Consider the following 54,792-nt stretch of genomic DNA (forward strand, 5'->3'; position numbering starts at 1 on the left):
TCCCCACTGCTGCCTCCCGTAGGAGTCTGGGCCGTGTCTCAGTCCCAGTGTGGCCGGTCACCCTCTCAGGCCGGCTACCCGTCGTCGTCTTGGTGAGCCGTTACCTCACCAACTAACTGATAGGCCGCGAGTCCATCCTTGACCGAAGTTCTTTCCAGCTGGTGACCATGCGGTCCCAGCTCGTATCCGGTATTAGACGTCGTTTCCAACGCTTATCCCAGAGTCAAGGGCAGGTTACTCACGTGTTACTCACCCGTTCGCCACTAATCCACCAGAGCAAGCTCCGGCTTCATCGTTCGACTTGCATGTGTTAAGCACGCCGCCAGCGTTCGTCCTGAGCCAGGATCAAACTCTCCGTAAATGTTTGATTGCACGGCGACCCGAAGGCTGCCGGCACATCTAGTGTCACCGCCGGACCGAGGTCTGAGCGGTGACGAGTTTGTCTGACTGAAGTTCGAATATCTACTGACATTCTTGTTTCAATCCAAAGGAATCTCTTACTGCTGGTCACGTTCTAGGAACATGGTCAGCCGTCGAGGTTATTTGGCATTGACTTAGTGCACGCTGTTGAGTTCTCAAGGATCGGACGCTCCAGACCTCCAGCCTCTCGGCTGTCGCAACTGGGCAACTTCCCTAATGTATCCGCCCCGGCTTCCCGGCGCAAATCGGCGATCTCGGCGAACCGAGTCCGACTGCCCGCGGCCTGATCGCGAGGATCATGCCGGGCGGATTCGCAATCCTACTTGGCGATGAGCGCACCAGCAAGTGGCTGCTCTGTCTTGGAGGATCTGGTCCCGCTTGAGGCCGGCTAGCTCTTCCGCTTGCCGCACCTTTGGGGTGACGAGTTAGAAGATTACGGTTCGTACGGGTGCGGGGCAAATCTCAGCGATTCCCGGGCGTGTCGCGCTTGTTCCCGGGCTTGCCGACCGCGATCCGTCACCGCAGGATGAGCCCCGCGAGCGTCTTCTTGCCACGGCGGAGCACCGCTGCTCGACCGGCGAGCGCGGCACCCTCGAGGGTCGCCTCGTCGCTCGACACCGTCGCGTTGTTGAGCGACACCCCTCCCTGCGCGATCGCTCGGCGTGCGTCGCTCGCGCTCGAGCAGAGTCCCGTGGCGACAAGGGCGTGCACGACCGTGTCCGACTCCCCCACCTCGGCGGAGGGCAGCTCGGCGATCGCGGCGGCCAGCGTGTCAGCATCCAAGGCCGCCAGGTCACCCTGGCCGAAGAGCGCCTCCGACGCCGCGATCGCGGCCGCGACGGCCGCAGGGCCGTGCACGATACCGGTCGCCTCGAGGGCGAGCCGCTTCTGTGCCGCTCGACGGAAGGGCTCCTCGCGGACGAGCTCGGCGTAGCGGTCGATCTCGGCGCGGCCGAGGAAGGTGAAGACCTTGAGCCGGTCGATCACGTCGGCATCGTCGGTGTTCAACCAGAACTGGTACATGGCGTACGGGGTTGTGAGCGCAGGATCGAGCCAGATGGCGTTGCCCTCGCTCTTCCCGAACTTGCGGCCGTCGGCGTTCGTGACGAGGGGGGTGCCGATGGCGTGCACCGTCGCGCCCTCGGCCTTGCGCACGAGGTCGACGCCGCTCGTCAGGTTGCCCCACTGGTCGCTGCCGCCCGTCTGCAGCACGCAGCCGTAGTCGAGGTGCAGGCGGCGGAAGTCGAGACCCTGCAAGATCTGGTAGCTGAACTCGGTGTAGCTGATGCCCTCATCGCTGTTGAGCCGAGCGCTCACCGCGTCTTTCTTCAGCATCGTCCCGACGCGGTAGTGCTTGCCGATGTCACGGAGGAACTCGATCGCGGTCATCGAGGCCGTCCAGTCGAGGTTGTTGACCAGACGCGCGGCGTTGTCTCCGTCGAACGAGAGGAAGCGCTTCACCTGCTCCTGCAGGTAGCCGACCCACTCCGCGACCACCGCAGCGTCGTTGAGGGTGCGCTCGGCCGTCGGCTTCGGATCGCCGATGAGCCCGGTCGAGCCGCCGACGAGACCGAGCGGGCGGTGACCGGCGAGCTGGAACCGGCGCATGAGCAGCAGTTGCACGAGATTGCCGAGATGCAGGCTGGGCGCCGTCGGGTCGAAGCCGCAGTAGTAGGTGATCGGCGGCCCGGCGAGTAGCGCACGCAGAGCGTCTTCGTCGGTCGAGACGTGCACGAGGCCCCGCCAGACGATCTCGTCCCAGATGCTCTCGAAACTCGGATCGTTCTGCGGGGGCGTGAGGGTCACAGGGGCGGCGGTCACCGCGCCAGCGTATCAGCGACGGGGGGTGGATTCGGCGTGAATAACCCCTATAGGCTTGATCGTGATCCCATCATCCCCTGATGGTTGCGAGGAGAACATCGTGTTCGTCATCATCGCCGACCAGATCGGCAGTAGCACCGACACCGATCGCGTCGCCGGCGCGCTCGCCGACCTGCGCAGGCGGTTCGACACCGGGTATCCCCTCGCCCCCGAGCGCACCGCCGGGGACGAGCTGCAGGCCATGACCGACGACGCGACGACGGCGCTCGAGACCGCCCTGCACCTGCTGCGGGCACCGCACTGGCGGGTGGGGCTCGGCATCGGGGCGGTACGGCAGCCGCTGCCCGACGGAATCCGAGAAGCCACCGGACCGGCCTTCGTATCGGCGCGCGCGGCGATCGAGCTGGCCGCCCGGCGCCCCCTGCGCTGCGCCACCATCGGCGCCGGCGCCGCGGGCGCGCGCGCAGAGCAGCTCGGGGCACTGATCGACCTGCTGCTCGCGCACCGATCCCGCTGGAGCGCCGCCGGCTGGCAGCTGCACGATCTGCTCGAGCGCGGCCTCACCCAGGCCGACGCCGCCGAGCGGCTGGACATCACGCCCCAGGCGACGAGCAAGCGAGCGCGCGCCGCCGGGTTGCGCATCGACGCGGATGCCCGCCGCGCGCTCGCGAGCCTGCTCGCCGACCTCGGCGCTACGGTGGAGGGCACCGCTGTCGAAGGAGGCGCCGCATGACCCCCCTGCTCGTCGGCCTCGCCGCGATCACCACCGCCTTCGGCTGGCTCGGCGTCGCCCAACTGCTCGGGCTCGTCGCCGCCTTCGCGGTGCTCGCCACGGCGCTCGACCGCCCGCGGCTCGCCGTGCCCGCGATCATCGTGGTCGCCGCGGGCGCGCTCGCCGTCGCGCTCGGCATCGGTGGTGACCCCGTCGGGCTGGTGGGCAACCTCCTCGCACTCGGCCTCGTCGCCGTAGGAATCGCGGCGGGCGGGCCCGTGACCGTGCTCGTGCTCGCCGCCGCCACGCGAGGCGGGCCGCCGACCGGAGAGCACGGCGGCATCATCGTGCCCGTCACGGGCGCACCCCCGGCCACGGCGCGCACCACACCGCCGACGCGCGAAGTGCTGCGCGGCGGCACGACGATCGGCTACCTCGAACGGGCCGTCGTCATCGCGGCCGTGCTCGTCGGCCGGTGGGAGCTCGTCGCCGCGCTCATCGCCGTCAAGGGCCTCGGCCGGTTCCGCGACCTCGACGCGGGCGCCGCGACCGAGCGGTTCATCATCGGCACGCTCGTGAGCATGCTCTGGGCCGGCCTGTGCGCCGCCCTCATCGTGCTGGCGTGATGCGCGCCCGCGGCACCGCAGGCCGGTAGGCCGACACGGTCTCGTCCCCGACGAGCCAGAAGCGCCACGGGTACTCGCCGCCGCCGCCCGGGCCGCTGACGCCCACGCGCGGGCCCGCGGCGATGCGCTCGGGCGGCAGCGGCGGGCCGGGCTCGAGAGTCAGCGGGCCGGCGGCGAGCATCCCGCCGCTGTCGGATAGCTCGACTCCGAGCGCCGTCGCCAGGCGTGCCGGGCCCCGGGCGAGGTCGCGGGGAGCGATGATGCGGGATGCGCAGGCTCCCGCTCGACGCGGGGCCGCGGCCGCCCGGCGCCGCTGCGCGAGCTCGGCTCCCGCGACGACCTCGCCCGCGCGCAGCAGCACGGCTCCGGCCTCGCCCTCGGCGCCGCAGACGAGGTTGAGGCAGCGGTGCATCCCGTAGCTGAGGTAGACGTAGACGGTGCCGGCGGGCCCGAACATGGGTGCTGTGCGGGGCGTCGGCCCGCGGAAGGCGTGGGATCCCGGGTCGGTGCCGCCCCCGCGGTACGCCTCGACCTCGGTGAGCCGCACGCTCACGCCGCGGCCGTGCAGAACCGCCCCGAGCAGGAGCGGTGCGACCGCGACGGGGTCGTCGTCGAGCAGCCTCACTCGAGGGCGGCGAGCCGCTCGGCGAGGTGCGCCCGTTGCGCGGCGACCGCTGACGGAGCAGTGCCGCCGGCTCCCGAGCGCGACGCGATCGAGCCCTCGACCGTGAGCACCGCGCGCACTGCGGCCGTGAGGCGCGGATCGATCGAGGCGTACTCGTCGTCGCTCGGCTCGTGCAGCTCGAGGCCGTGGCGCTCGCAGTGCGCGACGAGCGCGCCCGAGATCTCGTGCGCCTCGCGGAACGGCACCCCCTGTCGCACGAGCCAGTCGGCGACGTCGGTCGCCAACGAGAAGCCCTGGGGAGCGAGGGCGGCCATGCGCTCGGTGTCGAAGCGCAGGGTCGCCACCATGCCGGTGAACGCCGGTAGCAGCACCTCGAGCGTCTCGACCGCGTCGAAGACGGGCTCTTTGTCCTCCTGCAGGTCGCGGTTGTAGGCGAGCGGCAGGCCCTTGAGGGTCGACAGCAGCCCGGTGAGGTCGCCGATGAGCCGACCGGCCTTGCCGCGCGCGAGCTCGGCGATGTCGGGGTTCTTCTTCTGCGGCATGATCGACGATCCCGTCGAGAAGCCGTCGTGCAGCGTGACGTAGCCGAACTCGCGCGTGTTCCAGAGGATGATCTCCTCCGCCAGACGCGACAGGTCGACGCCGAGCTGCGCCGCGATGTAGGCGAACTCGGCGACGAGGTCGCGGCTCGCCGTGGCGTCGATCGAGTTCTCGGTCGGGCCGGCGAAGCCCAGCTCGGCCGCCACGAGGGCGGGGTCGAGGCCCAGGCTCGATCCGGCGAGCGCGCCGGCGCCGTACGGCGAGCGGTCGGCGCGCGCAGCCCAGTCGCGCAGGCGCTCGAGGTCGCGCACGAGCGGCCAGGCGTGCGCGAGCAGGTGGTGCGCCAGCAGCACCGGCTGCGCGTGCTGCAGGTGGGTGCGGCCGGGCATGACGGCATCGGGATGCGCATCCGCCTGCGCCGCGAGCGCCCCGATGAGCGACCGCACCTCGCGCGCGATCACGGCGCCGTGGTCGCGGAGGTACAGCCTGATCAGGGTCGCGATCTGGTCGTTGCGGCTGCGGCCCGCGCGCAGGCGGCCGCCGAGCTCGGCGCCCACCGCGTCCACGAGGGCCGCCTCGAGGGCACCGTGCACGTCCTCGTCCTCCGGCCGGGGCTGCAGGCGACCGTCTGCCCAGCGCGCCTCGATCTCGTCGAGGCCTTCGAGCATCCGCACCAGCTCGTCGTCGGTGAGGTAGCCGGCCGCCGCGAGAGCGCGGGCGTGCGCACGCGAACCCCGGATGTCGTAGCCGCCGAGCTGCCAGTCGAAGTGGGTCGAGCGGCTCAGCCGCTGCAGCTCGGGCGAGGGGCCGTCGCTGAAGCGCCCGCCCCAGAGCGAGCCCTCGTTCGTGGCGCCGCTCATCGCGCGCCGCCGGACTTCTCGAGCAGCCACACGAGCAGCGCCTTCTGCGCGTGCAGGCGGTTCTCGGCTTCGTCCCAGATGACCGATTGCGGGCCGTCGATGACGTCGGCCGTCACCTCGTAGCCCCGATCGGCCGGCAGGCAGTGCAGGAAGAGCGCGTCGGGCTTCGCGTGCGCCATCATCGCCGGGTCGACGCGATAGGCGCCGAAGGTCGCGACGCGGTGCGCCTTCTCATCCTCTTTGCCCATCGAGACCCAGGTGTCGGTCACGACGACGTCGGCGCCCGCGACCGCGGCGACCGGGTCGGTCGTGACCGTGATCGAGCCCCTGGTCTCAGCCGCGCGGCGCTCGGCGTCGGCGACGACCGCGGCGGTCGGGGCGAACGACGCGGGAGCGGCAACGCGCACATGCATGCCCGCCGTGGCGCCCGCGAGCAGGTACGACTGCGCCATGTTGCTCGCGCCGTCGCCGAGGAAGGCGACCGTGAGCCCCGCGAGCTCGCCGCGGTGCTCGCGGATGGTCAGCAGGTCGGCGAGCAGCTGGCAGGGGTGGAAGTCGTCGCTCAGGGCGTTGACGACGGGCACCGTCGTGCCGGCCGCCATCTCCTCGAGCCCTGCCTGCGCGTAGGTGCGCCAGACGATCGCGGCGACCATGCGCTCGAGCACGCGGGCGGTGTCGCTCGGGGTCTCCTTCCCGCCGAGCTGGCTGCTCGCCGTCGAGATGATGAGCGGCACCCCGCCGAGGTCGGCGATGCCGACCGCGAAGCTCACGCGCGTGCGGGTCGACGACTTGTCGAAGATGACCGCGACCGTCTGCGGCCCCGCGAGCGGCGTGCGCGCCCAGCGGTCGGCCTTGATGGCGCCAGCGAGGTCGAGGATCTGCGCCTGCTCGGCGGGCGTGATGTCGTCGTCGCGCAGGAAGTGCCGGGCGGCGGGGGCGTGTGCGGTCATGGGGTGGCGGCCTCCAGGCCTACGGCGAGCAGGCTCGCGGCGAACAGGGTCAGGAACCGGTCGATCTCAGCATCGCCGATGATGAGCGGCGGCGCGAGCCGGATGCTCTCGTCGTTGGCCGCGTTGATGATGAGCCCGCGGTCGAGCGCCTCGGCGACGAGGCGCGGCGCGACGGGGGCGGTGAGCCCGACGCCGAGCAGCAGCCCGCGGCCGCGCACCTCGGCGACGAGGGGCGAGCCGAGAGCCAGGATGCCCTGCCGCAGCTGCTCGCCGCGCCGAGCCGCAGTGCCGACGAGGTCGGCCCGTTCGATCTCGGCGAGCACGGCATCGGCGACCCCCGTCGCGAGCGGATTGCCGCCGAAGGTCGAGCCGTGCTGGCCGAGCGTGAACAGCTCGCTCGCGGCGCCGCGCGTGACGAGCGCCCCGATGGGCACTCCCCCGCCGATGCCCTTCGCGACGACGACTGCATCGGGCAGTTCGGCCTCGGTTCTCAATTCGTGCTGGAAGGCGAACCAGTCGCCCGTGCGCCCCGCGCCGGTCTGGATCTCGTCGACGATGAGCAACGCTCCGTGCGCGCGCGTCAGCCGCCGCGCCTCGGCGAGGAACCCGGGCGGCAGCGGCACGACGCCCGCCTCGCCCTTGACGGGTTCGAGCACGAGGGCCGCGACATCGGGCCCCAGCGCGGCCTCGAGCGCGGCGAGGTCGGTCGGCAGGTGCTCGACGCCGGGCACCATGGGCTCGAAGGGCGTGCGCAGCGCGGGCTTGCCGGTGAGGGCGAGGGCCCCCATCGTGCGCCCGTGGAATCCCTGCTCGAAGGCGAGGATGCGCGGCCGGCCGGTGCGTCGCGCGAGCTTGAGCGCCGCCTCGATCGCTTCGGCACCCGAATTGGCCGGGTACACCCGCCCGGTCGCTCCGAACCCGGTGAGGCGTACGAGCCGCTCGGCGAAGGCGACCGCCTGCGGCGTCGTGAAGTAGTTGCTGACGTGCACGAGCCGGCCCGCTTGCGCCGAGACCGCCTCGACGAGCGCGGGATGCGCGTGGCCGAGCGCGTTCACCGCGATGCCGGCGAGGAAGTCGAGGTACTCCCGCCCGTCGACATCCCACACGAGGGCGCCGGCACCGTGCTCGAGCACGGCCATCGGAGCAGGGGCCGAGCGCATGGCGACGCACGCGAACCGCTCGCGCACGGCATCCGTCTCTGTTCCTGACACCAGCGGCCCCGTGCTCACGCGGCGCCCCCCGCCGCGGTCACTTCGGTGCCGATGCCCTCCTGCGTGAAGATCTCGAGCAGGATCGAGTGCGGCACGCGGCCGTCGATGATCGCCGCTTTGCCGACCCCGCCGTCGACGGCCTCGAGGCACGCCGCCATCTTGGGGATCATGCCCGACTCCAGTCGCGGCAGCAGGGCGCGCAACTCGTCGGCGTCGATGCTCGAGACGAGCGACGACGTGTCGGGCCAGTCGCGGTAGAGCCCCGCGACGTCGGTGAGGATCACGAGCTTCTCAGCCCCGAGCGCCACGGCGAGCGCCGCGGCGGCCGAGTCGGCGTTGACGTTGAGGCTCTGCCCGGGCGTGTCGCCGTCGGGCGCGATCGAGGAAACGACGGGGATGCGCCCCGCGTCGAGCTGCGCGAGCACCGCGGCGGGGTCGACCCTCACGACATCGCCCACGAGCCCGAGGTCGACCTCGACCCCGTCGACCACGACGCCGCGGCGGCGACCGCGGAAGAGCCCCGCGTCCTCCCCCGAGATCGCCGCCGCCAACGGGCCGTGCTCGTTGATGAGGCTCACGAGCGAGCGGCTGATCTGACCGGTGAGCACCATGCGCACGACCTCCATGGCCTCGGGGCTCGTCACCCGGTAGCCGCCGCGGAACTCGCTCGCGATGCCGAACTTCTCGAGCATCGCCGAGATCTGCGGGCCGCCGCCGTGCACGACGACGGGCCGCAGCCCGACCGTGCGCAGGTAGACCATGTCTTGCGCGAAGGCCCGCTGCAGCTCGTCGCTCACCATGGCGTTGCCGCCGAACTTGATGACGACGACGCGATCACGGAACCGCTGCAGCCACGGCATCGACTCGATGAGGGTCGCCGCCTTGACCGCCGCCTGGGCGTGGTCGTCGGCGACGCTCGCGGGGTCTCTCAGCTCGCTCATGGTCCCTAGCTCGCGTAGGCGCTGTTCTCGTGCACGTAGTCGTGCGTGAGGTCGTTGGTGTACACCGTCGCGGCCGCGTCGCCGGCGTGCAGCGCGATGTGCACGGTGATGGTGCGGCCGCTCAGGTCGACCTCGTCGCGCGGACGGTCGGGGGCTCCCGCGTGGCACAGCCGCACGTCGTTGAACGCGACGTCGACCGCGTAGGGGTCGAACGCGGCGCTCGTCGTGCCGATGGCGGCGAGCACGCGGCCCCAGTTGGGGTCGTTGCCGAACATGGCCGCCTTGAACAGGTTGCTGCGGGCGACCGAGCGCGCGACCTCGACGGCGTCGTCCTCGGTCTCAGCGCCGCTCACCGTGATGACGATGTCGTGGCTCGAGCCCTCGGCGTCGGCCTGCAGCTGCGTCATGAGCGCCATGCAGGCCTCGGTCAGCAGCGCGGTGAAGGCGGCGGAGTCGGGGGTGATTCCGGATGCTCCGCTCGCCATGAGCGTCACCTGGTCGTTGGTCGACATGCAGCCGTCGGAGTCGAGGCGGTCGAAGCTCACGCGCGTGGCGGCGCGGAGCGCCGTGTCGAGCTCGGCGGCGGGCAGGTCGGCGTCGGTGGTGAGCACGACGAGCATGGTGGCGAGACCGGGTGCGAGCATCCCGGCGCCTTTCGCCATGCCGCCGATCGTGTAGCCCGGGCCCTCGACGACGACGGTCTTGGGCACCGAGTCGGTCGTCATGATCGCGCGGGCCGCGGCCTCGCCGTGCGCGCCGAGCCCGGCGGCGGCCGCGGCGACCCCGCCGAGCAGCGCCTCGCGGTCGAGCTGCTCGCCGATGAGCCCCGTCGAGCAGACGAGCACATCGCCCGCACTGATGTCGAGCGCCTCGGCGACGGCTTCGGCCGTGGCATGCGTCGTCTGGAAGCCCTGCGCCCCCGTGAAGCAGTTGGCGCCGCCCGAGTTGAGCACGATCGCGGCGACCTCGCCATCGGCGATGACCTGCTGCGACCAGAGGATCGGATTGGCCTTGGCGCGGTTGCTCGTGAAGACGGCCGCCGCGGCGCGGGAGGGCCCGCGGTTGACCACGAGGGCGAGATCGGCGGCACCGCTCGCCTTGAGCCCGGCGGCGACACCGGCGGCCTGGAAGCCGGCGGGAGCGGTGACGGTCACGGGGCGACTCCGTTCACGGGAAGGCCGAGCGTCTCGGGCAGGCCGAGCGCGAGGTTGAGCGACTGCACGGCGGCACCCGCCGTGCCCTTGACGAGGTTGTCGAGAGCGACGACGACGACCACGCGCTGCGCGTCGTCATCGACGGCGAGACCCATGAGGGCGGTGTTCGCGCCGACGGTCGACGCCGTCGCCGGGAACCGGCCCGCGGGCAGCACGTGCACGAAGGGCTCGGCGGCGTAGGCCGACTCCCAGGCCTCGCGCACGCTCGCGGCATCCGCCCCCGGGGCCAGGCGCGCCGTGACGGTGGCGAGGATGCCGCGCGCCATGGGCACGAGCACGGGCGTGAACGAGATGGTCGGGTCGCTGGCCCCCGCAGCGCGCAGGTTCTGCAGGATCTCGGGGATGTGCCGATGCACTCCCCCGACGCCGTACGCGCTCGCCGATCCGAGCAGCTCGCTCGCCAGCAGGTCGGTGCGCAGCGCACGGCCCGCACCGCTCGGGCCGACCGCGAGCACCGCGGTCGCATCGTGCGCCTCGACGACGCCGCTGCGGATGCCCGGCGCGAGCCCGAGCGTGACGGCCGTCACGTTGCACCCCGGCACAGCGATGCGCCGCGCGCCGGCGAGCAGCTCGCGCTGCCGTGAGCCGTCGGCGTGGATCAGCTCGGGCAGCCCGTACGCCCAGGCGCCGTGGTGCTCGCCGCCGTAGTAGCGCGCCCAGTCGGTCGCGCTCGTCAGCCGGTGGTCGGCACCGCAGTCGAGCACGAGCGTCTCGGGCGGCAACGGGGCGGCGACGGCGCCCGAGGCGCCGTGCGGCAGGGCGAGCACGACGATGTCATGACCGGCGAGCCGATCGGGCGTCGTCTCGACGAAGTCGAGGTGCGCGAGAGAACGCAGGTGGGGGTGCACGTCGATGAGCGGCTGCCCCGCATTGCTGTGCGCCGTGACCGTGCGCACCTCGAGCTCGGGGTGCTGGGCCACGAGGCGCAGCACCTCACCGCCCGCGTACCCGCTGGCTCCGGCGACCGCCACGGAATAGGTCATGCCCTTAACTCTTCCAGAGAATACGATGGGCGTTCGACGCGCAGGATCGCGCCACCCGGCGCACGCGAATCGAAGGAGCATCCATGGACGACCTCAGCGGCCTCATGAAACTCATCCCCATCGGCGACATCGCCGAGAAGCTCGGCATCGACGAGGGTGTCGCCGAGGCCGCCGTCGCCGTCGCCGTGCCCGCGATCGTGGGCGGTCTCGCCGCGAACGCGAAGGATGAGGGCGGAGCGAAGTCGCTCGAGAAGGCTCTCGGCAAGCACAAGGGCACGACCCCGAAGAGGCTCGCCGAGGTCGACGAGGCCGACGGCGAGAAGATCGTCTCCAACGTCTTCGGGGCGAAGAAGAACGACGTGGCCCTCGCCGCGGCCTCCGCGGTCGACGCGAAGGGCGATGGCCTCGACATCGGCGCGATCGTGCAGCAGGTGCTGCCGATCGTCGCCCCCATCGTGCTCGCGTGGGTCGCGAACCAGTTCCTCGGCGGGTCGACGAAGGCCGAGCCCGAGCCCGCGAAGACCCCCGCCCCGAGCGGCAACCCGCTCGGCGACATGCTCGGCGGCCTCATCTCGAGCAAGCAGGGTCAAGATCTCCTCGCGAGCGCCCTGGGCGGCCTGCTCGGAGGCGGTCGCAAGTAGGCGCAGCGGACGGAGCGGGCTCAGGCGCGCAGCGTCGCGCCGAGCCGCTCGGTCGCCAGCGCGAGCCCGGCGAGCTTCGCCTCCGTCGCCTCGGCGGCCGTGAGCGTGCGGTCGGCGGCGCGGAAGCGCAGAGCCAGCGTCACCGACTTCGTTCCGGGCTCGAGCCCCGTGCCGCGGTAGTCGTCGACGAGCGTCGCCGACTCCAGCAGCGCTCCCGCGCCCTCGACCACCGCATCCCGAACGGCACCCGCGGGCACCGACTCGGCCACGACGACGGACAGGTCTTGCGTCGCTGCCGGGTATGCGGCGATCGTGCCGGCCTCGACCTGGCTCGACCCGAGGGCGATGAGCGCCTCGAGGTCGAGCTCGAGCACCCCGACGCGACGCGGCAGGTCGCGCTCGATCGCGACGGCGGGCAGCAGCTCGCCCGCGTGCCCGACGAGGGTGTCGCCGACGAGCAGCGCCGCGGTGCGGCCCGGGTGCAGGGCGGGGTGCGACCCGGTCTCGATGCGCAGCACGGCGCCCGCGACGGCGGCCACGGCGTGCGCAGCGCCGAGCGCATCGGCGATGCCCGAGGGCTCGGCGGGCTGCCCGATGCCCCGAGGCCGCCGATCGCCCACGAACAGGGCGCCCAGGTGCCAGGGCTGCGGCGGGATGCTGTGCTCGAGCTCGTCGAGAACCGCGACCTCCGGCCGCCGGGCGGCGCTCGGCACAGCGGCGACCCCGTAGGCCGCGGCCCGCTCGGGCAGGTACACGGCGCCGATCTCGAACAGCGCGAGATCGGCGAGGCCCCGCGCGATGTTGCGGTGGGCGATGCGGGTGAGTCCGGGGATGAGGCTGCGGCGCAATCGACCCGTGTCGCTGTCGAAGGGGTTGGCGAGCTGCACGCTCGGGGCGTCGCCGTCGGTCAGCGCGACATCGTCGGCCGAGACGAACGGGTAGGCGAGCACCTCGGTGAGGCCCGCGGCCGCGAGCGCATTCGCCGTGGCACGGCGCACCCGCTGTGAGCGCGTGAGACCGCGCCCGGGCGGCGCCACCGGCAGCTGCGCCGGGATGCGGTCGTATCCGACGATGCGGGCGACCTCCTCCGCGAGCGAGGGGGCGTCGACGAGGTCGGGGCGCCAGCTCGGCGGGGTGACCTGCCAGCCGTCCGTCTGCACGTCGATCGAGCATCCGATGGCCGACAGCGAGTCGGTGATCTCGTCGAGCGAGAAGTCGACGCCGATGAGGCCGTCGACGTAGCCCTCGGCGAGATGGATGGGGGCGGGGGCTGCGACGTCGATCCAGCACGAGCCGAGCGGGTCGGCGGCGCCGCCGGCGAGCTCGACGAGCAGGTCGACGACGCGCTGCGCGGCCGCCTCGGCGACGAGCGGGTCGACACCGCGGGCGAAACGGCGCGAGGCCTCGCTCGGCAGCTTGTGGCGACGGGAGGTTCGCGCGATCGAGACGGGCTCGAAGTGCGCGGCCTCGACGAGCACGTCGACCGTCGCCTCGCCGATCTCGGTGCTGGCACCGCCCATGACGCCCGCGAGGCCGATAGGGCCCGAGTCGTCGGTGATGAGCAGATCTTCCGCGTGCAGGGAGCGAGTCTGACCGTCGAGCGTGACGAGGGTCTCGCCCGCGACCGCGCGGCGCACGAGGATTCCGCCGCTCACGGCGGCGAGGTCGTAGGCGTGGATCGGCTGGCCGAGCTCGAGCATGACGTAGTTGGTGATGTCGACGACGAGCGAGATCGACCGGATGCCCGCGAGCTCGAGACGGGAGACCATCCACGCAGGGGTCGTGCGGGCGGGGTCGATGCCGCGCACCGCGCGCGTCACGAAGACGTCGCAGCCGCGACGTCCGCGGATCGGGGCGCGGTCGTCGACGACGACCCGGAAGCCCTCGCCTCGAGTAGGGGCGACCGCGGTCGCGGGGTCGCGGAACTCGGCTCCGGTCGAGTGCGCGTACTCGCGGGCGATGCCGCGGATCGACAGGGCGTAGCCGCGGTCGGGCGTGACATTGACCTCGACGGCGAGATCATCGAGCCCGAGTAGGGCGATCGCGTCGGTGCCGACCTCGGGGTCGAGGCCGAGGGTCGCCAGGCGCAGGATGCCGTCGTGCTCGTCGCCGAGGCCGAGCTCGCGCGCGCTCGCGATCATGCCGTCGGAGACATGGCCGTAGGTCTTGCGCGCGGCGATCGGGAAGGGCCCGGGAAGCACGGCGCCGGGCAGGGTGACGACGACCTTGTCGCCGACCTCGAAGTTGCGGGCGCCGCAGACGATGCCCCGGGTCTCACCGGGGCCGGTGAGCACCTGGCACCAGCGGATGGTCTTGCCGTTCGCCTGCGGCTCCTCGACGAACTCGAGCACCTGGCCGACGACGATGGGGCCCGTGAGGGCGACCCCGTGGATCGTCTCCTCCTCCAGGCCGACCCTGACGAGGGCGGCGTGCAGCGCCTCGGCGTCGGCCATCGCATCGCCTGTGGCGGGAAGGTCGACGTGCTCGCGGAGCCACGAGATCGGGATGCGCATCAGACCACCATTCCGAACTGCTGCGAGAAGCGGACATCGCCCTCGACCATGTCGCGCATGTCGCTCACGCCGTTGCGGAACATGAGGGTGCGCTCGATGCCCATGCCGAAGGCGAAGCCCTGGTACACCTCGGGATCGATGCCGGCGGCGCGCAGCACGTTGGGGTTGACCATGCCGCATCCGCCCCACTCGATCCAGCGCGGCCCCTCCTTGAACGTGGGGTGCCACACGTCGAGCTCGGCGCTCGGCTCGGTGAAGGGGAAGTAGTTGGGGCGCAGGCGGATGCGCGCACCCTCGCCGATGACAGCGCGCGCGAGATGCTCGAGCGTGCCGCGCAGGTGGGCCATCGTCAGACCCTTGTCGATCGCGATGCCCTCGAGCTGGTGGAACACCGGCGTGTGCGTCGCATCGAGCTCGTCCTTGCGGAACACTCGGCCGGGCGACACCACGTAGAGCGGCACGCCGCGGTCGAGCAGCGACCGCACCTGCACGGGGCTCGTCTGGGTGCGCAGCAGCAGGTGGCGCTCCTCGGGCTCGACGAAGAACGTGTCTTGCGTGCCGCGTGCAGGGTGGTCGGCATCCATGTTGAGGGCGTCGAAGTTGAACCACTCGTTCTCGAGCTCGGGGCCCTCGGCGACCTCCCACCCCATGGCGATGAAGATGTCGCTCATCTGCTCCATGAGCGTCGTGAGGGGATGGCGGGCGCCCGTGAGACCGAGCGGCGCGATCGCCGTCACGTCGAGCGCCTCCGCGGCGAGCCGCGCCTGCTCCTCCGCCACCACGAGCTCGGCCTCACGCGCGGCGACGGCCTGGCCGACGCGGGCGCGCGCCTGCCCGACGAGCTTGCCGAGCGCGGCCTTCTGGTCGGCCGGAACGTCGCGCAGCAGCGCGTTGAGCGCAGCGAGCGGCGAGGCCTCCCCCGCATGCGCCGACTTCGCGGCCTTCAGCGCCGCGGTATCGGCCGCGGCGACAACGTCTGCCAGGGCTGCATCGACGGCTGCATTGACGGCTGATTCGGAGATATCGAGGGGGTCGGGCACAGCGATAAAGCTTAGTCGGGCCGCCGGGAAGGTCTGTCGCGCTTCAGCACGGGCAGGGTGATCGCGCGCGTGCCCTCGGCTCCGAGCGCCGACAGGGAATCTGCCGACGTGAGCTTGCCGGCCTTGGGCCCACTGCGTCTGGCGACGGCGCGTGCGATCCACGACAAGACGAGGTTCAACGTCAGGTAGATCGCGAGGCCCACGATGAAGAGCGTGAACACGTAGTTGTTGCCGAGCGCCTTTTGCATGTTCTGGATCGTTCGGGACAACTCGTCGTAGGCCACCACGTACGCGAGCGACGTGTCTTTCAGCAGCACGACCATCTGGGCGAGGATGATCGGCAGCATCTGGTGGAAGGCCTGCGGGAACTCGATGATCATGCGAGTTCGTGTCGGCGAGAGTCCGATGACGAGTCCCGCTTCGCGCTGGCCCCTCGGCAGCGAGAGGATCCCGGCCCTGAGCGCCTCTCCGATGATGGCGCCGTTGTAGACGCCGAGACCGATGACGCCGGCCCAGTATGCGCCCGTGGAGAACACGAGGAACACGAAGAAGATCATGAGCAGGACGGGCATTCCCCGGAAGAATTCGAGGATGATCGCCGCCGGAACCCGGATCCACGCGGTGGTCGCCGTTCGCACGAACGAGAACCCGATTCCGATGAGGATCGCGAGCACAGCCGCAGCACCCGCCATCATCAGCGTCGCACCGACACCAGCGGCGAAGCGCTCCCACACCAGGGGATTGCTGAGCACGTCCCAGCGGGACGCGTCGAACATGCCGGGTGTCACCGCGTCATTGGCAGAGACCCGCGGAGCGGCGAGAGTGGCGATGACCCACCAGAACACCGCTGCAATGACGATGAGACCCACGATGGAGCCGATGAGCGACCGGCGTCGAGCCTTCGGGCCGGGCGCGTCGTAGAGAACACTGAGGCTCATCGCAGCACCCGCACCTTCTTCTCGATGTACCCGGCGATCTGTCCAAGCGGAATGGTGATGAGCAGGTACAGGAGAGCGGCGAACAGCAGCATGAGCAGCACTTTGTCTCCGTGGTCGCGCGTCGCGCGCTGCACCCCGGAGAAGAGCTCGTTGACGAAGAAGATGCCCGCGACCGACGTGTTCTTGGTGAGAGCGATGAAGACGTTGATGAGCGGGGGAACGACCATGCGCCCCGCCTGAGGAAGGATGACGAGCGTGAGGGTCAGGCCGAATCCCATGCCGATGCTGCGGGCCGCTTCCGCCTGACCGATCGGCACTCCGTTGATACCCGAGCGCACCGCCTCGGCGACGAACGGCGACGTGTAGAGCGTGAGACCGATGATGGCGAGCAGCGTGTACCCGACCTTGGGATCCGACCCCACCGAGACTCCCAGAATCGGAAGCACGAAGGCGCAGAAGAACAGCACGAGCAGCAGGGGAATGTTGCGCAGCGTCTCGGTGTAGGCGACGGCGAAGATGCGCAGCGACGGCAGTGGCGAGATGCGCATCGCCGCGATGATGACGCCGAGAATGAACGCGCCGACGCCCGATACCAGGAGCAGCAGGATGGTCATCCCGAACCCCTCGAGATACAGCGGTATGACGTCGATGAGCGAATCGATGACGCTCACGGTTCTCCTCTCGTGCGGTTCAGTGCTGATGGGATGCCGGCCCGCCCCGTGCAGGGCGGGCCGGCATCGATGTGCGACTACCTAGTAGCGGTCGACCGCCGGGGGCTCCGGCAGGTCGAGAACGGTGCCAGCAGTGGCGTTCCAGGCGTCGGCCCACCGGCCGTCGGCGTAGGCGGCCTCCAGGACGTCGTTGATGAAGCTGCGGAACGCGTCGTCGTCACGAGCGAGGCCGATGCCGTAGGGCTCTGACGTGAACGGGTTGTTGACGACCTCGAACTCGCCGGGGTTCTGGTCGGCAAGGCCGGCCAGGATGACGTTGTCGGTGGTCACCGCGACGACCGCTCCGTTGCGCAGCGGCTCGAGGCAGTTGGAGTACGTGTCGGTCGTGATGAGGTTGACGCCGTACTCGGCGATGTTCTTCTCCGACGTGGAGCCGGCAACCGAGCAGACGTTCTTGCCCGCAAGGTCCTCGGGCCCCGTGATCCCTTCGGGGTTGCCCTCCAGCACCAGGATGTCCTGGCCAGCGAGGTAGTACGGCCCGGCGAACGAGATGACTTCCTTGCGGGTGTCGTTGATCGTGTAGGTCGCGACCACGATGTCGACGGTGCCGTTCTCGATGAAGGGCTCTCGGTTGGCCGAGACCGTCTCGACCCACTCGATGTTGTCCTCCGAGATGCCGAGCTCGCTCGCGATGATCTTGCCGATCTCTACGTCGAAGCCGACCGGCTCGCCGTCGAGGCCCTGCAAGCCGAAGAGCGGCTGGTCGAACTTGGTGCCGATGGTGATCGTGCCCGCCTCAGCAAGCGCGGCCATGGTCGTGCCGGCGTCGAACTCCGGCGCTTCGGCGACCGGCTCGGCCGGCTCAGTGGTGCCCCCTGCGCATGCGCTCAGCCCCAGTAGGCCGACGGCCGCGAGCGCGACGGTGGCGATTCCTCGATTGAGTCCCATATCTGTGTGCTCCTTGCTGTGGTGCTCCCCCGCCGGTCAGCGGGTGAGGATCTTCGAGAGGAAGTCCTTCGCTCTCGGAGTCTGGGGGGTGTCGAAGAACGCATCGGGCTCGGCCTCTTCGACGATCTCGCCGTCGGCCATGAAGAGAATGCGATCTCCTGCGCTGCGAGCGAAGCCCATCTCGTGGGTGACGACGAGCATGGTCATTCCCTCGCGGGCGAGCGAGGTCATGACGTCCAGAACCTCGTTGATCATCTCCGGGTCGAGAGCCGAGGTGGGCTCGTCGAAGAGCATGACCTTGGGATTCATCGCGAGCGCACGAGCGATCGCGACGCGCTGCTGCTGACCGCCTGACAGTTGCGCGGGCAGCTTCTGGGCTTGGTTGGCCACGCCGACGCGGTCCAGAAGCTCCATGGCCTTCGTGTCGGCCTCGGTCTTCGAGACACCGCGCACTCGGCGAGGGCCGAGGGTGACGTTCTCGAGCACCGTCTTGTGCGCGAACAGGTTGAACGACTGGAACACCATGCCGACGTCGGCGCGCAGCGTCGCGAGATCTTTGCCCTCTTCGGGAAGCTGCTTGCCGTCGATCGTGATGGTGCCGCTGTCGATCGTCTCGAGCCGGTTGATTGCGCGGCACAGCGTGGATTTGCCCGACCCGCTCGGCCCGATCACGACGACGACCTCACCCCGGTGAATCGTCGTGGTGATGTCTTTGAGCACATGGAGCTCGCCGAAGTGCTTGTTCACGTGGTCAATCGCGACCAACGGTTCAGACATGATCGACGTCCCTTCGAGTTCGGCCGCTCACCGGCGCCGGACTCCGGGGGTCTGACCGGGTACTGAATTCGCGGCGAGAGCACGAATCGAGCACGACGGTCATGGAGCACATCGACATCGGTGGCACGCGCTCACGCTAGGTCGCCGCGCCGTCTGCGGCGTGCGTCTTGAGGGTTTCTTGAGCGTGCGGTTCGAACCCGTTCGCGCTCAGCGCCTCGACTCGCTGTAGTACGCCACAGCACCGGGATGCAGCGATACCGGGTCGGTGAAGATGGCCTCCCGCCGGTCGAGCAGTGCGGCGGCCGGCACGTCTGCCGCGATGATCGATCGCGACTCGAACAGCACGGCGAGAACCTCGCGCACGAGCTCGTCAGACGCGCTCTGCGCGACCATCAGGTAGTTGGGCACGGTCATCGTCGCCGTGGCCTGGGTCCGTCCGTACGCCCCGATCGGCAACTCGGCGAGCCGGTAGACGCCGCCGTGCGCTTCATTCGCACGCTCGACCGTCTCTGCCTCGATCGAGAGCAGCCGGGTCGGGGCCTCCCCGAACAGTTCCGCGAGACCCGGGGTCGGAAGCCCCCCGACCCAGAAGAACCCCTCGATCGCACCGGCCCGCAGAGCATCGATCGACTCCGCGAGCCCGAGCGCCCGGTCGTCGACCACCGCGGGGTCGACCCCCGCTGCGACGAGCACCCGCTCGGCCACGATGCTCACCCCAGAGCTGGGCGCCCCCAGCGAGACGGAACGACCGGCGACGTCGGCGATCTGGACGATGTCGGAGTCGGATCGCACCACGACGTGCACGTACTCGTCGTACAGCCTCGCCACGGCTTGCACCGCGAGGGGTTCGGGAAACCCACCGGTACCGGCGACCGCATCCGCAGCCACATCGCTCTGCGCGAATCCGAACAGGGCTCGCCCGTCGCTCACACGCTGCAGGTTGTCGACCGAGCCGTTCGTCTCATCGACAGTGACGACCGTGTCGAGCCTGCTCGAGAGCACGTCGGCGAGCTGCTCACCGAAGGCGTAGTAGACCCCCGTGGCCCCGCCTCCCGCGATGGAGAACCGCTCGACGGGGGTCGCCGGCCCGCATGCCGCTAGCGTCAGCATCGTCACGATCAGGCCGAGGGCGGCCGTGACGGCTCGTCGGGGACGCGGAGTCATGAGGTCCCACCCTTCGGCAGTCGCAGGTGGACAGCGAGACCGCCGCCGTCGGGTGACTCGACGCGGAGCCCCCCGCCGATCGACGTCAGCAGATCGGTGGCGATCGCCAACCCCAAGCCCGAGCCCGGGGTGCTGCGATTACGCGGACTGCGCCAGAACCGCTCGGTCAGGTGGGCGAGTTCATCGGCCCCGACGCCGGGGCCGTGATCACGCACGATGATCTCGGCGCTATCGGTCGAATCCGCCACCGCGAGCACAACGCGCGTGCCCGACGGGGAGAACTTCACGGCGTTGTCGATCACCGCATCCAGTGCGCTCTCCAGGATCGTGCGGTCGGTCTCCGTCTGCACGCCCTCATCGCCCTCGACGACGAGACTGATGCCCGCCCGCGATGCCGACTGACGCCACGCCTCGGCCCTGTCGCTCACGACCTCGGCCACATCCACGACCTCCTCGGCCGCGCCGCGCTCGCTGCTTCTCGCCAGATTCAGGAGCGTGTCGAGGATGCGCGTCATCCGGCGTCCCTCCTCGCGGGTCTCTTCGACATCGCGGCTCCAGTCGCTGTCGAGCCCTGTCGCGAGGTACTCCACTCGCACGAGTAGCGCATTGAGCGGGTTCCGCAGCTCGTGCGAGGCATTGAGAGCGAACTCCTGTTGGCGCGCCATCATCCTCTCGATCTCCTCCGCCATGCGGTTGAAGATCAGGATCATGCTGCGCAGCTCAGGCGGCCCGGTCTCGTCGGCGATGCGCGCTTCCACGTCACCGCGTTCGATCGCCTCCATGGCAGCGTCGACGCGTCGGATGGGCCGCAACACCCAGGTGGCGAGCCGGAACACCACGACCACCCCGATCGACGTGGCCAGCACTGCACCCCCGAGCAACAGGGCCCACTGCTCGAGGATCGTCTCTCGCGCGACGTCGATGCTCGCCGTGACCACGACGGCACCGATCGCATCGCCGTTCTCCAGCACGGGCTCGACCATGACGGAGTCGGTGAGCGCCCAGGGCAGAGCTGGCTCGGGCAGCTCGCTTCTGCGCCCGGCGAGGGCGAGCTGAATCTGCGCTTTCGTGTTCTCATCGAGCACGACCGGCTGCTCGCCACCGCTGGCCCACAGCGAGCCGGACCGGTCGACCACCAGCACCCGCGTGCCGTAAAGCTCGTAGTAGCGCTCGGCTTCACCGGCGACGAGATCGGGGCTCCCCGACCGCAGCGCCTGCCGAGCGCTCGTGACGAAGTACGCCACATCGCCCAACAGCTCGGAGATGTGCTCCTGCTGGATGCTGCGCGCGGCGCTCCAGGCGTACGCGCCGCCCAGCACCAGGAGCACAGCCACGAGCGGAACGAGGAACACGGTGACCAGTCGCCGGCGCACGACTACCTCCCCGCGAATCGATAGCCGATGCCGCGCACCGTCTCGATCAGGTCGACCCGCCCGGTCTTGCGTCGGATCGAGCCGACGTGCACCTCGAGCGAGCGGCTGAACGCGTGCCAATCGGTCTGCCAGACCTCGCGGATGATGCGCTCACGCGGCACGACGACCCCGGGATACCGAGCGAGCACGGCCACGATGTCGAACTCGGTGCGTGTCAGCTCGACCGGGAGTCCGTCGACGAGCATCTGGCGACCCGACAGGTCGATGCGCGCCCCCGACACGTCGATGACATGCTCCGGAATCGGTTCGGCCACGAGGGACCGCGACCGACGGGTGACCGCCTCGATGCGCGCCACCAGCTCGAGCACGTTGTAGGGCTTGACGACGAAGTCGTCGGCGCCGGCCCGCAGACCCCGGATGCGCTCCTGAACGTGACTGCGGGCGGTGGCGATGATGATCGGCACCCCTGACCGCTCGCGGATCCGGCGGCAGAGCTCGATGCCGTCCATGTCGGGCAGGCCCAGATCGAGCAGCACGACCTCGGTGTCGGCACCGACGGCCTCGAGCGCCTGAGCGGCGTCGGCGGCGCTGACCGTGCCGTAGCCGGCTTTGCGCAGAAACGTGCGCAGGGCATCCATCAGTCGATCGTCGTCCTCGACGATCAGAACGGTCATCCGACCGTCCGGGCGCTCAGCCGATCACAGGACGCACCGTGGTCATCGGTGTCGGCACTGACGTCGGCAGCCACCCCCAGCATTCTGGCGCGGTGCACACCGCCGAGGCTAGCAGTCGCTACGGGACCGTCCCCGTGCGGGCCGGGCTTCCCCGAGCGTCGGTCGCTCCCCGCCGCTCAGCTACCGTGCGCCCGCTGCGCGAAGGCGCTCTCGTACAGGCACACGGCGGCCGCGGTCGCGAGGTTGAGCGACTCGGCGCGGCCGTAGATCGGCACGATCACGGCCCGATCGGCGAGCGCGAGCTGCTCGTCGGTGAGCCCGCGCGCCTCGTTGCCGAAGAGCCACGCGGTGGGGCCGTCGAGGTGGCCGTCGGAGCGCACGGCGAGCAGGTCGTCGCCCGAGACGTCGGCGGCGAGGATGCGCGTGCCGAGCCCGCGCAACCGCTCGAGCGTCGCGGCGAGCGGTACGCCGACCACGACGGGCAGGTGGAAGAGCGACCCCGTCGTGGCCCGCACGACCTTGGGGTTGAAGACGTCGACGCTCGAGCCGGTCAGGATGACAGCATCGGCTCCCGCGGCATCGGCGACGCGGATGATCGTCCCCGCGTTGCCCGGATCCCGCACCTCCTCGAGCACGGCGACGAGGCGTGGCCGTGTGGCGAGCAGCTCGTCGAGCGCCGTCGGGAACTGCCGGCAGACCGCGACGACCCCCTGCGGGGTGACCGTGTCGGCGATCGTCTCGAGCACGGCATCCGTCACCGTCTCGATGCGCAGCGCCGCGCCGCTCGCCGCCCGCACGATCGCCGGATGCCGGTCGAGGGCCGACGCGGTGGCGAAGACCTCGGTGACCAGATCGGGGCGGTACTTCAGCGCCTCGGCGACCGCTTGCGGGCCCTCGATGAGGAACAGGCCGGTCTCAGCGCGCTGGTTCTTCTTCGCGAGCTTCGCCGCCGCGCGCACGCGAGGCGAGCGCGGGTTGTCGATCACAGGCGCCATCGTACCGAGGGGGTGCTTAACGCCCGGTGAACGCGACGACGGCGCGCCCCCGGGGGGACGCGCCGTCGTGCGGTGCTGTGCGTGACGCGAGGTCAGGCCGCGTCGACCTTCGGAGCCGAGGTGTCGGCCGGGAGGGCCTCCTTGGCGACCTTCACGAGGGCCGTGAACGCGGCGGGCTCGTTGACGGCCAGCTCGGCGAGCATGCGGCGGTCGACCTCGACGCCGGCCAGGCCGAGGCCCTGGATGAGGCGGTTGTAGGTCATACCGTTGGCGCGCGCGGCGGCATTGATGCGCTGGATCCAGAGGCGACGGAACTCGCCCTTCTTCGCGCGACGGTCGCGGTACGCGTAGACGAGGGAGTGGGTGACCTGCTCCTTGGCCTTGCGGTAGAGACGCGACCGCTGGCCGCGGTAGCCCTCGGCCCGCTCGAGGATGACCCGACGCTTCTTGTGGGCGTTGACGGCCCGCTTGACTCTTGCCATTTCGTTAGTCCTTCAGATCGTTTCTCGGGTCTTACTTCTTGCCGATGAGCTTCTTGATCACCTTGGCGTCCTGCGGCGCGAGGACGACCTCGCGGTTGAGGCGACGGGTGGTCTCGCTGGACTTCTTCTCCAGGTTGTGGCGCATGCCTGCACCCTGCTTCATGACCTTGCCGGTGCCGGTCAGCTTGAAGCGCTTCTTGGCACCGGAGTGCGTCTTCTGCTTGGGCATTGCTTCCTCGTTTCTTCTCGGTTGGATGCGCGGCGCGGGCTACGCGGACGCGGAGGGCTTGGGCGCCGCCGCCGGCTTGGCGGCAGCGGGCTTCGCGGCAGCGGCAGGCTTCGCGGCAGCAGGCTTGGCCGCAGCCGGCTTGGCAGCAGCGGCGGGCTTCGCGGCAGCCGCGGGCTTCGCGGCAGCCGCGGGCTTGGTCGCAGCGGGCTTCGCCGAGGGCTTCTCGGCGGGCGCCTCCGTCACAGCGACGTCGGTGGCAGCGGCGTCGGTCACGGCCGCCTCGGCGACAGCGGCCTCGGCGACCGGCTCGACGTCGGGCTCGACGACTGCGACGGCGACTGCGGGTGCGGGTGCCTCAGACACGGCCGGTGCAGTCTCGGCCGGATTCTCAGCCTTGGGAGCCGCGTCGTTCTCCTTGCGCGCCGCCTTCGAGGCTGCGCGCTGCGCCATCTGCTCGGCCTTCGCGTCGGCCTTGTTGCGCAGCGGGCCGATGATCATGACCATGTTGCGACCATCGATCATCGGAGTCGACTCGACCGTGCCGAACTCGGCGACGTCTTCGGCGAAACGCTGCAGCAGACGCACGCCCTGCTCGGGGCGCGACTGCTCGCGGCCGCGGAACAGGATCATCGCCTTGACCTTGTCGCCCGCCTGCAGGAACCCCTCGGCGCGCTTGCGCTTGGTCTCGTAGTCGTGCTTGTCGATCTTCAGGCGGAAGCGCACCTCTTTGAGGATGGTGTTGGCCTGGTTGCGGCGGGCCTCTTTGGCCTTCTGCGCCGCCTCGTACTTGAACTTGCCGTAGTCCATGATCTTGACCACGGGCGGCTTCGAGTTGGGGGCGACCTCGACGAGATCGAGGTCGGCCTCCTGCGCCAGGCGCAGGGCAACCTCGATCTTGACGACTCCGACCTGCTCACCAGCGGGGCCCACAAGACGGACCTCGGGGACGCGGATACGGTCGTTCGTTCTCGGTTCGCTGATGCGATTCTCCTCTGTCGTGATCCGAGCGGATCAGTGGTGATTCCGTCGAAAGAGGAGCGATTCATCCCTGGCGCACGGCCAGCACCACCCACGGACTTCGCGCGGCTTCGCAGCCGTCGAACGGGGTGATTCGACCCGGTAACCTAGTAGTCGGTCAAGCGCGGGTGGGAGGATTCTCCACTTTCGTACCGGGGATCTGGCCCCGGAGCCCGCATAACGATAGCAGGGAAAATTCTGATGAGCGAGATCACCCCCGACACCGACGCCTCGCGCGACATCGCCGAGGTGCCGGCCGTCGAGATCATCAACACGGTCGCCGTGCACCTGCTGAGCGCCGCCGCCGTGAAATGCGGTCTCTCCGAGCACGGGGATGAGGAGATCGATCTCGCCGAGGCCCGCAAGCTCATCACCGCCCTCGCAGGCCTCATCACCGCGTCGGCCCCCGAGCTCGGCGACCACCACGCGCGCGTGCTGCGCGACGGACTGCGCTCCGTGCAGCTCGCCTTCCGCGAGGCCTCGCCGTTCCCCGATGCGCCCGGCCAGGGCCCGGGCGAGAAGCTCACGGGGCCGGTGAACTAGACCGGCTCGGGTCGCGGGCCGGCGACCGGTTGCACCGACAGCGAGTCGATGCGCTCGGCGACAGTCGCATCCTCGCCCCACCGGGCGCTCAGCGCCGCGATGACGCGGCGCAGCTGATCGGGCGCCACACCGGGTTCGACACCCAGTCGCACGACGACCTCCGCCGACTCCCCCCGGCCGAGCGGATCGCCCGCGAGGAGCGTGACCGCCCAGATCTCGGGATGCTGCGCCGCCGGCCGCGCGATCGCCTCGAGCACCGCGGGGTCGTCGACCGCGGGCAGCCACGGCACGCCCTGCGCGATCGCCCAGACCGCCGGCCGCGGCAGCACGAGCAGCGTGTCGGGCGAGCGCGCGTCGATGACGACGCGGTCGGTGCGCTCGGAGGCGGCGGCGAGAGCGACCCGCACCGCGTCCGCGGGCACCGGCCGGGCATCCGGACGCCACCGGCGCATCGCGTCGACCGAGGAGAAGACCGGCAGGATGGGCCGGCCGTCCGGGCCGGCGACCGTGATGATCGAGAGCTCCTGGGTCTTGTCGACGAGGACGCCCGCGTCGGTCACCCCGGTCTTGCCCGCCACCGCGACGAGCGGGATCAGGAAGCGGCAGGTGCGCACGACGTCGACCACGTCGCCGAGAGTGCACCGGCCGGCCCGCAAGGCGGCGACCGCCTCGAGGTAGGCCGCGGGCGCTGAACCGTCGTCGTCGGCGTTCGGGTTCGGCTCGAAATGCCGCCCCTCCCAGGGCTGGCCGGCCGAATCAGCGGCCCGCGACATCCAGTGCTTCGGGCAGCGTGAACGCCCCGGCGTACAGCGCCTTGCCCACGATCGCGCCCTCGAGGCCCAGCGGCACGAGCTCGCGCAGTGCGGCGATGTCGTCGAGGCTCGAGACGCCGCCCGACGCGATCACCGGGCGGTGCGTGCGCTCCATGACCGAGCGCAGGAGGTCGAGGTTCGGGCCCTTGAGGGTGCCGTCCTTCGTCACATCGGTGACGACGTAGCGCGCGCAGCCGGCCGCCTCGAGGCGCTCGAGCACGGCCCAGAGGTCGCCGCCCTCCTCCGTCCAGCCGCGCGCGGCCAGCGTGGTGCCGCGCACATCGAGGCCGACCGCGATGGCCTCGCCGTACTCGGCGATGACGTGGGCGGCCCACTCGGGGTTCTCGAGCGCGGCCGTGCCGAGGTTGATGCGCTTGGCGCCCGTTGCGAGGGCCGCCTCGAGCGTCGCGTCATCACGGATACCGCCCGAGAGCTCGATGTTGACGTTCTTCGGGGTGGTCTTCACGACCTTCTTGATGATCGAGCGGTTGCTGCCCCGGCCGAAGGCCGCGTCGAGGTCGACCAGGTGGATCCACTCCGCACCCTGGTCGGCCCACTCGTGGGCCGCATCGATGGGGTCGCCGTAGCTCGTCTCCGTGCCAGCCTCACCCTGGGTCAGGCGCACCGCCTTGCCTCCGGCGACATCCACCGCCGGCAGCAGCGTGAGGGCGGGGATAGTCGAGAACTCGCTCATCGAAGGCTTTCTGATCGGGTCACGGGGCGGATGCGCGCGCGGCGCAGCCAAACACAGAATCGTACTCCGTTCTGAGAGTGCGCTCGCCCTCAGCGGATGCTCAGAGGGTGCCGAGCCAGTTGGCGAGCAGGCGCAGACCCGCCTGACCCGACTTCTCGGGGTGGAACTGGGTCGCTGACAGCGGGCCGTTCTCGACCGCCGCGACGAACCGCTCGCCGTGCTCGGCCCACGTGACCATCGGCGCCGGGATGGCCGGGTGGGGGTCGAGAGTCCACTCGTGGGCGGCGAACGAGTGCACGAAGTAGAAGCGCTCATCGTGCAGGCCTGCGAAGAGCCGGGAGCCCTCGGGGGCGTCGATCGTGTTCCAGCCCATGTGGGGAACGATGGGTGCCCGCAGGGCGCTCACCGTGCCGGGCCACTGCCCCAGACCGGGCGTCACGACGCCGCCCTCGTCTCCCCGCTCGAACATGACCTGCTGGCCCACGCAGATGCCGAGCACCGGGCGGCCACCGGCGAGCCGCCGATCGATGAGCTCGTCGCCGCGCACGGCGCGCAGGGCATCCATCACCGCGCTGAAGGCACCGACTCCGGGAACCACGAGTCCGTCCGCCGCCATGACACGATCGCGGTCGGCCGTCAGCTCGACGCGCGCTCCCGCAGCCTCGACAGCCTTCGCCGCCGAGTGAACATTGCCCGAGCCGTAGTCGAGCACGACCACGACCGGAGCGCTCACGGTCAGAGCGCGCCCTTCGTGGAGGGCACGCCGTGCACGCGCGGATCGAGCTGAACGGCGGTGCGCAAAGCTCGGGCGAAGGCCTTGAACTCGGCCTCCGCGATGTGGTGCGGGTCGCGGCCGGCGAGCACCGTGAGGTGCACCGTGAGGCCCGCGTGCATCGTGATCGCCTCGAACACGTGACGCACCATGGAGCCCGTGAAGTGGCCGCCGATGAGGTGGTGCTCGAACCCGGCCGGCTCGCCGGTGTGCACGAGGTAGGGGCGGCCGCTCACATCGACGACGGCCTGCGCGAGCGCCTCGTCGAGCGGCACGAGGGCGTCGCCGAAGCGGGCGATGCCGGCCTTGTCGCCGAGTGCGCGGGCGATCGCCGTGCCGAGCACGATGCCCGTGTCCTCCACCGTGTGGTGGACGTCGATGTCGGTGTCGCCGCTCGCCGAGATGTCGAGATCGACGAGGGAGTGCTTGGCGAAGGCCGTGAGCATGTGATCGAAGAAGGGCACGGTCGTCGAGATCGACGACCGGCCGGTGCCGTCGAGATCGAGACGAAGCTCGATCGACGACTCGCTGGTCTCGCGCCGGAGCTCGGCGATGCGGGGGGTGCTCACCGGTTCATCCTAGCCAGCACGTCGAGGAACTCCGTCGTCTCGTCGGGGGTGCCCGCCGTCACCCGCAGGTGGTTCGCCAGCCCGACATCGCGGATCAGGATGTCGTGTGCGAGGAGGTGCTCGAAGGTCGCCTGCGGATCAGGAACACCGCCGAACAGCACGAAGTTGGCCCAGCTCTCGTGAGGCTGGTAGCCGAGCCCCGCGAGCTCGACGAGCAGCCGGTCGCGCTGCTCGCGGATGGCGCCGACCGTGCGCAGCATCGTGGGCGCATGCTCGAGCGCCGCGACCGCGGCCGCTTGCGTCAGGCCCGAGAGGTGGTACGGCAGGCGCACGAGCCGCAGGGCGTCGATCACCGCCGGATCGGCGGCGAGGTAGCCGAGTCGTGCCCCCGCGAACGCGAAGGCCTTGCTCATCGTGCGGGAGACGACCAGGCGCTCACGGCCCGGCAGGAGGCTCAGTGCGTCGGATTCGCCCTCGGGCATGAACTCCGCGTAGGCCTCGTCGACCATCACGATGCCGCGGCTCGCCTCGTAGACGGCCGCGATCGTGTCGAGGCCGAGCGGTGTGCCCGTCGGGTTGTTCGGAGCGCACAGGAAGACCACGTCGGGGTCGGTGCGGCGCACGGCCGCGACGGCGCTCTCGGGGCTGAGCGTGAAGTCGTCGTCGCGCGCGCCCGCGACCCACTCGGTCCCGGTTCCCGCAGCGATGATCGAGTGCATCGAGTACGTGGGCGGGAAGCCGAGCACGCGGCGACCCGGGCCGCCGAAGGCCTGGAGGATGTGCTGGATCACCTCGTTGGAGCCGTTGGCCGCCCAGATCTGCTCGGGGCGCACCGCGTCCGCAGCCGTGCGGCCGGTGCTGAGGTACGCGGCGAGGTGCTCGCGCAGCAGCGTGAATTCACGGTCGGGGTAGCGGTTGACCGTGTGCAGCTCGCGCTCGACCGCGGCCGCCACGTGCGCGATGACCTCAGCGGGCACGGGATGCGTGTTCTCGTTGACGTTGAGCGCGATGCGCACGGCCTTCTGAGGCGCCCCGTAGGGGGTCTGGCCGCGCAGGTCGTCGCGGATCGGCAGGTCGGCGAGGCTCGTCACCCGCCTATCGTAGTCGCGGGTCAGTCGACGATTCTGAGCCGCTCAGTCCGCGTAGCGCGACGGGACCACGAGCACCTGGCCGGGCAGCAGCTCGGCGCTCGTCAGCTCGTTCACCGCGATCAGGTCGGCGACGACGTCGGCCGTGGAGGCCTCCGGAGCGATAGCCGCGGCGACGGACCAGAGCGACTCGCCCGCCTCGACTGTGACCGTGGCGACGACCGCGTCGCCCGAGGTCGCCGTGGCGCCCCCGCCGTTGAGCGCCATCGAGACGAGGGCGATGACGAGCGGGAGCGAGACGAGCGCGGCGATGACAGCGCGGCCGCGGCGAGTGAGCCGCAGGCGCGTCATGACGGCGGGACCGGCACTGACGGCGGGGTTGACACTGACGGCACGACCGGCACTGACGGCACGACCGGCACTGACGGCACGACCGGCACTGACGGCGGGACCGTAGGTGATGGCGCTCATGGTGTCGACCCTTCTCGAGCTGCTGATGCAGGTGCGGGTGGTGAGTGGTACAGGTCCCCCCGGCGCCGGGGGGCCGCCGGGGGGATGCATCCGGTTCTCGGCCGGGAGAGCCGGATGCGAACCTGTGTTCCGAACATACCTTCGATCGAACACAGTTTCAAGCCCTTGCCCACTTTCTCTCCCGCTCGGGAGCGACACACTCGAACAGATGTTTGAAATGCGCCCCGTCGGTGGATAGAGTTTCGAGGGTTCGGGAGTACTTCACACCCGACCACCGACATCGGTGAGCGTCACCGAGGGGAACGGAGCCGAGATGGCCGACGAGCGCAACGACGAAGCGAACGAGGGCATGCCCGAGGTCGCGAGCGGAACCCGCCGACGCACGACGCTGAGCGACAAGCAGCGCGAGATCCTCGGTGTCATCCAGGCCTCCGTCGCGCGACGCGGCTACCCGCCGAGCATGCGCGAGATCGCGGAAGCGGTCGGGCTGGCCTCGCTCTCGAGCGTCTCGCACCAGCTCGGCCAGCTCGAGCTCAGCGGCTACCTGCGTCGCGACCCCAATCGTCCCCGCGCTCTCGAAGTGCTCATCGATCTCGAGCCCGACCCGTCGCACGCCGCAGACTCCGCCGCCCTGCCGGGTCCGTCGGTCGGTGACGCGGCGATGGTGCCGCTCGTCGGCCGCATCGCGGCCGGCATCCCGATCACCGCCGACCAGATGGTCGAAGAGGTCGTGCCCCTGCCCCGTCAGCTCGTCGGCAAGGGCGAGCTGTTCATGCTCACCGTCGTCGGCGACTCGATGATCGACGCCGCGATCTGCGACGGCGACTGGGTCGTCGTACGACAGCAGAGCACCGCCGAGAACGGCGAGATCGTCGCGGCGATGCTCGACAACGAGGCGACCGTCAAGGTGTTCAAGCAGCGCGACGGCCACACCTGGCTGCTGCCGCAGAACTCGGCGTACGAGCCGATCCTGGGCGACCACGCCACGGTGCTCGGGAAGGTCGTCGCGGTTCTGCGGTCCGTCTAGCCCGACGACTCCTGTGCGGGCAGGCTAGACGGCCGGAGCCGCCGCGTACGGCTCGACGAGCGTCGCCACCTCGGGCGTCGCGAAGGCGTGCACGCGCGTGCCGCCCTCCTCGTACGACGTCTCGAGGATGCGCCCGCGCTCGTGCAGGAGCGAGACCAGGTCGCCGCGGTCGTACGGCACCACGACGGTGAGCTCGATCTCGGGGTTGGGCAGCATGGCCGCGATGCGCGCTTGCAGCTCGTCGATGCCCTCGCCCGTCTTCGCCGAGACGAAGACGGCGTCGGGCACGAGGCCGCGCAGCAGCAGCCGTGCATCATCGTCGAGCAGATCGCTCTTGTTGATCGCGACCAGCTCGGGCAGCTCTCGCGCGCCGACCTCGCCGATGACGTCGCGCACCGTCGCGAGCTGAGCGGCCGGGTCGGGATGCGCACCATCGACCACGTGCAGGATCACGTCGGACTCGGCCACCTCCTCGAGCGTCGATCGGAAGGCCTCGACGAGCTGGTGCGGCAGATTGCGCACGAAGCCGACGGTGTCGGCGATCGTGTACGGCCGGCCGTCGGGCGTCGTCGACTTGCGGACGGTCGGGTCGAGCGTGGCGAACAGCGCGTTCTCGACGAGAACCCCCGCCCGCGTGATGCGGTTGAGCAGGCTCGACTTGCCCGCGTTCGTATAGCCGGCGATGGCGACGCTCGGCACCGCGTAGCGGTCGCGATTGGCGCGCTTCGCGGCGCGCGCCGGAGCGAAGCCCTTGATCTGCCGGCGGAGCTTCGCCATGCGGGTGTTGATGCGCCGCCGGTCGAGCTCGATCTTGGTCTCACCCGGGCCTCGGCTGCCCATTCCCGCACCAGCCGCGCCGACCTGACCGCCGGCCTGCCGCGACATCGACTCGCCCCAGCCGCGCAAGCGCGGCAGCAGGTACTCGAGCTGCGCGAGCTCGACCTGCGCCTTGCCCTCGCGGCTCTTCGCGTGCTGGCTGAAGATGTCGAGGATCACAGCCGTGCGGTCGATGACCTTGACCTTCACGACGTCCTCGAGCGCACGCCGCTGGCTCGGAGCGAGCTCGGTGTCGGCGATGACCGTATCGGCACCGAGCTCCTTCACCACGAGGGCCAGCTCGGCGGCCTTGCCCTTGCCGAGGAACGTGCTGGGGTCGGGATGCGGGCGCCGCTGCAGGAGGCCGTCGAGCACGACGGCCCCCGCCGTCTCCGCGAGCGCGGCGAGCTCGCGCAGCGAGTTCTCGGCGTCATCGAGGTCGCCCTGGGCGTAGATGCCGATGAGCACGACGTTCTCGAGACGCAGCTGGCGGTACTCGACCTCGGTGACGTCCTCCAGCTCGGTGGAGAGCCCTCGCACGCGGCGCAGCGCGGCGCGGTCCTCACGATCGAACTGGTCGCCGTCACGATCGCTCGAGTAGCTCGCGTCATCCTGCAGCGCCGCGGCACCGTGCAACGTCACCGATCGCGCGCGCGACTCGGCGTTCGCCAGCACGCGCGCCACCGCATCCGCCCCCGCATCGGGGCCGGCGCCGTCGCTCGGAGCGTCGATGGGGTCGAGAGGATCGTGGTCGGTCATATGCGGTTCACTGTACTCCGCCCGACTTCGGTAGATTCTGCGCATGCCTGCCGACCACTACTTCACCGCGCAACCGAGCGGGGAGTTCGTGGCGAAGCCGCTCACCGTGACGCTCGCCGGGCGCCCCGTCGAGTTGGTGACCGCCGGAGGAGTCTTCAGCCCGGGCGGCCTCGACGTCGGCACGCAGGCGCTCCTGACCCACGTGCCCGCACCCCCTCCCAGCGGCGACCTCCTCGATCTCGGCTGCGGGTGGGGGCCGATCGCCCTGACCCTCGCGCTGGCCTCGCCGCACGCCACGGTCTGGGCCGTCGATGTCAACGAGCGGGCGCTCGAGCTCACCCGCCGCAACGCCGCTGCTCTCGGGCTCGAGAACGTGCGCGCCGTGGCTCCCGACGACGTGCCCGATGATGTGCGCTTCATGACGATCTGGTCGAATCCGCCCATCAGGGTGGGCAAGAACGAGCTGCACTCCCTGCTCGACCGCTGGCTGCCGAGGCTTCGCGAACGCGCCGACGCGTGGCTCGTCGTCTCGCGCAACCTCGGTAGCGACTCCCTGCACCGCTGGATGGACGATCGGTACGCGGGCACGCTCACGGTCTCGCGAGCGGCGACGCACAAGGGATTCCGCGTGCTGCGCGTGCGGCGCGGCGCAGACCCGACCGAGCCGATCGCGACCGTGGACCGACCAGGCGACTAGAGGCGGATCTCCCCCTCGAAGACGAGCTCGGCCGGGCCGGAGAGGGCGACGTGCTCGCCGTCCTCCGCCGGGAACATCCGCACGCCGAGCACACCGCCCGGCACGCGCACCCGCCACTCGTTCGGCGCCGACTCGCCCGCCCAGTACCGGACGGCGAGGGCGGCGGCGACGGCCCCGGTGCCGCACGAGAGCGTCTCACCGCTGCCCCGCTCATGCACGCGCATCCGGATGCGCCCGACTCCGTCCGCCACGAGCGGATCGGCGGGAACGACGAACTCGACGTTGGCTCCCGCCGGCGGCGCCGGGTCGAGCAGGGGCGCGACCCCGAGATCGACCGCGTCGAGCTCCTCGTCGCTCGCGAGGGCGACCACCACGTGCGGGTTGCCCACATTGATGCCCAGCCCCGGTCGGGCGACGGGCAGCTCGCGCGCCCGCACAAGGGTGTCGCCACCGTCGAGCCGCCAGCGGCCCAGGTCGGCGGCGAAGCCGTCAGCGAGCCGGTGCACGTCGATCACGCCGGCCCGGGTGCCGATCGCGAGCGACTGGCCCGGTGGCAGGGCGACGTGCCCCCGCTCGAGCAGGTAGCGCGCGAAGACGCGAATGCCGTTGCCGCACATCTCAGAGACGCTTCCGTCGGCGTTCGAGTAGTCCATGAACCACTCGGCGTCAGGATCGGTCTCCAGCAGTGCCCGCCCCTCGGGGATGCTCTCCGACCGCACCGCGCGAATCACGCCATCGGCTCCGACACCGAATCGTCGATCCGCAAGAGCCGCACGACGCGCGGGAGTGAGCTCGAGCGCACCCTCGGGATCGGAGACGAGGACGAAGTCGTTGCCGGTGCCGTGGCCCTTGGTGAATCGCAGCGTGGTCACTCGTTCATGCTATCCGCGAGGTCGTCGGCCACCCGGTGCTCGACCTGGGCCGCGAGGTCGTCGGCAGCGGCATCCAGGGCCTCGATCGACGAGTCGCGCCGGAACCAGCTCACCTGCCGGCGGGCGTAGCGCCGCGTGAGGGACTGGGTCTGGGCGATCGCCTCGGCCTCGTCGACCTCGCCGCGCAGCTGCGCGATCGCCTGGGCGTAGCCGATCGCCCGGCTCGCCGTGACGCCCCGCTCGAGGCCGAGCGGCAGCAGGCCGCGCACCTCGTCGAGCAGGCCCGCGCGCCACATGCCGCGCACACGCTCGTCGAGCCGTGCGACGAGTGCGGCGCGATCGAGCTCGAGTGCGAACTGCCGGTACGGCCGCCAGGGGCGCTCGCGCGCGGCGAGACCGGCGCTGAAGGGCTCGCCCGTGAGGTCGCCGACCTCGAGCGCCCGCACGATGCGGCGGCCGTTATGGGGGCCGATCGCCGCCGCGGCGACAGGATCGCGGCGCTCCAGCTCGGCGTGCAGGGCGGCGGTGCCGCGCATCGCGAGCTCGCCCTCCCAGTGCGCCCGCCGGGCGGGGTCGGTGCCCGGGAACCGGAAGTCGGTCAGCACGGCCGCAAGGTACAGCCCCGACCCGCCGACGAGCAGGGGAACCGCCCCGCGCTCGACGATGGCGTCGATCGCCGCACGCGCGTCGGACTGATACCGCGCGACGCTCGCCTCATCGACGACCTCGAGCACGTCGATGAGGTGGTGGGGCACGCCGCGCCGCTCGGCGACGGGCAGCTTCGCCGTGCCGATGTCCATGCCGCGATAGAGCTGCATCGCGTCGGCGTTGACGACCTCGGCCTGCATCCCTCGAGCGGCGAGGCGCTCAGCCAGGTCGAGCGAGAGTCCGCTCTTGCCCGTGCCCGTGGCGCCGACGAGGGCGATGATCACCGGGATGCCCGGCTCACGCGAGCCGCGATGCGCCCTCGGCGAGGGAAGCACGCAGCCCCGGCAGCCCGAGCGAGACCGGGCGCGGGCCCGCCCCAGTCAGCGCGGGAGCCGCGCAGCTCTCGGCCTGCGCGCGATCCCAGGCGTCACCAGCGCGCGTGCGGCGGATGCGCAGCGGCTCGTCGTGGTCGGCGATGAGGTGGAACGAGGCGGCGTGCGTGATCGTGGTCGTCACGATGTCGCCCGGTCGCGGCACCTCGCTGCCCGCCGGCACGGCGAGGTGAACGAGCCGGCTGTCGGCGGCGCGACCCGAGATGCGATCGGTCTCGGCGTTCTTGCGCCCCGCACCCGTCGAGATGAGCACCTCGACCTCGCGGCCGACCTGCCGCTGGTTCTCGGTGGCGCTGATGGTGTCCTGCAGGGCCGTCAGGCGCTCGTAGCGCTCCTGCACGACCTCCTTCGGTACCTGGTCGGGCATCGTCGCCGCGGGCGTGCCCGGGCGGATGGAGTACTGGAAGGTGAAGGCGCTCGCGAAACGCGCCTGCTCGACGACCCGCAGGGTCTCGGCGAAGTCGTCGTCGGTCTCGCCGGGGAACCCGACGATGATGTCGGTCGAGATCGCGGCGTCGGGGATGCGGTCGCGCACGCGGTCGAGGATGCCGAGGAACTTCTCGCTGCGGTAGGAGCGCTTCATGGCCTTGAGGATGCGGTCGGAGCCGGACTGCAGGGGCATGTGCAGCTGGGGCATGACCGCGGGCGTCTCGGCCATCGCATCGATGACGTCGTCGGTGAAGGCCGCGGGGTGGGGGCTCGTGAACCGCAGACGTTCGAGACCGTCGATACGCCCGGCCGCACGCAGGAGCTTGCCGAAGGCGAGCCGGTCGCCGAATTCGACGCCGTAGGAGTTGACGTTCTGCCCGAGGAGTGTGACCTCGATGGCGCCGTCGTCGACGAGGGCCTGGATCTCGGCGAGGATGTCGCCGGGCCGCCGGTCCTTCTCCTTGCCGCGCAGCGCGGGCACGATGCAGAAGGTGCAGGTGTTGTTGCAGCCGACGGAGATGCTCACCCAGCCGCTGTGCGTCGAGTCGCGCCGGGTGGGCAGCGTCGAGGGGAACACCCCGAGCGACTCGAGGATCTCGAGCTGCGCTTCGCCGTTGTGCCGAGCGCGCTCGAGCAGCGTCGGCAGCGAACCCATGTTGTGGGTGCCGAACACGACATCGACGTAAGGGGCGCGCTCGAGGATCGTCGTGGTGTCTTTCTGCGCCAGACAGCCGCCGACCGCGATCTGCAGATCGCCCCCTCGCTGCCGCTTGATGCTCGCGAGATGGCCGAGCGTGCCGTAGAGCTTGTTGTCGGCGTTCTCGCGCACCGCGCACGTGTTGATGACGACGATGTCGGCCTGGCCGCTCTCGGCGCGCGTGTAGCCGGCCGCCTCGAGCGAGCCGCTCAGCCGCTCGGAGTCGTGCACGTTCATCTGGCAGCCGAACGTGCGCACCTCGTAGGTGCGGCGACGGTCGTGCGACGCGACAGAGGGAAAGTCAATCCTGTGATAACTCATGACCACGCCAGTCTAGGCACGTGCTCCGCCTGTGCGTTCAGCCCGTTCAGTCGACCTGACTGAGCGTGTACGAGCTCGACCGGTTCGTACTCGTCGTGTAGTCGACGATCATCACGCCCGTCGCGGGATCATAGGAAGCCGTGTGTGATCCCACCCCGAAACTTCCGCCGTAGGTTGCTTGAAAAACGAGCACCTCACCGTCAACGCTCCAGGTGTCGGCGGGGTCAGAGAAGTCGCCCTCAGCTGTGCGATACGAGAGGGAGCCGTCAACTCCAAAAACGAAGGTGATGCGATCGTTGAACGTGTCATCGAGACCCGTCCACTCGGTGCCACCGAGATCGGCAAGGCTGGCGAGAAACTCCTCGGTCTCATCCTCAGGCACCGAAGACGGCGAAACACTGGGCTGCGTCTCTGGCTCACTGGGCGGGGCGGCCGTTGGCGCACATCCCGCCATGAGCAGCAGGCCCAGGACAAGGGCCACTCGGACTGAGTGAGCGATGATCATGCACTGACGGTAGACCCCAAGTGCCACACAGAGGTCACGAGTTGATGACAATGCCAGCGTTGCTAGCGGAACTCGACCCGATGCACGGCCGCGAGCCGCGTCGACGGGCCGCTCGCGTCGCCGGCGAGCTCGTCGTCGCGATCGTCGAGCGCACGCCGAGCGGCCTCGCGCACGGCACTGCCCGAGTGGCCCTTGCGGGCGAGGAAGTCGACGAGCCGCCGCTCAGCGGTCGAGCGGTCGAGACCGCCCAGTCGGCGCGCGCGATCGCGCGCGAGCTCGAACACGAGGTCGTCGTGCGCCTCGGGATCGGCGTTCTCAGCGAGGGCCTCGTCGATAGCGGCGCGGTCGACCTTGCGCCGCATGAGCTCGGAGCGCAGGGCCGAGTCGCCGAGCTTCTTGCGGGATCGCAATCGATCGACGAGGTCGACCGCGAGCGCGCGGTCATCGATGAGGCCGACCGACTCGAGGCGGTCGAGCTCGGCCTCGGCGACGATCGGATCAATCTCGCGCCGGCGCAGCAGCTCGGCGACCTCGGCGCGCGACTGCCCGCGACGCGTGAGCGCGTGCATCGCGACGTTCTCGGCACGGCGGGCATCGGCCGCGTGGGTCGCGGCCGACTCGGCGGCCTCGGCCGCCTCGCGCTCCGCCCGGGCCTCGCGCGCCCCGGGCAGGAAGGTGACGGGGGCGAGCGCCGCTGTCAGCGGCGCATCGACACCGCTGAGGCCCTGCCCGGGGTCGCGCGAGGAGGGCATCAGGCGCCCGCCGCCGCGCGCAGCTCGGGCTGCTCTGCGCTCGGTGCGGCCGGCGCTGCGGCCGCCGTCGCCGCCTTGCTCGAGGAGGCCTTGCCGGGCGCCTTCTCGACCGGGGCCACGGGCTCGACGGCGGCGAGCTTCGCGCCGATGCCGAGCTTGGCGAGGATCTTGGTCTCGATCTCGGCCGCCATCGCCGGGTTCTCGATCAGGAAGTTGCGCGCGTTCTCTTTACCCTGGCCGAGCTGGTCGCCCTCGTAGGTGTACCAAGCGCCCGACTTGCGCACGATCTCGTGCTCGACACCGAAGTCGATGAGGCTGCCCTCGCGCGAGATGCCGACGCCGTACAGGATGTCGAACTCGGCCTGCTTGAACGGCGGGGCCATCTTGTTCTTGACGACCTTCACGCGCGTGCGGTTGCCGACCGCGTCGGTGCCGTCTTTCAGGGTCTCGATGCGGCGGATGTCGAGGCGCACCGAGGCGTAGAACTTCAGCGCCTTGCCGCCCGCGGTGGTCTCGGGGCTGCCGAAGAACACGCCGATCTTCTCGCGCAGCTGGTTGATGAAGATCATCGAGGTCTGCGTGCTGTTGAGACCACCGGTGAGCTTGCGCAGCGCCTGCGACATGAGGCGCGCCTGCAGACCCACGTGGCTGTCACCCATCTCGCCCTCGATCTCGGCGCGCGGCACGAGGGCCGCGACCGAGTCGATGACGACGAGGTCGATCGAGCCCGAGCGCACGAGCATGTCGGCGATCTCGAGCGCCTGCTCACCCGTGTCGGGCTGCGAGACGAGAAGCTGGTCGATGTCGACACCGAGCTTCTGGGCGTAGTCGGGGTCGAGGGCGTGCTCGGCGTCGATGAACGCCGCGATACCGCCGGCGCGCTGCACATTGGCGATCGCGTGGAGCGTGAGCGTGGTCTTGCCCGAGGACTCGGGGCCGTAGATCTCGATGATGCGGCCGCGCGGGAGGCCGCCGATGCCGAGAGCGACGTCGAGGGCGATCGAGCCGGTGGGGATCACCGCGACGGGAGCGCGGTCGTCGGAGCCCAGGCGCATGACGCTGCCCTTGCCGAACTGTCGATCGATCTGGGCGAGGGCCGTCTCGAGGGCTTTCTCGCGGTCTGCTGCAGAGGGCATTGCGGTCTCCTTCATCTCGTGCGCGGTGTGCCTGTCTTCTGTCGCTCCTCGTCCGGCCGATGGAGCAGGGCCGGACGGATCACGACAAGGCGTGACGGCTGTCGCCGACGAGACCGACGGTACGCCTCAGACCCGACATCGCCGGGTTCGACGCGCAGCACGTGCAGTGACTCGTGTTCGAGTGCCGCTGGGAGGGAGTCTATGCGAGAAGCGAACAGATGTTCGAACGAGGAGGTGCGGCGTGTCGCGACCGCGGGCGTGACGCTATACGCGCTTCGGCTCAGGACGGCCGGCGCCGTACCAGCGCTCGCGCGGAACATCCATCGCGGAGCACAGCGCCAGCCAGACCTCGCGGGGCGACGTGCCCGCACCGAGCGCCTCCTCGGCCGTGCGCTCACCGAGCGGCGTGAGCACGAGGTCACGCACGAGGCTGCGCCCGTAGGCCTCGCCGAACTCGTCGGCGATCGCACGGAGGAACTCGCTGCGGGTCACCGCGTCGCCGTCGCGAGAGGAGGACGCCGGAGCGTCAGCGCATCGCCAGGTCGGCGTCGAACTGCGCGACCAGCTCGTCGGGGAGCGTGTCGGGAACCGCGCTCAGGCCCTCGATGACCGCCAGGCGGTCACCCACCTCGCGCATGATGACCGAGATGGGGGTGTCGAGAGCATCGGCGACCGAAGCGAGGATCTCGCTCGACGCCTCCTTCTGCCCGCGCTCGACCTCGCTCAGGTAGCCCAGTGCCACGCTCGCGCGGCTCGCCACCTGTCGCAGCGTGCGGCCCTTCTGCAGGCGCACGTCGCGGAGGACCTCACCGATTTCCTGTCGAACCAGAACCATGGGGACCTCCTTTTCACTCGCCTCGCGGCCAGATCGTGCTGGGCCGGTAACACTACCGGAACCCGATTGCTTCACTGTAACCGCCGCCACCTGAGCGGCGGTTGTCAGTCTGCTGTCTGTAACACGACCGTCACGCATGACATTCCCGAGATCGGGTCACGCGTGCGCGTCTAGGAGCTCGTCGAGCAGGATGAGGGCGGCGTGCGCGGCGTGCGCGCGGATCGCGGCGCGATCGCCGGCGAACCGGTGCTCGCGTACGGTCGTGCCCGCGGCATCCGCCACCGCGACGTAGACGAGGCCGACGGGGGCGGCGCCGTGGGGCTCGGGGCCGGCGACGCCCGTCGTCGCCACGCCGAGATCAGCCGGATGCCCGTCGACCGCCGCGGCCGCCCGCACTCCCTCGGCCATCGCCGCCGCGATCGCCGGATGCACGGGTCCGTGCGCGTCGAGCAGCTCCCGCGGCACGCCGAGCAGGCTCTCCTTCAGCGCGGTGTCGTAGGCGACGATGCCGCCGCGCACGGCGAGCGAGGCCCCGGGGATGCCGACGAGCGCGGCCACCACGGCTCCCCCGGTGAGCGACTCGGCGACGGCCACGGTGCGTCCCTCGACCGTCAACCGGGCGACGATCCTCTCGGCGAGCGCATCGGCCTCCGGGGTCGGGGTCACGACGCGGCGGCGCGGTTCTGGCGCCAGGCCTGCACGAGGTAGTCGATGCCTGTCAGCACCGTGAGCACGAGGGCCGTCGACATGAGCACGGTGTTGACGATGTTCACCCACTCGCCGAACAGGGTCCACAGCGGCAGCAGTGCCGAGGAGATCGCTACCGACTGGACGACGGTCTTGAGCTTGCCGCCGCGCGAGGCGGGGATGACGCGGTCGCGCAGCATGAGGAAGCGGAAGAGCGTGATGCCCCACTCGCGCACGAGGATGACGATGACGACCCACCAGGGCAGCTCGGCGAGCACGGCGAGCATGACGAGCGCCGCGCCCGTCAGCAGCTTGTCGGCGATGGGGTCGAGCAGGATGCCGAGGTCGGTGACGAGGTTGCGGCGACGGGCGAGCATGCCGTCGACGCCGTCGGTCGCGATCGCGACGATGAAGAGCAGCGCGGCCGCGATGCGCAGCGGGCCGTCCTCACCGCCGTCGAGCACGAGCAGCACAACGAAGACGGGGGCGAGCAGGATGCGGACGACCGTGATGATGTTCGCGAGGTTGCCGCTGCTCGCCGGGGTCTCCCCTGCCCGCACGACGCGCCCCCGCATCGAGTACGACCGATCGCGGTTCTCAGCCACTGAACCCTCCGGTTCGTCGGCGCCCCGAGCCGGTTACAGGCTCAGTCGCGGTCGGTCAACTGCCAGGCGTCCTCGTCGGAATCGCCCTCGGTCTCAGGATAGCCCTCTGTCATACGAGCGACGGGGTCGTCGCCGGCGCGCGGCGCGGGCGCGGCATCCTCGCCCCGCAGACGCGCGAGCACCTCGGGCAGCTGCTCCGGGCTCACCAGGACGTCGCGCGCCTTCGAGCCCTCGGAGGGGCCGACGATCTCGCGCGACTCGAGGAGGTCCATGAGACGCCCGGCCTTGGCGAAACCTACGCGGAGCTTGCGCTGGAGCATGGAGGTGGAACCGAACTGCGTGCTGATGACGAGCTCCGCGGCCGCGAGCAGCACCTCGAGGTCATCCCCGATGTCGGCGTCGATCTCACGCTTGGTGGCCTCCGCGGCGACGTCGTTGCGGTACTCCGGCAGCGCCTGCTGCTTGACGTGCTCGACGACGGCGGCGATCTCGGCCTCCGTCACCCAGGCACCCTGAACGCGGATCGCCTTCGAGGCGCCCATGGGCAGGAACAGCGCGTCGCCCTGGCCGATGAGCTTGTCGGCACCGGGCTGGTCGAGAATGACGCGGCTGTCGGTCATGCTCGACACCGCGAACGCGAGCCTGCTGGGCACGTTCGCCTTGATGAGACCCGTCACGACGTCGACGCTCGGGCGCTGCGTGGCGAGCACCAGGTGGATGCCCGAAGCGCGCGCAAGCTGCGTGATGCGCACGATCGAGTCCTCGACATCGCGCGGGGCGACCATCATCAGATCGGCGAGCTCGTCGACGACGACGAGCAGGTAGGGGTAGGGCTGCAGTCTGCGTTGGCTGCCCTCGGGAAGCTGGATCTCGTCGGCGAGCACAGCGCGGTTGAAGTCGTCGATGTGGCGGAACCCGAACGACGCGAGGTCGTCGTACCGCATGTCCATCTCCTTGACGACCCACTGCAGCGCCTCGGCCGCCTTCTTCGGGTTCGTGATGATGGGCGTGATGAGGTGCGGAACGCCCTGGTACGCGGCCAGCTCGACGCGCTTGGGGTCGACGAGCACCATGCGCACCTCGGCGGGCTTGGCCCGCATGAGCACGCTCGTGATCATGGAGTTGACGAAGCTCGACTTGCCCGACCCCGTGGAACCCGCCACGAGCAGGTGCGGCATCTTCGCGAGGTTCGCCACGAGGTAGCCGCCCTCGACGTCTTTGCCGACACCGATCGTCATCGGGTGCAGGGCCTTCGCCGCCGCGCTCGACCGCAGCACGTCGCCGAGGCTCACGATCTCGCGGTCGACGTTGGGGATCTCGACGCCGATCGCGCTCTTGCCCGGAATGGGCGACAGGATGTTCACCTCGTTGCTCGCGACCGCGTACGAGATGTTCTTGGTGAGCGCCGTGAACCGCTCGACCTTCACACCGGGGCCGAGCTCGACCTCGTAGCGGGTCACGCTCGGGCCGCGGCTGAAGCCCGTCACGCGGGCATCGACCTGGAACTGCGCGAGCACCTCGGTGATCGCCGCGACCACGGAGTCGTTGGCCGCCGACTTCGACTTGGGCGGATCGCCCGGGGCGAGCAGCGACGCCGCCGGCAAGCGGTAGGGCTTGGATCCGGACGCGCGACCGGCGGGCGGAGCCGTGAACTCGCCCGCCGCGCCCTTCTCGCTCGCGCTCGTGGCGAATCCGGGGAGGACGGCCGGCGCGACTTGCTCGCGCACCTCGGGCCCGGCATCCACCTCGCCCGTGAACCGCCGCACGGCGCGCTCCGCCGCCGTCAGCACGTCATCGAGGCTCTCGGTCACCGCGGCGCGTTCGGCGGGATCGATGACCTCGGTCACCCCGGCGCGCTCGACCGGGCTGTCGAAGGCCTCGGAGTCGCGTGTCGACTTGCCCTTGCGCCACCAGGGCATCGAGCTCGTGTCGTCCATGTCGAGCCCGAGATCAGTGAGCGAGCCGAACTCGACCGCCTCGGTCTCGCTCTTCTGCTTCGGCTCGCGCGGCGCGAGCTCGGCACCGAACAGGTAGCTGTAGAGCTCGCGCAAGCGGTCGCCGATCCGGTTCGGCGGCGTCTTCGTCATGATGAGCACCGACAGCGCCGCGAGCAGCACGAGAGCGGGCACCGCGACGTACACGGTCGCGAGCAGCAGCACACCGCCGAGGATCCAGCCCAGGATGCCGCCGGCCTGCGCGAGCGCGAGCGGCGGCAAGGCGGGCTGCGGGGCACCGAGGGCGACGTGGCAGAGCGCGCTCACGCTAGCGATGAGCAGACCGAGGCCGATGCCGATGCGGGTGTTGTCGTGCACGCTCGCCGGATGCCGGAAGAGCCACCCGGCGAAGACGAGCATGATCACGGGCAGGGCGAACGAGACGCGGCCGACCAGGCCGCCGAAGGTCCAGGCGTTGAGCGCCACCGCCACCGGATCGGTCGCGAAGAACCACTCCACGACGGCACCGACGACCGCGAGCACCACGATGAAGAACGGCACGCCGTCGCGCCGCTCCTCCTTCGCGAGCGTCTCCCGGCCCAGCAGACGGAACATCGCCCCGGTCACATGAGCCATACCCATCCAGGCCCGGCCCAGGATGCCCTGCTGCGGCTCGGGGGCGACGGGCAGCTTCTTCGTCGCCTGCGTGCGCGAGCTCCCGGAACGGGAGGATGCCGCCCGCGACGATGCCGCGCGCGGGCGCGACGACGACCGGGTGCTCGATGCCATGCGCCCACGGTACCCGCGCGGTGCGACCACGGCCGGGGACGACACGCGCCGTCAGGGCGCGGGTCGGTCAGTCGGCGTTCGCGTCGGGATCGCTCGAGCCCTCGTCGGCGTCACCCGGTCTGGGCAGAGAGTCGCCCTCGCGGTCGCGCTCCGGGCTCCACGACGAGACCAGCGACGTGACGGGTTCGATCGTGGCCGGTACCGCGATCGAGAACTCCGCGGAGCAGGCCGCGATCGCGAGGAGGAGGCCCGCCGAAGGCACGAAGCGCGGATTCGTCACTCTCTGATGCTACGCCGCCGATCCGCTCCCGCGCTCGCTGATTCCGCTAGCCGAAGTTGCAGCCGCCCACGATGTTGCCGCTCGCCGCCACCGAGAACACGCCGAGTGCCGAGGCGACGGCGTGGATGTAGAGCACCCGGCCATCCGGTGTGCCATCCGCGTCCCAGTAGAGGTCCTCGTCCGGGGTCGACCGCGAGGCGACCTCGATCTGCAGGATGCCCGTGGGGCCCGAGATGACGTAGATATCGGTCAGGTAGCTCTCGACGAGACTCGCCCCGGGGTAGGCGGCGACGACATCGGCGCGATCATCGCCGATGCGCACCCCGCCATCAGTCGGAATGTCGTCGCTGTACAGGTCGATGCGCGTCACGATCGAGCCCGCGTCGGCGTCGATGCCGACGCCGAAGGTGGCGCCGGTGTTGAACGGCTCCGGGTCGACGGTGTACGACGGGTCGATCACCCACGCCCCGGCCAAAGGATCGCCCGCGACGATGCCGAACGGCTCGCCGGTCACCGCATCCGTGCACGCGATCGGATCGAACGACACCATGCTGAGGGCCGGATCGCTCTCGGGAGGCTGCCCGAAGCGGAGGGTTCCGAGACCCTCGGAGCTCAAGGCTAGCTCGCTCAGCTCGGGCCGACGGGGCGGCTCGGGGGTCGGAGTCGAGGCGGACGCCTCCGGTGAAGCGACGGGCGACGCCGTCGGGTCGGCCGCCGGGGTCGGAGTGCACCCCGCCAGCAGCGCGAGCACCGCGGCGCTCGCCACCATCAGGCCACTGGAACCGCGCAGTGTTCGAGTCATGGCCGAAACGCTAGTGGGTCGCCCAGACCAACGGTATGAGTACTTTCTGCCGCCCCGCGGCGCGGCAATCCAGCACCGTCTGGGTGATCGAGGCTACGCCTCGGCCCGCGCCGCCCCGCGGCGCGGCAATCCCGCATCGTCTGGGTGATCGAGGCCGTCAGGCCTCGATCACCACCGGCACGATCATCGGGCGGCGGCGGTGCTGGGTGTTGACCCAGCGCCCGACCGTGCGGCGCACGACCTGGCTGAAGGCATGGGTGTCACGGGTGCCGTTGGAGGCAGCCTCCGCGAGAGCCTTGATGATCTGCGGCTTGACGTCGTCGAAGATCGCCTCGTCGGGGGCGAACCCGCGCGCGTGGATCTCAGGACCGACGACGACCTTGCCGGTCTGAGCATCCATGGCCACGAAGATGGAGATGAAGCCCTCTTCGGCCAGGATGCGGCGGTCTTTGAGATCGGCGTCGGTGATCGCGCCGACCGTCGACCCGTCGACGTACACGAAGCCGATGTCGAGCTGCCCGACGACGCGGGCGACACCGTCTCGCAGGTCGACCACGGTGCCGTTGTCGCCGACGATGACGTTCTGCTCGGGCACTCCGGTCGCGGTCGCGAGCTCGGCGTTGGCGACCAGATGACGCTGCTCGCCGTGCACGGGCATGACGTTCTTGGGCTTGAGCACGTTGTAGAAGTACAGCAGCTCACCGGCCGAGGCGTGCCCGGAGACGTGAACGCGCGCCGTGCCCTTGTGCACGACCTTGGCACCGAGCTTCATGAGCCCGTTGATGACGCGGTAGACCGCGTTCTCGTTGCCGGGAATCAGGCTCGACGCGAGGATCACGGTGTCGCCGTGGCCGATCTCGATCTGGTGCTCGAGGTTCGCCATGCGCGCGAGCACGGCCATCGGTTCGCCCTGGCTGCCCGTCGACATGTAGACGATCCGGTCGTCGGGCAGGTTCGCGGCCTTCTTGTGGTCGATGAGGATGTCGTCGGGAACCTTCAAGAAGCCCAGATCGGCGGCGATCGTCATGTTGCGCACCATGCTGCGACCCATGAGCGCGACCTTTCGGCCGTTCGCGTGCGCCGCATCGAGCACCTGCTGCACGCGGTGCACATGACTCGAGAAGCTCGCCACGATGACCCGCCGGGGGGCGCGCGCGATGACGTTCTCGAGCACGGGGCCGATATCGCGCTCGAGCGCGGTGAATCCGGGCACATCGGCGTTCGTCGAGTCGCTCAGGACGAGGTCGACGCCCTTCTCGCCCCAGCGGGCCACGGCGCGCAGGTCGGTGATGCGATCGTCGAGGGGCAGCTGGTCCATCTTGAAGTCGCCCGTGTGCAGCACGGTGCCGGCGGCGGTCTGCACGACGATAGCGAGAGCATCCGGAATCGAATGGTTCACGGCGATGAACTCGAGCGCGAAGGGCCCGAGCTGCTCGACCTGCCCCTCCTTCACCGTGTGCGTGTAGGGCTGGATGCGGTGCTCCTTGAGCTTCGCCTCCACGAAGGCGAGCGTGAGCGTGGAGCCCAGGATGGGGATGTCCTGCCGCATTCGCAGCAGGTACGGCACAGCGCCGATGTGGTCTTCGTGGCCGTGCGTGAGCACGACGGCGACGATGTCGTCGAGCCGATCGCGGATGGGCCCGAAATCGGGAAGGATCAGGTCGACTCCGGGCTGCGTCTCCTCCGGGAAGAGCACACCCGCGTCGATGACGAGGAGCTTGCCCGCGATCTCGTACACGGTCATGTTGCGGCCGATCTCGCCCACGCCGCCGAGCGGGATGACGCGCAGCGTCGCAGGGTCGAGAGCGGGCGGGTCGAAGAGGTCGTTGGGCATGGTCCGCCTGACTGGTTGTGGTGCTCGGTGGGGCTCCGTGGCCCCCGGATTCGGTCTATCGGGTGGTGCCGGCCACCTTCGGCAGCGCACCGCCGGCCGCGGCATTGCGATCGGGTCGGAAGTTGCTGAAGTCGACCCCGGCGACGTTCTTCACCAGGTCGAGCTCGTCTTCGATGACGGCAGCCTCGTGCTCCTCCGGGCCGACGAGCGGCAGGCGCACGCGCGGGGTGCTGATGCGGCCGAGGCCGTGCAGCACGTACTTGGTCGCGACGGTGCCCGGCACGTGCGTCATGATCGCGCGCACGAGCGGTTCGAGGTGCTGGTGCTCGGCCGTCGCCGTCGCCAGGTCGTTGTTGTTCACGGCGTCGACGATCGTGCGGTAGGGCCCCGGAGCGATGTTCGCCGTGACGCCGATGAGCCCCGTGCCGCCGATCGCGAGCGTCGGCAGCACGTTGGCGTCGTCGCCGGCGAAGTACATGAGGTCGGTCTGGTTGAGCACGCGACTCACCTCGCTGAGGTCGCCCTTGGCGTCTTTCACCGCGAGGATGTTCGGGTGCTTCGCGGCGCGCAGGATCGTCTCGTACATGATCGGGATGCCCGCACGGCCGGGGATGTCGTACAGGATCACCGGCAGGTCGGTCGCGTCGGCGACCATGCGGAAGTGCGTGAGCACGCCGGCCTGCGTCGGCTTGTTGTAGTAGGGAGTGACGATCATGACGCCGTCGGCGCCGGCCCTCGCGCTCGCCTTGTAGAGCTCGATCGCGTGCGCGGTCTCGTTCGAGCCGCCCCCGGTGATGATGGATGCCCGGCCAGCGCTCACCGACTTGCCGACCTCGACCAGCCGGATCTTCTCGGCATCGGTCAGCGTGCTGGTCTCACCGGTCGTGCCCGTGACGACGATGCCGTCGGCGCCCGCGGTGATGACGTCGTCGATGTGCTTCTCGACCCCGGACCAGTCGACTTCGCCGTCCGCCAGCATGGGCGTGACGAGCGCGACGAGCACTTGGCCGAAGGGGTTGTTCGCAGACACGTGCTTCAGGGTATCGCGCCCGCGCGCGGCCGTGCGCGGCCTCGCGCGGGTTCGCTCGTTCGGGTTCACGCGCGTGGAACCCGGCGTGGCGTGGTCTCCCATCGGCGTGTCGGGCCGCTCGCCAGCAGAAGAGACCGGGTCAAGTGCTCGCCGCGGGACATGGCTGCCCGGATGGTGCCCACGACCGCGTCGAGTTCGTGCAGCACTTGGGACGAGCTGAAGCGCAGGGTTGTTCCGCCGAGCAGCACGGTCTGAGCATCCCGCTCGCGATCCTGATGGAACTCCTTCTCGCGCGAGTGATGCGAGCGGCCATCGAGTTCGATCACGAGTCGATCGCCTATCAGCAGGTCGACGGCTCCGACGCCGGGGAGTTCGACCTGGCTCTGGGCAATGATGCCGAGCATCGAGAGGCGTCGGCGCACCATGGTCTCGAGGCCGCTGCCCGCGGAGGCGCCGCACCACGACACGACGTCACGCAGGCGGCGCGGCAGCCCCCTTGAGAGTGCGTCGAGGTCGGGCTTCGTGAGCAGCCCGAGACTCAGGCACGACTCGACCGCGCAGGCGCGGGCTTCGTCGTCGGCAGCGCACACCACGAAGTGATGAAGGGCGTCGACCGGGTCATCGAGCCCGAAGCGAGGGGCGTGGCGTCGGCGATGGAGCACCGGAGTCTGGTCGCAGTCGAGGTGGCGGATGGCATGGCCCTGCTCGAGCAGCACGACGCATTGGTGGGGAGGGTCGCGCAGCCACACCCCGTGCTCGGCGAGCGCCGCACCGCAGGTGAGAGCCCCGCCGTGGCTGGCGGCGTGAATCTGCCGCGCGCCGACCGAGGGGTGCGCGTATAGGCCGCGGCGCGGGCGGACGAGTACCCCGCGATGAACGGCAGACGCGAGCTGGCGCGGCGCCGCGCCCGCGGCGAGAAGGGTCGAGCGGCGAGCGAATCCGCCGAGGTTCTGCACGAGACGGGTGGGATCCATCGTCGGAGATTGACCGCCGGGTTGCGACGTTGTGCCGAGGAGGTACCGACCCGTGGATGCTCGAGATCAGCATCCCGTTGGAGACGAGTTGCTGACGCTCGACCCGACACGCCGCCCGCGCACGCCGACACGCCGGGTCTCACACGCGTGAGCCCGAACGAGCGAACAGAGCCGCACGGCGGGGTGGGCTGGTCGCGCGACGCGGGAGCGGGTCGCTACGGGGCGACGCGGCCGTTGGCGTTGAAGGCGTCGAACGTCAAGGGCATGAGGTCGGCGAAGTGGTGCTCCATGAGCTCGGCGACCATCTCGATCTCGCGCTGCGGGAACGAGGGGAAGTGCGTGCCCTCGCGCTTGGTGCGCAGACTGAGGAAGTTCATGAGCGAGCGGGCGTTCATCGTGACGTACATCGAGCTGTAGATCGTCACGGGGAGGACGGCGCGGGCGACTTCGCGCGCGATGCCCGCGTCGAGCATCCGCTGGTACGAGGCGTAGGCGGCGGTGCAGACGGCGCGCACCTCGGTGTCGACGAGGGCGGTCTGCTCGGGGGTTCCGGGCAGGAAGTCGTAGGCGCCGGGCTTGCCGACCTGCACGAGGTTGCGGTCGGGGCCGGGCACGTAGAACACGGGGCGCAGCTCGCGGTAGCGACCCGACTCCTCGTTGTACGAGGCGATGCGGTGCCGCATGAACTCGCGGAACACGAAGATCGGCGCCTGCACGTAAAACGTCATCGAGTTGTGCTCGAAGGGCGAGCCGTGACGGTCGCGCATGAGGTAGTTGATGAGCCCGCGGTCGCGCGCGGTGGCCTCATCGCCGGCTGCGGCGGCCTCGAGCGTCTGCTCGCCCTGGGTCGACACGCGGGCGGCGAAGAGCACGTCGCTGTCGTGCGCGCTGGCCCGCACGAGCTCGACGGTCACATCGGAGCGGAACTGGATCTCGGTCGCCTCGGTCACGCTCGTCACCCTACCGGGGGCGCGGCGGCGACTCGGAACGTCACACTCGGGAATACGTGAAGCAGGTTTCGTATTGTGAGATCCATGGATGCTCTCACCGCCCTCCTCGTGATCGGCGCGCTCGTCGCCGTCGCGACCCTGCTCGGCCTGGGCCTGCGCGCCCGAGCGACACGAGTCGCCACCGGGTGCGGAGGGGATGAGCACCAGCTCGCCGTCGACGGCGCTGAGGTGACCCTCGTGCAGCTCTCGAGCCCGGTCTGCTCGGCCTGCGCGGCGATGCGGCGCGTCGGCTCCGCGCTGGCCGCGGCCGACCCGACCATCGCGCACCGCGAGATCGATGTCGTCGATGAGCCCGAGGTTGCTCGCCGCCACTCGGTGTTCTCGACCCCGACGACTCTCGTTCTCGACCGCGACGGCCATGTGCGGGCCCGGCTCATCGGGGCCGTGAAGCCGGCCGATGTGCGTGCCGCCGTCGAGGCAGCGCGCACGCTCGCGGCGGTGACCGCGTGAGCGCGGCGGCTGCCGGCGAGGCGCCGGCTTCGCCGTTCGGCATCGACCCGCGCGGCCCGCGCTTCGGTGCCGCCATCACTTCCGTGCTGCTGCTGATCGTCGTGCTGCTCGGGCTCACCGAGCCGATGGGCGCCGATCTCGTCGCCCGCGCGCTGCAGCCGGCCGCCCTGCTGCTGGCGGTGCTCGTCGCACTGTTCGCGTGGGGGGCGTTCGCGGGCATCCAGAAGCACCCGTACGGCCTGCTGTTCCGCCGCCTGGTGGCGCCCCGTCTCGCCCAGCCGACCGAGCGCGAGCATCCCGCGCCGCCGACGTTCGCGCAGCTCGTCGGGCTGCTCGTGACGGCGACCGGGCTCGTGCTGCACCTGCTCGGCGTGCCCGGTGCCCTCGTCGTCGCGGCGAGCGCCGCGTTCCTCGCGGCGTTCCTCAACGCCGTCTTCGCCTACTGCCTGGGGTGTCAGCTCTACGTGGTGCTCGTTCGGGTGGGAATCATCCGCCGGTCGTCGGCACCCGCGTAGGCTGAAGGCCCGCCGTCCGCACGAGTCGTCAGGAGCACCGTCATGGCCGTCACCAGCGAAGCAACCACCCTGTGGTTCGGATCCCTGCTCGAGGGCTCGGGCACGACCTCTCTCGACTCCTCCGACGCGGGTGAGTTCCCTGTGACGTGGGCCGCGCGCTCGGAGGGCGTTGCGGGCCGCACGAACCCGGAGGAGCTGCTCGGCGCCGCGCACTCCGCCTGCTACTCGATGGCGCTGTCGAACGCACTGAGCAAGGCCGGGCACGCGCCGGAGAGCCTCCAGGTCACCGCGGCCGTCACGTTCGTGCCCGGCGAGGGCATCACGGGCAGCCACTTGCTCGTGAGCGCGAAGATCGCCGGCATCACCGCCGACGAGTTCCAGACCTTCGCCGAGAACGCGAAGACCGGATGCCCGGTCTCCGCCGCGCTCACGGGCATCGCCATCACGCTCGAAGCCTCGCTCGCGTAGTGGGCGCCCCGACGCCGATGCGCGTGCTCATCGCCGGCGCCTCGGGCCTCATCGGCACCGAGCTGCAGCGCCAGCTGCGCGCCGACGGGCACACCGTGCTGACGCTCGTGCGCCGCGCCCCTCGCACCGAGACGGAGTTCGCCTGGGCGCCCGAGGCGCGCGTCGTCGACTTCCGCGTCTTCGAGCAGGCGGACGCCGTCGTCAACCTGTCGGGCGCCTCGATCGCGCGCATCCCCTGGACCCGCGGCTACCAGAAGCAGATCCTCGAATCGCGCGTGCGCGCCACGCGCGCCCTGGCCGAGGGCATGGCCATGGCGAGCACTCCCCCGAAGGTCTTCTTGAGCGGGTCGGCGGTGGGCTACTACGGCGACCGGCCCGCCGTGCGCCTGACCGAGGATGCGACCAAGGGCGAGGGGTTCTTGAGCGATGTCGTCGCGGCCTGGGAGGAGGCGGCCGGCCTGGCTCCCGAGGCCACGCGCACGGTGCTCATGCGCACCGGGCTGGTCGTGGGCCGGGGCGGGGCGATGACGCCCCTGCGGCTGCTGACCGCCGTCGGTGCCGCCGCGCGGATCGGTTCCGGCGGCCAGCACTGGCCCTGGATCAGCCTCTACGACGAGGCCGCCGCTATGCGCCACCTGCTGACGTCGAGCCTGCGCGGCCCGGTCAACCTCGCCGGCCCGACACCGGCCACGAGCGACCGAATCACGCGCGCTCTCGCCGCAGCCATGCACCGCTGGCACCTGTTCACGCTCCCTGAGGGCCTCATCGGCCTCATGATGGGCGATGCGGGCCGCGAGCTGCTGCTCGCGAGCCAGAAGCAGGTGCCGGCCAAGCTGCTCGCCGATGGCTTCCGATTCCGTCACGAGACGGTCGAGCAGGCGATCGAGGAACTCGTGCGCCCGACCCCGTTCGACGCCCCGAGCGTCTAGCCAGCGGTCGGGTCGTCGGCGCGCTCGAGCCGCATCGCCTCGCGCATCGCCCACCGGGCCCGCCGGCGGTCGCGGCTCGCATCGTAGGCGAGGGCGAGCCGGAACCAGTGCTGCCATGACTCGGGATGCTGCTGCACCTCGTGCGCGTATCGCGCGAAGATCGCATCGGCCGCGTCGCGCTCGACCCGGCCGCTGACGCGCGCGGGGAGCTGGTCGTCGGGGAGCCCGCCCTCGGCTTCGAGCCGACGGGCGAGCGCCTCGGCCCGGAACCCGAACCGCAGCTCGACGATGAGCGCCCAGAAGCCCAGCAGGGGAAACACGATGAGAGCCCACCCGATGCCCTGCACGATCGGCAGCGGGTCGGCGATGAGGCGTATCGCGTAGCCGAGGACCACGGCGAGGTAGAGGCCCAAGAGAGCCGCCATGCCGAAGACGGCCCAGCGGGCGCGGCTCATGCGGGGTCGCCCTCGGCCGGCGCCGCCGCGCTCAGGCCGATGAGCGAGTCGAGGCCGACGACGAGCCCCGTCGTCTCGAGCGCCGCACGCAGGCCCAGCAGGATGCCGGCCTCGTACGAGCTCGGCGACAGCGTCTCGTGCGTGATCGTGAGCGTCTCGCCCGTGCCTCCGAAGTGCACGTCTTGCCGAGCGACGGCGCCCTGCAGGCGGAGCGAGTGGACGGGCACGCTTGCGACCTGCTGCCCTCGGGCACGCTGATCGGTGTGCGGGGCGACGACGGGGCCGAGTTCGGCACGAGCGTGGCCGATGAGCTCGGCGGTGCGGACGGCGGTGCCTGACGGGGAGTCGACCTTCGCCGCGTGGTGGGTCTCGACGATCTCGATCGACTCGAAGTAGCGGGCGGCGAGGGTGGAGAGGTGCGTCGCGAGCACGCTGCCGAGCGAGAAGTTCGGGATGACGACGACCCCCGCATCCGGGTGCGCCTGCAGCAGCGTGCGCAGGGTGCGCAACCGGTCTTCGCTCCAGCCGCTCGTGCCGACGAGCACCTTGAGCCCCGCGCGCACGGCGTGATCGACGACCGTCGGTGAGACGCCGGGCGCGGTGACATCGAGCACGACATCGGCGCCGAGCATCTCGCCGAGGTCGGAGCGCGAGTCGAGCCGCGCGACGAGCGCGAGATCAGACTGCTGCTCGATGAGCGTGCACGCGAGCGACCCGAGCCGTCCGCTCGCACCGACGACGGCGACTCGAGTGACCATGGCGCTCAGTCTACGGCGGGGTGCCCCTCGCCTAGGCTGAGCGCATGGTCACCTGGCGCCCCGCACTGCCGAGCGACGAGCCCGCCCGCCTGCTGCTCGATCAGTACTTCACCGCCCGGGCGCACGGTTTCCCCGCCGGGCCCGACGCCTACCGCCGCACCGTACCCGACGACGCGGAGTTCACGTCACCGGCGGGCGTCTTCCTGCTCGTCGAGGGCGAGAACCTCTCGGGCGAGCCCGCCGACGTCGGTTGCGGCGGCGTGCGGCGCATCGCTGACGGACCCGCCGGGCCGCGGTTCGAGGTCAAGCACCTCTGGGTGCAGCCCCACACCCGGCGGCTCGGATACGGGCGCGCGCTCATGGCCGAGCTCAGTCGTCGCGCTCGCGACCTGGGGGCCGCCGAGCTCGTGCTCGACACCAATGAGAGCCTCGAGGCCGCGGGTGCGCTGTACCGCTCGCTCGGCTTCGCGCCGATCGCGCCGTACAACGACAACCCGAACGCCACGACCTGGCTGGGCCGGACGCTCTGAGCCGCCCGGGCCTCAGGCGAGGCTGAGGAAGAGCTTCTCGAGGTCGGCGACGTCGACGGGGTCGCCCGAGCCGTCTTCGCGCAGGCACTCCTTCATCGCCGAAGCGATGATGGCGAAGCCGGCGCGATCGATCGCACTGGATGCTGCGCTCAGCTGCGTGACGATGTCTCGGCAGTCGCGGCCATCCTCGATCATCGCCAGCACGGCTCCGAGCTGCCCGTGAGCGCGGCGCAGCCGGTTGACGATCTTCTTGGCCTCGTCGGTCGGGATGGTGGTCATCGGTCGTCTCCCGTCTCGTAGTCGAGCCCTCGCTGCACCCAGGCCATCGTGCCGCCCGCGACCGAGACCGCGTCGAAGCCGTTCGCGAGGAGGAAGTCGGCCGCGCGCAGGCTGCGCGCGCCCGAGCGGCAGATCACGTAGAGGGTCTCATCGCGCGGGAGGGCATCCAGCGCATCGGGGATCGTGCCGAGCGGCACGAGCCGCACCCCGGGAACGTGGGCGTCGATGTACTCGTCCACCTCGCGGACGTCGATGACCGTCGCCCCGCGCTCACGCTCGATGACGAGCTGGTCGACGGTGATCTCTTCAGCCACAGCGGTCTCCTTCTGGTCGGTCGTGCGAGGGGGCGTCAGACGGCGACGGGGTCGAGCGCGAGCGCCGCGGTTCCCGCGCGCCACGTGGTGTACCCGCCGTCGAGGTTGGCCACGGTGACACCGTACTGCCGCAGCAGCGACGCAGCCGTGTGGCCGCGCTGACCGACCTTGCAGGTGACGATGACGCGCTCGCCGCGGAGCCCCTCGGCGTGCTGACGCAGCTCGTCGAGCGTGATGAGCTCGCTGCCCGGGATCGCGCCCAGGGCGTTCTCGCCCGCGGTGCGCACATCGATGAGCCGCCAACCCTCGGCCTGCCGCTCGGCGAGCTCGTGCCACTGCACGCTCAGCTCACCATCGATGAGGTTGTCGTCGACGTAGCCGAGCATGTTCACGGGGTCTTTCGCCGAGGCGAACTGGGGCGCGTACGCGAGCTCGAGGTCGGCGAGGCCGCGGGCGGGGATGCCACCCGCCATGGCCGTCGCGATGACGTCGATGCGCTTGTCTGCGCCGTCGCCGATCATCTGCGCGCCGAGAATCGCGTCGGTCTCCGCGTCGACCACGAGCTTGAGGGCGAGCTGCTCGGCACCCGGGTAGTAGCCGGCGTGGTTCGTGGGATGCGTGTGGATGACGCGGATCGCGCGCCCCTCCTCGCGCAGCTCGCGCTCGGTGCGGCCGACGGCCGCGGCGGTCAGACCGAACACGCCGATGATGGCCGTGCCGAGCGCCGGAACAGCGGGATGCGGGCGGCCCGCGATGGCATCGGCCGCGAGCCGGCCGTGCCGGTTGGCCAGCCCCGCGAGCCAGACAGGTGACGGGTCGCCGTCGAAGCGCTGCTTCACGACGGCGTCGCCGACCGCGAAGATCGCGGGGTCGGAGGTGCGCTGGTGAGCGTCGACGACGATGTAGCCGCGGGCGTCGAGCTCGAGCCCGGCATCGCGGGCGAGCCCGC

Annotated in this window: 61 protein-coding genes and 1 rRNA gene (1 of these 62 only partly in view); 11 read left to right on the forward strand and 51 right to left on the reverse strand. The window is 70.5% G+C overall.

The features are described 5' to 3' along the window. Positions 1 to 361: ribosomal RNA gene (locus ACTIE9_RS03885) — 16S ribosomal RNA — on the reverse strand; the annotation flags it as partial. 575 nt (positions 362 to 936) lie between these two features. Further along, complete coding sequence (gene tyrS, locus ACTIE9_RS03890; RefSeq protein WP_439564264.1) at positions 937 to 2,241, reverse strand: tyrosine--tRNA ligase; 1,305 nt, start codon at positions 2,239 to 2,241, stop codon at positions 937 to 939. Between the two features lie 61 nt (positions 2,242 to 2,302). Here tyrS and ACTIE9_RS03895 point away from each other — a divergent pair, with 61 nt between their 5' ends. Together ACTIE9_RS03895 and ACTIE9_RS03900 are read left to right on the forward strand one after the other, a co-directional pair. Then, positions 2,303 to 2,974, forward strand: a complete 672-nt coding sequence (locus ACTIE9_RS03895) for a DNA-binding protein (RefSeq protein WP_439564265.1) — start codon at positions 2,303 to 2,305, stop codon at positions 2,972 to 2,974. Further along, positions 2,971 to 3,579, forward strand: a complete 609-nt coding sequence (locus tag ACTIE9_RS03900) for a hypothetical protein (RefSeq protein WP_439564266.1) — start codon at positions 2,971 to 2,973, stop codon at positions 3,577 to 3,579. Before ACTIE9_RS03895 ends, ACTIE9_RS03900 begins: the two co-directional genes overlap by 4 nt. Here ACTIE9_RS03900 and ACTIE9_RS03905 read toward each other — a convergent pair. The 7 genes from ACTIE9_RS03905 to argC are packed head-to-tail and all read right to left on the reverse strand — an operon-like array spanning position 3,563 to position 10,903. Beyond that, entirely contained in the window at positions 3,563 to 4,204 is a 642-nt protein-coding gene (locus ACTIE9_RS03905) for a DNA-3-methyladenine glycosylase (RefSeq protein ID WP_439564267.1), read from the reverse strand. The genes ACTIE9_RS03900 and ACTIE9_RS03905 overlap by 17 nt on opposite strands. Continuing rightward, a complete protein-coding gene (argH, locus tag ACTIE9_RS03910; RefSeq protein WP_439564268.1) occupies positions 4,201 to 5,604 on the reverse strand; it encodes an argininosuccinate lyase in 1,404 nt (467 codons plus the stop codon). Before argH ends, ACTIE9_RS03905 begins: the two co-directional genes overlap by 4 nt. Further along, positions 5,601 to 6,554 (reverse strand): ornithine carbamoyltransferase, encoded by a 954-nt coding sequence (gene argF / locus ACTIE9_RS03915; RefSeq protein ID WP_439564269.1) that lies wholly within the window; start codon positions 6,552 to 6,554, stop codon positions 5,601 to 5,603. The genes argH and argF overlap by 4 nt, the downstream gene beginning before the upstream one ends. Continuing rightward, positions 6,551 to 7,765 carry an acetylornithine transaminase gene (locus ACTIE9_RS03920; protein WP_439564409.1) on the reverse strand — a complete coding sequence of 405 codons (1,215 nt, stop codon included), beginning with the start codon at positions 7,763 to 7,765 and terminating at the stop codon, positions 6,551 to 6,553. Before ACTIE9_RS03920 ends, argF begins: the two co-directional genes overlap by 4 nt. Before the next feature lie 14 nt (positions 7,766 to 7,779). Then, positions 7,780 to 8,706, reverse strand: a complete 927-nt coding sequence (argB, locus tag ACTIE9_RS03925; protein WP_439564270.1) for an acetylglutamate kinase — start codon at positions 8,704 to 8,706, stop codon at positions 7,780 to 7,782. Positions 8,707 to 8,711: 5 nt separating this feature from the next. Continuing rightward, positions 8,712 to 9,860 (reverse strand): bifunctional glutamate N-acetyltransferase/amino-acid acetyltransferase ArgJ, encoded by a 1,149-nt coding sequence (gene argJ, locus ACTIE9_RS03930; protein ID WP_439564271.1) that lies wholly within the window; start codon positions 9,858 to 9,860, stop codon positions 8,712 to 8,714. Then, the gene (argC, locus tag ACTIE9_RS03935) at positions 9,857 to 10,903 is read right to left on the reverse strand and encodes an N-acetyl-gamma-glutamyl-phosphate reductase (protein WP_439564272.1); all 1,047 of its coding nucleotides are present in this window, start codon (positions 10,901 to 10,903) and stop codon (positions 9,857 to 9,859) included. The genes argJ and argC overlap by 4 nt, the downstream gene beginning before the upstream one ends. An 83-nt stretch (positions 10,904 to 10,986) precedes the next feature. Here argC and ACTIE9_RS03940 point away from each other — a divergent pair, with 83 nt between their 5' ends. Then, positions 10,987 to 11,544, forward strand: a complete 558-nt coding sequence (locus ACTIE9_RS03940; RefSeq protein WP_439564273.1) for a DUF937 domain-containing protein — start codon at positions 10,987 to 10,989, stop codon at positions 11,542 to 11,544. A gap of 20 nt (positions 11,545 to 11,564) precedes the next feature. Here the strand turns inward: ACTIE9_RS03940 and pheT are convergent, their stop codons facing one another. The 13 genes from pheT to infC all read right to left on the reverse strand — a co-directional run bounded on the left by pheT (position 11,565) and on the right by infC (position 24,278). Beyond that, on the reverse strand, positions 11,565 to 14,057 hold the full coding sequence (gene pheT / locus ACTIE9_RS03945) for a phenylalanine--tRNA ligase subunit beta (protein WP_439564274.1): 2,493 nt from the start codon (positions 14,055 to 14,057) through the stop codon (positions 11,565 to 11,567). Continuing rightward, a complete protein-coding gene (pheS, locus tag ACTIE9_RS03950; RefSeq protein WP_439564275.1) occupies positions 14,057 to 15,097 on the reverse strand; it encodes a phenylalanine--tRNA ligase subunit alpha in 1,041 nt (346 codons plus the stop codon). The genes pheT and pheS overlap by 1 nt, the downstream gene beginning before the upstream one ends. Positions 15,098 to 15,108: 11 nt before the next feature. Further along, positions 15,109 to 16,035, reverse strand: coding sequence for an amino acid ABC transporter permease (locus ACTIE9_RS03955; RefSeq protein ID WP_439564276.1), 927 nt, complete (start codon positions 16,033 to 16,035; stop codon positions 15,109 to 15,111). Further along, entirely contained in the window at positions 16,032 to 16,697 is a 666-nt protein-coding gene (locus tag ACTIE9_RS03960; RefSeq protein WP_439564410.1) for an amino acid ABC transporter permease, read from the reverse strand. The genes ACTIE9_RS03955 and ACTIE9_RS03960 overlap by 4 nt, the downstream gene beginning before the upstream one ends. Before the next feature lie 90 nt (positions 16,698 to 16,787). Beyond that, positions 16,788 to 17,654, reverse strand: a complete 867-nt coding sequence (locus ACTIE9_RS03965; protein WP_439564277.1) for a glutamate ABC transporter substrate-binding protein — start codon at positions 17,652 to 17,654, stop codon at positions 16,788 to 16,790. Positions 17,655 to 17,690: 36 nt separating this feature from the next. Further along, the gene (locus tag ACTIE9_RS03970) at positions 17,691 to 18,431 is read right to left on the reverse strand and encodes an amino acid ABC transporter ATP-binding protein (RefSeq protein ID WP_439564278.1); all 741 of its coding nucleotides are present in this window, start codon (positions 18,429 to 18,431) and stop codon (positions 17,691 to 17,693) included. Between the two features lie 207 nt (positions 18,432 to 18,638). Then, positions 18,639 to 19,595 carry a TAXI family TRAP transporter solute-binding subunit gene (locus ACTIE9_RS03975; protein WP_439564279.1) on the reverse strand — a complete coding sequence of 319 codons (957 nt, stop codon included), beginning with the start codon at positions 19,593 to 19,595 and terminating at the stop codon, positions 18,639 to 18,641. After that, positions 19,592 to 20,968: an ATP-binding protein gene (locus ACTIE9_RS03980; RefSeq protein ID WP_439564280.1), complete on the reverse strand. Its 1,377-nt coding sequence runs from the start codon at positions 20,966 to 20,968 to the stop codon at positions 19,592 to 19,594. Before ACTIE9_RS03980 ends, ACTIE9_RS03975 begins: the two co-directional genes overlap by 4 nt. Before the next feature lie 2 nt (positions 20,969 to 20,970). Then, positions 20,971 to 21,642 (reverse strand): response regulator transcription factor, encoded by a 672-nt coding sequence (locus ACTIE9_RS03985; RefSeq protein WP_439564281.1) that lies wholly within the window; start codon positions 21,640 to 21,642, stop codon positions 20,971 to 20,973. Positions 21,643 to 21,818: 176 nt separating this feature from the next. Then, on the reverse strand, positions 21,819 to 22,628 hold the full coding sequence (locus tag ACTIE9_RS03990) for a TrmH family RNA methyltransferase (protein WP_439564282.1): 810 nt from the start codon (positions 22,626 to 22,628) through the stop codon (positions 21,819 to 21,821). Between the two features lie 101 nt (positions 22,629 to 22,729). Continuing rightward, on the reverse strand, positions 22,730 to 23,119 hold the full coding sequence (gene rplT / locus ACTIE9_RS03995) for a 50S ribosomal protein L20 (protein WP_439564283.1): 390 nt from the start codon (positions 23,117 to 23,119) through the stop codon (positions 22,730 to 22,732). A 31-nt stretch (positions 23,120 to 23,150) separates the two neighbouring features. Further along, positions 23,151 to 23,348, reverse strand: coding sequence for a 50S ribosomal protein L35 (rpmI, locus tag ACTIE9_RS04000; RefSeq protein ID WP_255159222.1), 198 nt, complete (start codon positions 23,346 to 23,348; stop codon positions 23,151 to 23,153). A gap of 39 nt (positions 23,349 to 23,387) precedes the next feature. Then, positions 23,388 to 24,278, reverse strand: a complete 891-nt coding sequence (gene infC, locus ACTIE9_RS04005) for a translation initiation factor IF-3 (protein WP_439564284.1) — start codon at positions 24,276 to 24,278, stop codon at positions 23,388 to 23,390. A 288-nt stretch (positions 24,279 to 24,566) separates the two neighbouring features. Here infC and ACTIE9_RS04010 point away from each other — a divergent pair, with 288 nt between their 5' ends. After that, complete coding sequence (locus ACTIE9_RS04010; protein ID WP_439564285.1) at positions 24,567 to 24,908, forward strand: DUF1844 domain-containing protein; 342 nt, start codon at positions 24,567 to 24,569, stop codon at positions 24,906 to 24,908. Here the strand turns inward: ACTIE9_RS04010 and ACTIE9_RS04015 are convergent. The 6 genes from ACTIE9_RS04015 to ACTIE9_RS04040 all read right to left on the reverse strand — a co-directional run bounded on the left by ACTIE9_RS04015 (position 24,905) and on the right by ACTIE9_RS04040 (position 29,314). Then, a complete protein-coding gene (locus ACTIE9_RS04015) occupies positions 24,905 to 25,681 on the reverse strand; it encodes an SseB family protein (protein ID WP_439564286.1) in 777 nt (258 codons plus the stop codon). The two genes, ACTIE9_RS04010 and ACTIE9_RS04015, sit on opposite strands and share 4 nt — an antisense overlap. Further along, complete coding sequence (priA, locus tag ACTIE9_RS04020) at positions 25,665 to 26,414, reverse strand: bifunctional 1-(5-phosphoribosyl)-5-((5-phosphoribosylamino)methylideneamino)imidazole-4-carboxamide isomerase/phosphoribosylanthranilate isomerase PriA (RefSeq protein ID WP_439564287.1); 750 nt, start codon at positions 26,412 to 26,414, stop codon at positions 25,665 to 25,667. Before priA ends, ACTIE9_RS04015 begins: the two co-directional genes overlap by 17 nt. Before the next feature lie 100 nt (positions 26,415 to 26,514). Beyond that, positions 26,515 to 27,147: an imidazole glycerol phosphate synthase subunit HisH gene (gene hisH, locus ACTIE9_RS04025; RefSeq protein WP_439564288.1), complete on the reverse strand. Its 633-nt coding sequence runs from the start codon at positions 27,145 to 27,147 to the stop codon at positions 26,515 to 26,517. A gap of 2 nt (positions 27,148 to 27,149) precedes the next feature. Then, positions 27,150 to 27,755, reverse strand: a complete 606-nt coding sequence (gene hisB, locus ACTIE9_RS04030; protein WP_439564289.1) for an imidazoleglycerol-phosphate dehydratase HisB — start codon at positions 27,753 to 27,755, stop codon at positions 27,150 to 27,152. Beyond that, on the reverse strand, positions 27,752 to 28,846 hold the full coding sequence (locus ACTIE9_RS04035) for a histidinol-phosphate transaminase (RefSeq protein ID WP_439564290.1): 1,095 nt from the start codon (positions 28,844 to 28,846) through the stop codon (positions 27,752 to 27,754). The genes hisB and ACTIE9_RS04035 overlap by 4 nt, the downstream gene beginning before the upstream one ends. 42 nt (positions 28,847 to 28,888) lie before the next feature. Further along, on the reverse strand, positions 28,889 to 29,314 hold the full coding sequence (locus ACTIE9_RS04040; protein ID WP_439564291.1) for a LysM peptidoglycan-binding domain-containing protein: 426 nt from the start codon (positions 29,312 to 29,314) through the stop codon (positions 28,889 to 28,891). 349 nt (positions 29,315 to 29,663) lie between these two features. Between ACTIE9_RS04040 and lexA the strand changes: the two genes are divergently transcribed. Further along, entirely contained in the window at positions 29,664 to 30,341 is a 678-nt protein-coding gene (gene lexA, locus ACTIE9_RS04045; RefSeq protein WP_439564411.1) for a transcriptional repressor LexA, read from the forward strand. A 24-nt stretch (positions 30,342 to 30,365) separates the two neighbouring features. Here lexA and hflX read toward each other — a convergent pair whose 3' ends face one another. Next, positions 30,366 to 31,916 carry a GTPase HflX gene (gene hflX / locus ACTIE9_RS04050; RefSeq protein WP_439564292.1) on the reverse strand — a complete coding sequence of 517 codons (1,551 nt, stop codon included), beginning with the start codon at positions 31,914 to 31,916 and terminating at the stop codon, positions 30,366 to 30,368. 43 nt (positions 31,917 to 31,959) lie between these two features. Here hflX and ACTIE9_RS04055 point away from each other — a divergent pair, with 43 nt between their 5' ends. Then, positions 31,960 to 32,613 (forward strand): class I SAM-dependent methyltransferase, encoded by a 654-nt coding sequence (locus tag ACTIE9_RS04055; protein ID WP_439564293.1) that lies wholly within the window; start codon positions 31,960 to 31,962, stop codon positions 32,611 to 32,613. On the opposite strand, the gene dapF is transcribed toward ACTIE9_RS04055, so the two are convergent. From dapF to thyX, 17 genes are all read right to left on the reverse strand, one after another. Beyond that, positions 32,610 to 33,485, reverse strand: coding sequence for a diaminopimelate epimerase (gene dapF, locus ACTIE9_RS04060; RefSeq protein ID WP_439564294.1), 876 nt, complete (start codon positions 33,483 to 33,485; stop codon positions 32,610 to 32,612). The two genes, ACTIE9_RS04055 and dapF, sit on opposite strands and share 4 nt — an antisense overlap. Continuing rightward, the gene (gene miaA, locus ACTIE9_RS04065; protein ID WP_439564412.1) at positions 33,482 to 34,423 is read right to left on the reverse strand and encodes a tRNA (adenosine(37)-N6)-dimethylallyltransferase MiaA; all 942 of its coding nucleotides are present in this window, start codon (positions 34,421 to 34,423) and stop codon (positions 33,482 to 33,484) included. Before miaA ends, dapF begins: the two co-directional genes overlap by 4 nt. Before the next feature lie 7 nt (positions 34,424 to 34,430). Beyond that, a complete protein-coding gene (gene miaB / locus ACTIE9_RS04070; protein ID WP_439564295.1) occupies positions 34,431 to 35,972 on the reverse strand; it encodes a tRNA (N6-isopentenyl adenosine(37)-C2)-methylthiotransferase MiaB in 1,542 nt (513 codons plus the stop codon). Between the two features lie 46 nt (positions 35,973 to 36,018). After that, positions 36,019 to 36,477, reverse strand: coding sequence for a hypothetical protein (locus ACTIE9_RS04075; RefSeq protein ID WP_439564296.1), 459 nt, complete (start codon positions 36,475 to 36,477; stop codon positions 36,019 to 36,021). Between the two features lie 62 nt (positions 36,478 to 36,539). Further along, positions 36,540 to 37,229: a regulatory protein RecX gene (locus tag ACTIE9_RS04080; RefSeq protein ID WP_439564297.1), complete on the reverse strand. Its 690-nt coding sequence runs from the start codon at positions 37,227 to 37,229 to the stop codon at positions 36,540 to 36,542. Beyond that, the gene (gene recA / locus ACTIE9_RS04085) at positions 37,229 to 38,365 is read right to left on the reverse strand and encodes a recombinase RecA (RefSeq protein ID WP_439564298.1); all 1,137 of its coding nucleotides are present in this window, start codon (positions 38,363 to 38,365) and stop codon (positions 37,229 to 37,231) included. The genes ACTIE9_RS04080 and recA overlap by 1 nt, the downstream gene beginning before the upstream one ends. Positions 38,366 to 38,629: 264 nt before the next feature. After that, on the reverse strand, positions 38,630 to 38,857 hold the full coding sequence (locus ACTIE9_RS04090; protein WP_439564299.1) for a DUF3046 domain-containing protein: 228 nt from the start codon (positions 38,855 to 38,857) through the stop codon (positions 38,630 to 38,632). 34 nt (positions 38,858 to 38,891) lie between these two features. After that, on the reverse strand, positions 38,892 to 39,200 hold the full coding sequence (locus ACTIE9_RS04095; RefSeq protein ID WP_439564300.1) for a helix-turn-helix domain-containing protein: 309 nt from the start codon (positions 39,198 to 39,200) through the stop codon (positions 38,892 to 38,894). Positions 39,201 to 39,356: 156 nt separating this feature from the next. Continuing rightward, positions 39,357 to 39,866: a CinA family protein gene (locus tag ACTIE9_RS04100; protein ID WP_439564301.1), complete on the reverse strand. Its 510-nt coding sequence runs from the start codon at positions 39,864 to 39,866 to the stop codon at positions 39,357 to 39,359. Further along, positions 39,863 to 40,462 carry a CDP-diacylglycerol--glycerol-3-phosphate 3-phosphatidyltransferase gene (gene pgsA / locus ACTIE9_RS04105; RefSeq protein WP_439564413.1) on the reverse strand — a complete coding sequence of 200 codons (600 nt, stop codon included), beginning with the start codon at positions 40,460 to 40,462 and terminating at the stop codon, positions 39,863 to 39,865. Before pgsA ends, ACTIE9_RS04100 begins: the two co-directional genes overlap by 4 nt. 71 nt (positions 40,463 to 40,533) lie before the next feature. Further along, complete coding sequence (locus ACTIE9_RS04110) at positions 40,534 to 43,215, reverse strand: DNA translocase FtsK (RefSeq protein ID WP_439564302.1); 2,682 nt, start codon at positions 43,213 to 43,215, stop codon at positions 40,534 to 40,536. A gap of 67 nt (positions 43,216 to 43,282) precedes the next feature. Further along, positions 43,283 to 43,495, reverse strand: coding sequence for a hypothetical protein (locus ACTIE9_RS04115; protein ID WP_439564303.1), 213 nt, complete (start codon positions 43,493 to 43,495; stop codon positions 43,283 to 43,285). 46 nt (positions 43,496 to 43,541) lie between these two features. Further along, the gene (locus tag ACTIE9_RS04120) at positions 43,542 to 44,297 is read right to left on the reverse strand and encodes a hypothetical protein (protein ID WP_439564304.1); all 756 of its coding nucleotides are present in this window, start codon (positions 44,295 to 44,297) and stop codon (positions 43,542 to 43,544) included. A gap of 157 nt (positions 44,298 to 44,454) precedes the next feature. Next, positions 44,455 to 46,131: a ribonuclease J gene (locus tag ACTIE9_RS04125; RefSeq protein WP_439564305.1), complete on the reverse strand. Its 1,677-nt coding sequence runs from the start codon at positions 46,129 to 46,131 to the stop codon at positions 44,455 to 44,457. 55 nt (positions 46,132 to 46,186) lie between these two features. Continuing rightward, positions 46,187 to 47,161: a 4-hydroxy-tetrahydrodipicolinate synthase gene (gene dapA, locus ACTIE9_RS04130; protein WP_439564306.1), complete on the reverse strand. Its 975-nt coding sequence runs from the start codon at positions 47,159 to 47,161 to the stop codon at positions 46,187 to 46,189. A gap of 65 nt (positions 47,162 to 47,226) precedes the next feature. Then, positions 47,227 to 48,135 carry a type IV toxin-antitoxin system AbiEi family antitoxin domain-containing protein gene (locus ACTIE9_RS04135; RefSeq protein WP_439564307.1) on the reverse strand — a complete coding sequence of 303 codons (909 nt, stop codon included), beginning with the start codon at positions 48,133 to 48,135 and terminating at the stop codon, positions 47,227 to 47,229. A 215-nt stretch (positions 48,136 to 48,350) separates the two neighbouring features. Beyond that, positions 48,351 to 49,085, reverse strand: coding sequence for an FAD-dependent thymidylate synthase (thyX, locus tag ACTIE9_RS04140; protein ID WP_439564308.1), 735 nt, complete (start codon positions 49,083 to 49,085; stop codon positions 48,351 to 48,353). A gap of 84 nt (positions 49,086 to 49,169) precedes the next feature. Between thyX and ACTIE9_RS04145 the strand changes: the two genes are divergently transcribed. From ACTIE9_RS04145 to ACTIE9_RS04160, 4 genes are read left to right on the forward strand one after another with little or no spacing between them, the layout of a single operon-like run. After that, a complete protein-coding gene (locus ACTIE9_RS04145) occupies positions 49,170 to 49,595 on the forward strand; it encodes a thioredoxin family protein (protein ID WP_439564309.1) in 426 nt (141 codons plus the stop codon). After that, entirely contained in the window at positions 49,592 to 50,110 is a 519-nt protein-coding gene (locus tag ACTIE9_RS04150; RefSeq protein WP_439564310.1) for a DUF4395 domain-containing protein, read from the forward strand. The genes ACTIE9_RS04145 and ACTIE9_RS04150 overlap by 4 nt, the downstream gene beginning before the upstream one ends. 42 nt (positions 50,111 to 50,152) lie before the next feature. Then, positions 50,153 to 50,578, forward strand: coding sequence for an OsmC family peroxiredoxin (locus ACTIE9_RS04155; RefSeq protein ID WP_439564311.1), 426 nt, complete (start codon positions 50,153 to 50,155; stop codon positions 50,576 to 50,578). Continuing rightward, positions 50,578 to 51,507, forward strand: a complete 930-nt coding sequence (locus tag ACTIE9_RS04160) for a TIGR01777 family oxidoreductase (RefSeq protein ID WP_439564312.1) — start codon at positions 50,578 to 50,580, stop codon at positions 51,505 to 51,507. The genes ACTIE9_RS04155 and ACTIE9_RS04160 overlap by 1 nt, the downstream gene beginning before the upstream one ends. Here ACTIE9_RS04160 and ACTIE9_RS04165 read toward each other — a convergent pair. Together ACTIE9_RS04165 and dapB are read right to left on the reverse strand one after the other, a co-directional pair. Then, complete coding sequence (locus ACTIE9_RS04165; RefSeq protein ID WP_439564313.1) at positions 51,504 to 51,962, reverse strand: hypothetical protein; 459 nt, start codon at positions 51,960 to 51,962, stop codon at positions 51,504 to 51,506. The two genes, ACTIE9_RS04160 and ACTIE9_RS04165, sit on opposite strands and share 4 nt — an antisense overlap. Next, positions 51,959 to 52,720 (reverse strand): 4-hydroxy-tetrahydrodipicolinate reductase, encoded by a 762-nt coding sequence (gene dapB, locus ACTIE9_RS04170; RefSeq protein WP_439564314.1) that lies wholly within the window; start codon positions 52,718 to 52,720, stop codon positions 51,959 to 51,961. Before dapB ends, ACTIE9_RS04165 begins: the two co-directional genes overlap by 4 nt. A 44-nt stretch (positions 52,721 to 52,764) precedes the next feature. Here dapB and ACTIE9_RS04175 point away from each other — a divergent pair, with 44 nt between their 5' ends. Further along, positions 52,765 to 53,250, forward strand: coding sequence for a GNAT family N-acetyltransferase (locus tag ACTIE9_RS04175; protein WP_439564315.1), 486 nt, complete (start codon positions 52,765 to 52,767; stop codon positions 53,248 to 53,250). Between the two features lie 12 nt (positions 53,251 to 53,262). Here ACTIE9_RS04175 and ACTIE9_RS04180 read toward each other — a convergent pair whose 3' ends face one another. The 3 genes in view from ACTIE9_RS04180 to ACTIE9_RS04190 are tightly spaced (at most 35 nt apart) and all read right to left on the reverse strand, a layout consistent with a single transcriptional unit that may run on beyond the window. Beyond that, a complete protein-coding gene (locus ACTIE9_RS04180; protein WP_439564316.1) occupies positions 53,263 to 53,529 on the reverse strand; it encodes a metal-sensitive transcriptional regulator in 267 nt (88 codons plus the stop codon). Then, positions 53,526 to 53,843: a rhodanese-like domain-containing protein gene (locus ACTIE9_RS04185; protein ID WP_439564317.1), complete on the reverse strand. Its 318-nt coding sequence runs from the start codon at positions 53,841 to 53,843 to the stop codon at positions 53,526 to 53,528. Before ACTIE9_RS04185 ends, ACTIE9_RS04180 begins: the two co-directional genes overlap by 4 nt. Positions 53,844 to 53,878: 35 nt before the next feature. Further along, positions 53,879 to 54,792, reverse strand: the 3' portion of a protein-coding gene (locus ACTIE9_RS04190) for an FAD-dependent oxidoreductase (RefSeq protein ID WP_439564318.1). Its footprint extends 736 nt past the window's final position; 914 of the gene's 1,650 nt are visible here — the last part of the coding sequence; its start codon lies beyond the right edge, outside the window — the gene reads right to left on this strand; the stop codon is at positions 53,879 to 53,881.

This window comes from Microcella sp. (assembly GCF_051860105.1).
GTDB lineage: Bacteria > Actinomycetota > Actinomycetes > Actinomycetales > Microbacteriaceae > Microcella.

Bases quoted from the DNA above. Each gene is read 5' to 3' on its own strand.
- ACTIE9_RS03900 (WP_439564266.1), top strand. From the start codon at position 2,971: ATGACCCCCCTGCTCGTCGGCCTCGCCGCGATCACCACCGCCTTCGGC.
- argH (WP_439564268.1), bottom strand. From the start codon at position 5,604: ATGAGCGGCGCCACGAACGAGGGCTCGCTCTGGGGCGGGCGCTTCAGC.
- argF (WP_439564269.1), bottom strand. From the start codon at position 6,554: ATGACCGCACACGCCCCCGCCGCCCGGCACTTCCTGCGCGACGACGAC.
- argB (WP_439564270.1), bottom strand. From the start codon at position 8,706: ATGAGCGAGCTGAGAGACCCCGCGAGCGTCGCCGACGACCACGCCCAG.
- argC (WP_439564272.1), bottom strand. From the start codon at position 10,903: ATGACCTATTCCGTGGCGGTCGCCGGAGCCAGCGGGTACGCGGGCGGT.
- ACTIE9_RS03940 (WP_439564273.1), top strand. From the start codon at position 10,987: ATGGACGACCTCAGCGGCCTCATGAAACTCATCCCCATCGGCGACATC.
- pheT (WP_439564274.1), bottom strand. From the start codon at position 14,057: ATGCGCATCCCGATCTCGTGGCTCCGCGAGCACGTCGACCTTCCCGCC.
- ACTIE9_RS03955 (WP_439564276.1), bottom strand. From the start codon at position 16,035: ATGAGCCTCAGTGTTCTCTACGACGCGCCCGGCCCGAAGGCTCGACGC.
- ACTIE9_RS03965 (WP_439564277.1), bottom strand. From the start codon at position 17,654: ATGGGACTCAATCGAGGAATCGCCACCGTCGCGCTCGCGGCCGTCGGC.
- ACTIE9_RS03970 (WP_439564278.1), bottom strand. From the start codon at position 18,431: ATGTCTGAACCGTTGGTCGCGATTGACCACGTGAACAAGCACTTCGGC.
- ACTIE9_RS03975 (WP_439564279.1), bottom strand. From the start codon at position 19,595: ATGACTCCGCGTCCCCGACGAGCCGTCACGGCCGCCCTCGGCCTGATC.
- ACTIE9_RS03985 (WP_439564281.1), bottom strand. From the start codon at position 21,642: ATGACCGTTCTGATCGTCGAGGACGACGATCGACTGATGGATGCCCTG.
- rplT (WP_439564283.1), bottom strand. From the start codon at position 23,119: ATGGCAAGAGTCAAGCGGGCCGTCAACGCCCACAAGAAGCGTCGGGTC.
- rpmI (WP_255159222.1), bottom strand. From the start codon at position 23,348: ATGCCCAAGCAGAAGACGCACTCCGGTGCCAAGAAGCGCTTCAAGCTG.
- ACTIE9_RS04010 (WP_439564285.1), top strand. From the start codon at position 24,567: ATGAGCGAGATCACCCCCGACACCGACGCCTCGCGCGACATCGCCGAG.
- ACTIE9_RS04015 (WP_439564286.1), bottom strand. From the start codon at position 25,681: ATGTCGCGGGCCGCTGATTCGGCCGGCCAGCCCTGGGAGGGGCGGCAT.
- priA (WP_439564287.1), bottom strand. From the start codon at position 26,414: ATGAGCGAGTTCTCGACTATCCCCGCCCTCACGCTGCTGCCGGCGGTG.
- ACTIE9_RS04040 (WP_439564291.1), bottom strand. From the start codon at position 29,314: ATGAGCGCCATCACCTACGGTCCCGCCGTCAGTGCCGGTCGTGCCGTC.
- lexA (WP_439564411.1), top strand. From the start codon at position 29,664: ATGCCCGAGGTCGCGAGCGGAACCCGCCGACGCACGACGCTGAGCGAC.
- hflX (WP_439564292.1), bottom strand. From the start codon at position 31,916: ATGACCGACCACGATCCTCTCGACCCCATCGACGCTCCGAGCGACGGC.
- ACTIE9_RS04055 (WP_439564293.1), top strand. From the start codon at position 31,960: ATGCCTGCCGACCACTACTTCACCGCGCAACCGAGCGGGGAGTTCGTG.
- miaB (WP_439564295.1), bottom strand. From the start codon at position 35,972: ATGAGTTATCACAGGATTGACTTTCCCTCTGTCGCGTCGCACGACCGT.
- ACTIE9_RS04075 (WP_439564296.1), bottom strand. From the start codon at position 36,477: ATGATCATCGCTCACTCAGTCCGAGTGGCCCTTGTCCTGGGCCTGCTG.
- ACTIE9_RS04080 (WP_439564297.1), bottom strand. From the start codon at position 37,229: ATGCCCTCCTCGCGCGACCCCGGGCAGGGCCTCAGCGGTGTCGATGCG.
- recA (WP_439564298.1), bottom strand. From the start codon at position 38,365: ATGCCCTCTGCAGCAGACCGCGAGAAAGCCCTCGAGACGGCCCTCGCC.
- ACTIE9_RS04095 (WP_439564300.1), bottom strand. From the start codon at position 39,200: ATGGTTCTGGTTCGACAGGAAATCGGTGAGGTCCTCCGCGACGTGCGC.
- pgsA (WP_439564413.1), bottom strand. From the start codon at position 40,462: ATGCGGGGGCGCGTCGTGCGGGCAGGGGAGACCCCGGCGAGCAGCGGC.
- ACTIE9_RS04110 (WP_439564302.1), bottom strand. From the start codon at position 43,215: ATGGCATCGAGCACCCGGTCGTCGTCGCGCCCGCGCGCGGCATCGTCG.
- ACTIE9_RS04120 (WP_439564304.1), bottom strand. From the start codon at position 44,297: ATGACTCGAACACTGCGCGGTTCCAGTGGCCTGATGGTGGCGAGCGCC.
- ACTIE9_RS04125 (WP_439564305.1), bottom strand. From the start codon at position 46,131: ATGCCCAACGACCTCTTCGACCCGCCCGCTCTCGACCCTGCGACGCTG.
- ACTIE9_RS04135 (WP_439564307.1), bottom strand. From the start codon at position 48,135: ATGGATCCCACCCGTCTCGTGCAGAACCTCGGCGGATTCGCTCGCCGC.
- ACTIE9_RS04145 (WP_439564309.1), top strand. From the start codon at position 49,170: ATGGATGCTCTCACCGCCCTCCTCGTGATCGGCGCGCTCGTCGCCGTC.
- ACTIE9_RS04155 (WP_439564311.1), top strand. From the start codon at position 50,153: ATGGCCGTCACCAGCGAAGCAACCACCCTGTGGTTCGGATCCCTGCTC.
- ACTIE9_RS04165 (WP_439564313.1), bottom strand. From the start codon at position 51,962: ATGAGCCGCGCCCGCTGGGCCGTCTTCGGCATGGCGGCTCTCTTGGGC.
- dapB (WP_439564314.1), bottom strand. From the start codon at position 52,720: ATGGTCACTCGAGTCGCCGTCGTCGGTGCGAGCGGACGGCTCGGGTCG.
- ACTIE9_RS04175 (WP_439564315.1), top strand. From the start codon at position 52,765: ATGGTCACCTGGCGCCCCGCACTGCCGAGCGACGAGCCCGCCCGCCTG.
- ACTIE9_RS04180 (WP_439564316.1), bottom strand. From the start codon at position 53,529: ATGACCACCATCCCGACCGACGAGGCCAAGAAGATCGTCAACCGGCTG.